Source organism: Streptomyces sp. NPDC030165 (assembly GCF_055573595.1).
Genome location: NZ_JBVIBD010000022.1, coordinates 1 through 55709, shown reverse-complemented (window position 1 = coordinate 55709; position 55709 = coordinate 1). Strand labels below are relative to the sequence as shown.

The 55709-nt window shown below is 71.9% G+C and carries 52 protein-coding genes, 1 rRNA gene, 1 pseudogene and 2 riboswitches (1 of these 56 running past the window's edge); of the genes and pseudogenes, 25 read left to right on the top strand and 29 right to left on the bottom strand.

Features of this window, described 5'->3' with window-relative positions; all coding sequences use genetic code 11:
• From ACZ4Z1_RS32875 to ACZ4Z1_RS32835, 9 genes are all read left to right on the top strand, one after another.
• Positions 1 to 346, top strand: the end of a protein-coding gene (locus tag ACZ4Z1_RS32875) for a GHMP family kinase ATP-binding protein (RefSeq protein ID WP_468490315.1). Its footprint begins 539 nt before the window's first position; only the last 346 of its 885 coding nucleotides appear in the window; its start codon lies beyond the left edge, outside the window; it ends in the stop codon at positions 344 to 346.
• Positions 343 to 1365 carry a cysteine synthase family protein gene (locus ACZ4Z1_RS32870; protein WP_468490314.1) on the top strand — a complete coding sequence of 341 codons (1023 nt, stop codon included), beginning with the start codon at positions 343 to 345 and terminating at the stop codon, positions 1363 to 1365. The genes ACZ4Z1_RS32875 and ACZ4Z1_RS32870 overlap by 4 nt, the downstream gene beginning before the upstream one ends.
• A complete protein-coding gene (locus ACZ4Z1_RS32865) occupies positions 1362 to 2630 on the top strand; it encodes an ATP-grasp domain-containing protein (RefSeq protein WP_468490313.1) in 1269 nt (422 codons plus the stop codon). Before ACZ4Z1_RS32870 ends, ACZ4Z1_RS32865 begins: the two co-directional genes overlap by 4 nt.
• Entirely contained in the window at positions 2623 to 3969 is a 1347-nt protein-coding gene (locus ACZ4Z1_RS32860; protein ID WP_468490312.1) for an MFS transporter, read from the top strand. Before ACZ4Z1_RS32865 ends, ACZ4Z1_RS32860 begins: the two co-directional genes overlap by 8 nt.
• Positions 3938 to 4693 carry an SAM-dependent methyltransferase gene (locus ACZ4Z1_RS32855; RefSeq protein ID WP_468490311.1) on the top strand — a complete coding sequence of 252 codons (756 nt, stop codon included), beginning with the start codon at positions 3938 to 3940 and terminating at the stop codon, positions 4691 to 4693. The genes ACZ4Z1_RS32860 and ACZ4Z1_RS32855 overlap by 32 nt, the downstream gene beginning before the upstream one ends.
• A gap of 129 nt (positions 4694 to 4822) precedes the next feature.
• On the top strand, positions 4823 to 5110 hold the full coding sequence (locus tag ACZ4Z1_RS32850; protein WP_468490310.1) for a putative quinol monooxygenase: 288 nt from the start codon (positions 4823 to 4825) through the stop codon (positions 5108 to 5110).
• Between the two features lie 71 nt (positions 5111 to 5181).
• A riboswitch (cobalamin riboswitch) is annotated at positions 5182 to 5358 on the top strand.
• Positions 5359 to 5388: 30 nt separating this feature from the next.
• Complete coding sequence (locus ACZ4Z1_RS32845; RefSeq protein WP_468490309.1) at positions 5389 to 6441, top strand: ABC transporter substrate-binding protein; 1053 nt, start codon at positions 5389 to 5391, stop codon at positions 6439 to 6441.
• A gap of 23 nt (positions 6442 to 6464) precedes the next feature.
• Complete coding sequence (locus ACZ4Z1_RS32840) at positions 6465 to 7538, top strand: FecCD family ABC transporter permease (RefSeq protein WP_468490387.1); 1074 nt, start codon at positions 6465 to 6467, stop codon at positions 7536 to 7538.
• Complete coding sequence (locus ACZ4Z1_RS32835) at positions 7535 to 8353, top strand: ABC transporter ATP-binding protein (protein ID WP_468490308.1); 819 nt, start codon at positions 7535 to 7537, stop codon at positions 8351 to 8353. The genes ACZ4Z1_RS32840 and ACZ4Z1_RS32835 overlap by 4 nt, the downstream gene beginning before the upstream one ends.
• Here the strand turns inward: ACZ4Z1_RS32835 and ACZ4Z1_RS32830 are convergent.
• From ACZ4Z1_RS32830 to ACZ4Z1_RS32820, 3 genes are all read right to left on the bottom strand, one after another.
• Positions 8338 to 9375, bottom strand: a complete 1038-nt coding sequence (locus ACZ4Z1_RS32830; RefSeq protein ID WP_468490307.1) for a ferric reductase-like transmembrane domain-containing protein — start codon at positions 9373 to 9375, stop codon at positions 8338 to 8340. The genes ACZ4Z1_RS32835 and ACZ4Z1_RS32830 overlap by 16 nt on opposite strands.
• A 184-nt stretch (positions 9376 to 9559) precedes the next feature.
• Entirely contained in the window at positions 9560 to 9976 is a 417-nt protein-coding gene (locus tag ACZ4Z1_RS32825) for a VOC family protein (protein WP_468490306.1), read from the bottom strand.
• Between the two features lie 10 nt (positions 9977 to 9986).
• Complete coding sequence (locus ACZ4Z1_RS32820) at positions 9987 to 10406, bottom strand: helix-turn-helix transcriptional regulator (RefSeq protein ID WP_468490305.1); 420 nt, start codon at positions 10404 to 10406, stop codon at positions 9987 to 9989.
• Positions 10407 to 10606: 200 nt separating this feature from the next.
• On the opposite strand from ACZ4Z1_RS32820, the gene ACZ4Z1_RS32815 reads away from it, so the two are divergent.
• Both ACZ4Z1_RS32815 and ACZ4Z1_RS32810 read left to right on the top strand, forming a co-directional pair.
• Positions 10607 to 12829: a S9 family peptidase gene (locus tag ACZ4Z1_RS32815; RefSeq protein ID WP_468490304.1), complete on the top strand. Its 2223-nt coding sequence runs from the start codon at positions 10607 to 10609 to the stop codon at positions 12827 to 12829.
• Positions 12830 to 12961: 132 nt separating this feature from the next.
• On the top strand, positions 12962 to 13492 hold the full coding sequence (locus ACZ4Z1_RS32810) for a Rieske (2Fe-2S) protein (protein WP_468490303.1): 531 nt from the start codon (positions 12962 to 12964) through the stop codon (positions 13490 to 13492).
• Positions 13493 to 13568: 76 nt separating this feature from the next.
• On the opposite strand, the gene ACZ4Z1_RS32805 is transcribed toward ACZ4Z1_RS32810, so the two are convergent.
• Complete coding sequence (locus ACZ4Z1_RS32805) at positions 13569 to 14225, bottom strand: cysteine hydrolase family protein (RefSeq protein WP_468490302.1); 657 nt, start codon at positions 14223 to 14225, stop codon at positions 13569 to 13571.
• Positions 14226 to 14406: 181 nt separating this feature from the next.
• On the opposite strand from ACZ4Z1_RS32805, the gene ACZ4Z1_RS32800 reads away from it, so the two are divergent.
• From ACZ4Z1_RS32800 to ACZ4Z1_RS32785, 4 genes are all read left to right on the top strand, one after another.
• Positions 14407 to 14871 carry a pyridoxamine 5'-phosphate oxidase family protein gene (locus ACZ4Z1_RS32800; RefSeq protein WP_468490301.1) on the top strand — a complete coding sequence of 155 codons (465 nt, stop codon included), beginning with the start codon at positions 14407 to 14409 and terminating at the stop codon, positions 14869 to 14871.
• A gap of 216 nt (positions 14872 to 15087) precedes the next feature.
• Positions 15088 to 16542: an acyl-CoA synthetase gene (locus tag ACZ4Z1_RS32795; protein WP_468490386.1), complete on the top strand. Its 1455-nt coding sequence runs from the start codon at positions 15088 to 15090 to the stop codon at positions 16540 to 16542.
• Positions 16543 to 16783: 241 nt separating this feature from the next.
• Positions 16784 to 18181, top strand: coding sequence for a carboxyl transferase domain-containing protein (locus ACZ4Z1_RS32790; RefSeq protein WP_468490385.1), 1398 nt, complete (start codon positions 16784 to 16786; stop codon positions 18179 to 18181).
• A 38-nt stretch (positions 18182 to 18219) separates the two neighbouring features.
• Positions 18220 to 18741, top strand: a complete 522-nt coding sequence (locus ACZ4Z1_RS32785; RefSeq protein ID WP_468490300.1) for a GNAT family N-acetyltransferase — start codon at positions 18220 to 18222, stop codon at positions 18739 to 18741.
• Here the strand turns inward: ACZ4Z1_RS32785 and ACZ4Z1_RS32780 are convergent.
• Together ACZ4Z1_RS32780 and ACZ4Z1_RS32775 are read right to left on the bottom strand one after the other, a co-directional pair.
• The gene (locus ACZ4Z1_RS32780) at positions 18715 to 19251 is read right to left on the bottom strand and encodes a GrpB family protein (RefSeq protein WP_468490299.1); all 537 of its coding nucleotides are present in this window, start codon (positions 19249 to 19251) and stop codon (positions 18715 to 18717) included. The genes ACZ4Z1_RS32785 and ACZ4Z1_RS32780 overlap by 27 nt on opposite strands.
• Before the next feature lie 43 nt (positions 19252 to 19294).
• A complete protein-coding gene (locus ACZ4Z1_RS32775; protein ID WP_468490298.1) occupies positions 19295 to 20203 on the bottom strand; it encodes a LysR family transcriptional regulator in 909 nt (302 codons plus the stop codon).
• A 74-nt stretch (positions 20204 to 20277) separates the two neighbouring features.
• On the opposite strand from ACZ4Z1_RS32775, the gene ACZ4Z1_RS32770 reads away from it, so the two are divergent.
• A complete protein-coding gene (locus ACZ4Z1_RS32770) occupies positions 20278 to 21345 on the top strand; it encodes a DMT family transporter (RefSeq protein ID WP_468490297.1) in 1068 nt (355 codons plus the stop codon).
• Positions 21346 to 21396: 51 nt separating this feature from the next.
• On the opposite strand, the gene ACZ4Z1_RS32765 is transcribed toward ACZ4Z1_RS32770, so the two are convergent.
• The 4 genes from ACZ4Z1_RS32765 to ACZ4Z1_RS32750 form a co-directional block, all read right to left on the bottom strand.
• Positions 21397 to 21972 carry a GNAT family N-acetyltransferase gene (locus tag ACZ4Z1_RS32765; RefSeq protein WP_468490296.1) on the bottom strand — a complete coding sequence of 192 codons (576 nt, stop codon included), beginning with the start codon at positions 21970 to 21972 and terminating at the stop codon, positions 21397 to 21399.
• 303 nt (positions 21973 to 22275) lie between these two features.
• On the bottom strand, positions 22276 to 22458 hold the full coding sequence (locus ACZ4Z1_RS32760; RefSeq protein ID WP_468490389.1) for a hypothetical protein: 183 nt from the start codon (positions 22456 to 22458) through the stop codon (positions 22276 to 22278).
• 90 nt (positions 22459 to 22548) lie between these two features.
• A complete protein-coding gene (gene gyrB, locus ACZ4Z1_RS32755) occupies positions 22549 to 24621 on the bottom strand; it encodes a DNA topoisomerase (ATP-hydrolyzing) subunit B (protein ID WP_468490295.1) in 2073 nt (690 codons plus the stop codon).
• Positions 24622 to 25291: 670 nt separating this feature from the next.
• Positions 25292 to 26623, bottom strand: a complete 1332-nt coding sequence (locus ACZ4Z1_RS32750) for an aminotransferase class I/II-fold pyridoxal phosphate-dependent enzyme (RefSeq protein WP_468490294.1) — start codon at positions 26621 to 26623, stop codon at positions 25292 to 25294.
• 35 nt (positions 26624 to 26658) lie between these two features.
• On the opposite strand from ACZ4Z1_RS32750, the gene ACZ4Z1_RS32745 reads away from it, so the two are divergent.
• Together ACZ4Z1_RS32745 and ACZ4Z1_RS32740 are read left to right on the top strand one after the other, a co-directional pair.
• On the top strand, positions 26659 to 27333 hold the full coding sequence (locus tag ACZ4Z1_RS32745) for a pyridoxamine 5'-phosphate oxidase family protein (protein ID WP_468490293.1): 675 nt from the start codon (positions 26659 to 26661) through the stop codon (positions 27331 to 27333).
• Between the two features lie 11 nt (positions 27334 to 27344).
• Positions 27345 to 27986, top strand: coding sequence for an FMN-binding negative transcriptional regulator (locus ACZ4Z1_RS32740; RefSeq protein ID WP_468490292.1), 642 nt, complete (start codon positions 27345 to 27347; stop codon positions 27984 to 27986).
• Positions 27987 to 28166: 180 nt separating this feature from the next.
• Here ACZ4Z1_RS32740 and ACZ4Z1_RS32735 read toward each other — a convergent pair whose 3' ends face one another.
• From ACZ4Z1_RS32735 to ACZ4Z1_RS32720, 4 genes are all read right to left on the bottom strand, one after another.
• A complete protein-coding gene (locus ACZ4Z1_RS32735) occupies positions 28167 to 29141 on the bottom strand; it encodes a DMT family transporter (RefSeq protein ID WP_468490291.1) in 975 nt (324 codons plus the stop codon).
• Between the two features lie 202 nt (positions 29142 to 29343).
• Positions 29344 to 30477, bottom strand: a complete 1134-nt coding sequence (locus ACZ4Z1_RS32730) for an EamA family transporter (protein WP_468490384.1) — start codon at positions 30475 to 30477, stop codon at positions 29344 to 29346.
• A gap of 292 nt (positions 30478 to 30769) precedes the next feature.
• A complete protein-coding gene (locus ACZ4Z1_RS32725) occupies positions 30770 to 31300 on the bottom strand; it encodes a peptidase (protein ID WP_468490290.1) in 531 nt (176 codons plus the stop codon).
• A gap of 396 nt (positions 31301 to 31696) precedes the next feature.
• Positions 31697 to 32302 carry a PadR family transcriptional regulator gene (locus tag ACZ4Z1_RS32720; protein ID WP_468490289.1) on the bottom strand — a complete coding sequence of 202 codons (606 nt, stop codon included), beginning with the start codon at positions 32300 to 32302 and terminating at the stop codon, positions 31697 to 31699.
• 259 nt (positions 32303 to 32561) lie between these two features.
• Between ACZ4Z1_RS32720 and ACZ4Z1_RS32715 the strand changes: the two genes are divergently transcribed.
• The gene (locus ACZ4Z1_RS32715) at positions 32562 to 33911 is read left to right on the top strand and encodes an MFS transporter (RefSeq protein WP_468490383.1); all 1350 of its coding nucleotides are present in this window, start codon (positions 32562 to 32564) and stop codon (positions 33909 to 33911) included.
• Here the strand turns inward: ACZ4Z1_RS32715 and ACZ4Z1_RS32710 are convergent.
• Complete coding sequence (locus tag ACZ4Z1_RS32710) at positions 33896 to 34237, bottom strand: MerR family transcriptional regulator (protein ID WP_468490288.1); 342 nt, start codon at positions 34235 to 34237, stop codon at positions 33896 to 33898. The genes ACZ4Z1_RS32715 and ACZ4Z1_RS32710 overlap by 16 nt on opposite strands.
• 195 nt (positions 34238 to 34432) lie before the next feature.
• Here ACZ4Z1_RS32710 and ACZ4Z1_RS32705 point away from each other — a divergent pair, with 195 nt between their 5' ends.
• Both ACZ4Z1_RS32705 and ACZ4Z1_RS32700 read left to right on the top strand, forming a co-directional pair.
• Entirely contained in the window at positions 34433 to 35236 is an 804-nt protein-coding gene (locus ACZ4Z1_RS32705) for an aminotransferase class IV family protein (RefSeq protein ID WP_468490287.1), read from the top strand.
• Positions 35237 to 35400: 164 nt separating this feature from the next.
• Positions 35401 to 36225, top strand: a complete 825-nt coding sequence (locus tag ACZ4Z1_RS32700) for a PhzF family phenazine biosynthesis protein (RefSeq protein WP_468490286.1) — start codon at positions 35401 to 35403, stop codon at positions 36223 to 36225.
• Positions 36226 to 36380: 155 nt separating this feature from the next.
• On the opposite strand, the gene ACZ4Z1_RS32695 is transcribed toward ACZ4Z1_RS32700, so the two are convergent.
• Complete coding sequence (locus ACZ4Z1_RS32695; RefSeq protein WP_468490285.1) at positions 36381 to 37271, bottom strand: CPBP family intramembrane glutamic endopeptidase; 891 nt, start codon at positions 37269 to 37271, stop codon at positions 36381 to 36383.
• A gap of 112 nt (positions 37272 to 37383) precedes the next feature.
• On the opposite strand from ACZ4Z1_RS32695, the pseudogene ACZ4Z1_RS32690 reads away from it, so the two are divergent.
• Positions 37384 to 37716: pseudogene (locus tag ACZ4Z1_RS32690) on the top strand (hypothetical protein); the annotation flags it as partial.
• Positions 37717 to 37900: 184 nt separating this feature from the next.
• On the opposite strand, the gene ACZ4Z1_RS32685 reads toward ACZ4Z1_RS32690, so the two are convergent.
• Complete coding sequence (locus tag ACZ4Z1_RS32685; protein ID WP_468490284.1) at positions 37901 to 39427, bottom strand: glutamate-cysteine ligase family protein; 1527 nt, start codon at positions 39425 to 39427, stop codon at positions 37901 to 37903.
• 626 nt (positions 39428 to 40053) lie between these two features.
• On the opposite strand from ACZ4Z1_RS32685, the gene ACZ4Z1_RS32680 reads away from it, so the two are divergent.
• Positions 40054 to 40641, top strand: a complete 588-nt coding sequence (locus ACZ4Z1_RS32680; protein WP_468490283.1) for a hypothetical protein — start codon at positions 40054 to 40056, stop codon at positions 40639 to 40641.
• Between the two features lie 364 nt (positions 40642 to 41005).
• Positions 41006 to 41212, top strand: a complete 207-nt coding sequence (locus ACZ4Z1_RS32675) for a DUF5999 family protein (protein WP_030019934.1) — start codon at positions 41006 to 41008, stop codon at positions 41210 to 41212.
• Between the two features lie 170 nt (positions 41213 to 41382).
• On the opposite strand, the gene gcvP is transcribed toward ACZ4Z1_RS32675, so the two are convergent.
• Positions 41383 to 44268: an aminomethyl-transferring glycine dehydrogenase gene (gene gcvP, locus ACZ4Z1_RS32670; RefSeq protein WP_468490282.1), complete on the bottom strand. Its 2886-nt coding sequence runs from the start codon at positions 44266 to 44268 to the stop codon at positions 41383 to 41385.
• 189 nt (positions 44269 to 44457) lie between these two features.
• Positions 44458 to 44555, bottom strand: a riboswitch (glycine riboswitch).
• A gap of 114 nt (positions 44556 to 44669) precedes the next feature.
• Between gcvP and ACZ4Z1_RS32665 the strand changes: the two genes are divergently transcribed.
• Positions 44670 to 45059 (top strand): PRC-barrel domain-containing protein, encoded by a 390-nt coding sequence (locus tag ACZ4Z1_RS32665; RefSeq protein WP_030019932.1) that lies wholly within the window; start codon positions 44670 to 44672, stop codon positions 45057 to 45059.
• On the opposite strand, the gene ACZ4Z1_RS32660 is transcribed toward ACZ4Z1_RS32665, so the two are convergent.
• The 11 genes from ACZ4Z1_RS32660 to rrf all read right to left on the bottom strand — a co-directional run.
• Complete coding sequence (locus ACZ4Z1_RS32660; protein WP_468490281.1) at positions 44963 to 46471, bottom strand: DNA polymerase IV; 1509 nt, start codon at positions 46469 to 46471, stop codon at positions 44963 to 44965. The two genes, ACZ4Z1_RS32665 and ACZ4Z1_RS32660, sit on opposite strands and share 97 nt — an antisense overlap.
• 334 nt (positions 46472 to 46805) lie before the next feature.
• Positions 46806 to 47408: a MerR family transcriptional regulator gene (locus tag ACZ4Z1_RS32655; protein WP_468490280.1), complete on the bottom strand. Its 603-nt coding sequence runs from the start codon at positions 47406 to 47408 to the stop codon at positions 46806 to 46808.
• A 186-nt stretch (positions 47409 to 47594) separates the two neighbouring features.
• Complete coding sequence (locus ACZ4Z1_RS32650; RefSeq protein ID WP_003984965.1) at positions 47595 to 48068, bottom strand: bifunctional nuclease family protein; 474 nt, start codon at positions 48066 to 48068, stop codon at positions 47595 to 47597.
• A 53-nt stretch (positions 48069 to 48121) separates the two neighbouring features.
• Positions 48122 to 48868, bottom strand: coding sequence for a transcriptional regulator FtsR (ftsR, locus tag ACZ4Z1_RS32645; protein WP_468490279.1), 747 nt, complete (start codon positions 48866 to 48868; stop codon positions 48122 to 48124).
• 17 nt (positions 48869 to 48885) lie between these two features.
• Positions 48886 to 49659 carry an FHA domain-containing protein gene (locus tag ACZ4Z1_RS32640; RefSeq protein WP_468490278.1) on the bottom strand — a complete coding sequence of 258 codons (774 nt, stop codon included), beginning with the start codon at positions 49657 to 49659 and terminating at the stop codon, positions 48886 to 48888.
• 190 nt (positions 49660 to 49849) lie between these two features.
• Positions 49850 to 50809 carry a DUF881 domain-containing protein gene (locus ACZ4Z1_RS32635; protein ID WP_468490277.1) on the bottom strand — a complete coding sequence of 320 codons (960 nt, stop codon included), beginning with the start codon at positions 50807 to 50809 and terminating at the stop codon, positions 49850 to 49852.
• A gap of 5 nt (positions 50810 to 50814) precedes the next feature.
• Positions 50815 to 51147 (bottom strand): small basic family protein, encoded by a 333-nt coding sequence (locus tag ACZ4Z1_RS32630; protein WP_003984969.1) that lies wholly within the window; start codon positions 51145 to 51147, stop codon positions 50815 to 50817.
• Entirely contained in the window at positions 51144 to 52058 is a 915-nt protein-coding gene (locus tag ACZ4Z1_RS32625) for a DUF881 domain-containing protein (protein WP_468490276.1), read from the bottom strand. Before ACZ4Z1_RS32625 ends, ACZ4Z1_RS32630 begins: the two co-directional genes overlap by 4 nt.
• Positions 52059 to 52173: 115 nt before the next feature.
• On the bottom strand, positions 52174 to 54669 hold the full coding sequence (locus ACZ4Z1_RS32620; protein ID WP_468490275.1) for a sugar phosphate nucleotidyltransferase: 2496 nt from the start codon (positions 54667 to 54669) through the stop codon (positions 52174 to 52176).
• A gap of 117 nt (positions 54670 to 54786) precedes the next feature.
• Positions 54787 to 55395, bottom strand: a complete 609-nt coding sequence (locus ACZ4Z1_RS32615; RefSeq protein WP_468490274.1) for a CDP-alcohol phosphatidyltransferase family protein — start codon at positions 55393 to 55395, stop codon at positions 54787 to 54789.
• Between the two features lie 219 nt (positions 55396 to 55614).
• Positions 55615 to 55709, bottom strand: a 5S ribosomal RNA gene (gene rrf / locus ACZ4Z1_RS32610); the annotation flags it as partial.

Sequence of the window (55709 nt, the reverse complement as noted above, 5' to 3'; positions counted from 1 at the left end):
CGTCACCCCCCTGCTGCAACGGCACTACCGGCGCAACGCTGCCGAGTACGAGAAGTGCCTGACCGACCTCCTCAAGGGCTTCGCCTCGGGTGACCCGGCGGCCGTGGCCCGGGCCGCGACCTTCAGCGGCGCGCTGTCCCAGGAGGTACTGCCCAAGCACACCTTCGACGCCGTACTGGCCCACCGTGCGGAGTTCGGGGCGGACGGCCTCTTCGTCGCCCACACCGGCTCCCTCATCGGCTACCTCTTCAGCAGCCGTCCGGCGCCGGCTCTGAAGGGTGAGCTGTCCGCCTTCTTCCGGTCGCTCGGCCACCAGTGCTCATTCGCCCAAGGAGGCTACGCGTGACGCACCCCCACATAGCCGACGCCCTCAAAGTCCCCGACCTCGTCCGGCTGTCGGACGGCATGGTGCTGCTGCGGTTCGAGTCGATGAAGATCTACTCGGCGCTGGCGGCCGTCCGGCACCTGCTCGACCGGGGCACCGTCCGCCCCGGACAGACCCTGATCGACAGTTCCAGCGGCATCTACGCCCACGCGCTGGCGCTGGCCTGCCACCGCTACGGCCTGCGCTGCCACATCGTCGCCTCGACCACCGTCGACGCCACGACCCTCGCCCAGCTGGAGATACTCGGCGCGACGGTCGAGCAGGTCAGACCGTCGCGCGACCTCAAGCTCGACCAGGAGCTGCGGGTACGGCGGGTGCGGGAGATCCTCGCCGAACGGCCCGGCGTCCACTGGATGCGCCAGTACCACGACGCCATCCATTACCTGGGTTACCAGGAGGTCGCGGACCTGGTGGCCACGGCCCTGCCGGGCCGCCCGCTGTCCGTCGTCGGCGGGGTCGGCTCGGGGGCCTCGACCGGCGGCCTCGTGGCGCACCTGCGCCGCCGCGATCCCGGCGTCCGGCTGGTCGGGGTGCAGCCGTTCGGCAGCGTCACCTTCGGCAGCCAGGACCATCACGACCCGGAGGCGATCATCGCCGGTATCGGTTCCTCGATCGCCTTCGACAACGTCCGCCACCACCTGTACGACGCCGTCCACTGGATGGACTTCACCCACGCCATGTCCGGCGCCGTCGCCCTGCTGCGCGAGCACGCCGTCTTCGCCGGGCTGTCCACCGGCGCCGCATACCTGACCGCCACGTACGAGACCCGCCGCCACCCCGACCGGCTCCACCTGGTGATCGGGGCCGACACCGGCCACCGCTACGTTGAGCGGGTGTACGCCCGCCACCGGGAGGCCGCGGACCTGGCCGCCCTGAAGCCGGCGGAGGTCGGCAGTCCCGAGGAGATGACCATGCCCTGGTCGACGATGGCGTGGCACCGCGCCCCCTGGCCGTCACCCCGGAAGGAGACCCGCGCATGACCGTGGTCTGCCTAGAATCGCTCACCTTCGGGCTGGGACACCTGACGCGCGCCGCCGCCCGGCTGGGCGAGCCGCTGCGGCTGCTGACCCGCGACCCCTCGTACTACGCGTACGAGTTGGACCGGCTCCCCGCGGGCGCGGTCGATGTGGTGGAGACCGACACCTTCGACACGGAGCTGGTGGCGGAACAGCTCGGCCGGACCCCGGGCCTGCGGGGGCTGATCAGCTCCACCGACACCTGGATGCTGGTCGGCGCCGACCTCACCGCCCGCTTCGGGCTGCCCGGCCCCGACCCGGCCGTACTGCGGCTGGCCAGGGACAAGGTCGCCGTACGGAACCGGCTGTTCGAAGCCGGGCTGACCCGCGCCCGCGCGGCCGAGGCGGACAGCGGCGATACGGAGACGGCCGCGTTGCTGGTGAAGGCCGTGGGCCTGCCGGCGATCCTCAAGGACAGCGCGGGCACCGGCAGTCAGAACGTCTGGCTGCTACGGGACGAGCGCGAGCTGGACGCGGCGCTGGCCGAGGCGGCCGGGCGGCGGTTGAAGGGCCGTCTGTTCGCCGAACCGTACTTCTCCGGGCCCGTGTACAGCGCGGAAACGCTCACCTGGGCGGGCCGGACACGCCTGCTGGGCGTCTCCAGCCGGCTGATGTCGCCCGAACCGCACTTCCGGGAGGAGATCACCGCGTTCCCCGTCGCCTTGCCGGAGCCGCGCCGGGCCGCTCTGGAGCAGTGGCTCGGCCGTGTGCTGGCCGCCATCGACTACACCGACCGGTTCGCCCACGTGGAGTTCGCCCTGACCACCGCGGGCCCGGAGGTCGTGGAGATCAATCCGCGGATCGGGGGCGCACTCGTCGGTGAGGGCCTGTGCCGGGCCCTCGGCGTCAACGTGTACGAGGCGATGGTCGAGGCGGCGCTCGGGGTCCGCCCCAAGCTCATGGACGCGGCGCCGCCCGGCGGCCCTGCCTCGGCCTTCGTCCTCGGATACCCCTCGCAACCAGGGGTGTTCACCGGGGTCGACGGTCTCGACCGGCTGCCGCACATGCCGGGCTCACCCGCCTGGTATCCGGTCAAGCGGATCGGCGACCGCGTCGAGCACCTGGGCGACAGCCGCGGTTACGCGGGGATCGTCTACGCGGAGGCCGAGACGGCCGAACTGGCCACGCACTGCGCGGTGGCGGCGGCCAATGCCGTACGGGTGCTGACGGAGCCGGTTCCCTCGGCGGCAGCGGCGGATGCGGCGGTGCGCCGGGCTTCCGGTGGCTGAACGCACCGGCGGCGCCCGGGGCTCGCGTGCCACGCTGTCCACCCTCACCGGGCCACTCCGCTTCCTGCTGCTCAGCTCCTTCCTCATCCCGCTCGGCAGCTTCATGGTCCTGCCGTTCATGTCCGTCTTCCTGCACGAGCGGCTGGGCATGGGGCTCGGGGCGGTCGGTGTGGTGCTGGCCGCAGCGTCCCTGGTGCAGTTCTCGGGTGGTGTCCTCGGCGGGGCGCTCGCCGACCGGGTGGGGCTGCGGCGCACGATGGTCTGGGCGCTGGTGGTACGCACGGCGGGCTTCGCGGCGTTCCTGGCGGCGCTGCGGTGGCCTGCGCTAGCGGTGGGGGCGCTGGTCCTCACCTGCTGCGGCGCCGCGCTGTACCTGCCGGCCAACAAGGCGTACCTGGTGCACGGCGTGGCCGAGGAGCGCCGGCCGGCGTTCCTGTCCGCGGGCAACGCGGCGCTCAACGCGGGGATGGCGGTGGGGCCGCTGGTCGCGGGACCGTTCGTGCTGTCGTCCCCCGGCCCGCTGTTCCTCGTCGTGACGGCGCTGTTCGCGGTGGTCGCCGTGGGACATGCGAGGCTGCCTGCGGTGGGTCCGGAAGGGAAACGGTTCGGTACCGGGCGGGCCGACGCGGCGCGTCCCCACGACGCGCCGGTGTCCGGCCACGGCCTGCTCACCGGAATCGCCGTCCTCCCCTTCGCCGCCAACGGTCTGGCGTTCTACCTCTACTTCCACTTCCAGCACTACCTCGCCGTGTACGCCGTGGAGCGGGCGTCCAGCGAGTTCTACAGCCTCGTGCTCCTGACCTGCTTCGTGCTGGTCATCGTCGTCCAGCCGCTCGCGTCGGACGCCATCCGGCGGATGAGCTACCCGGTCGCGCTGGCGGCCGGTTTCGCGGGGCTGGCCGCCGGGCTGGCGGTCCTGGCGGCTGGTACGCGGACCGCCCTGCTGGCGGGCGGTGTCCTCCTCACGCTCGGCGACATCGTGCTCTTCCTCAAGAACGATCTGGAGGCGCTGCGCCGCAGTCCGCGCTCGGATGCGGTGGTCTTCGGGCAGCAGCGGCTCGCCGCGGGGCTGGGTGCCTGTGCCAGCGGTGTTCTGGGCGGGCAGCTGTACGGCTTCGGCGAACGCGCCGGGCACGCGGGCTGGTTCTGGCTCCTCGCCGCGGCCCAGTGCGTCCTGCTGCCCCCGCTGCTGCTCACTCTGCGGCGCGGACAGCGCACCGCTCCCCCGGCCCCCGACGACCTCACCGACGAACGGAGCCCCGCTCCCCCGCCCCCCGACGGCCACACGGAAGGAACACCGGTACCCGATGACGCACACGAGCGGATTCCAGGACGATGACTTCTGGACCGAGTTCTACGACTTCCTCTTCTCCGACCAGCGCCACTCCCAGGCCGAGGACCTGCTCGACACCTCTGCCCTGCTGTCCTTCCCGTCCGGGGCCCGGGTGCTGGACCTGTGCTGCGGTCCGGGGGTGTTCACCGTTCCGCTCGCCCGCCGGGGTTTCGCCGTGACGGGCGTCGACCGCAGCCCGGCCATGCTGGACCGCGCCCGGAAGCGGTCCGCCGACGCCGGCGTCACGGCCCGGGCCCGGTACGTGCAGGCCGACATGCGGGAGTTCACCGAACCCGGAGCGTTCGACGCCGTCCTCAACATGTTCACGTCCTTCGGCTACTTCGAGGACCCGGCCGACAACGCCCGTGTGCTGCGCACCATGCGCACCTGCCTGGCACCCGGCGGCACGCTGCTCCTGGACATGGCCGGCAAGGAACTGCTGGCCCGCAAGGTCACCCCGCCCAAGGTCGTCCAGCGCGGCGACGACCTGCTGGTGCAGACCGACACGGTGCTGGACGACTGGGCGCGGCTGCGCAGCGACTGGGTGCTCGTGCGGGGCGACCGGGTGACGCGTACGAGCCTGGTCTGGTTCGTCTACAGCGCCGTTGAATTGCGGCGGATGGCCGAGGAGGCCGGCTTCGAGGAGATCGAGCTCTTCGGCGGCTTCGACGGCCGCCCGTACGACCAGGACGCCGAACGGCTGGTGCTCCGGGCGGTGCGGGGGACGTGACCGGCCCGTCGGTGGTCGCGGCGCGGCCACCGTGTGGCCCACCTCACCCTCGCGGCCGACTGCCCGGAGCCGTACGGCAGGCCTAGCCTCAGCCGATACGGCATCTGGCAAGCCGAGAGGGGACACATCATGTCGTTCGGTTTCGTCGCCTTCCACTACCCGGCCCCCGAGCACGTCGAGGAGTTCGTCGGCCAGTGCCGCCAAGTCGCCGAGGCGGCGCGGCAGCAGCCGGGCTTCGAGTCCGTCGGGGTCTGGGTCACCCCGGACGGCGAGGCCGTCGTCACCACCGGCGCGTTCGAGTCCGAGGAGGCCTTCCGGGCGGCATCCGAGGTCGCCCGCGAGATGGGTGCGACACCTGACGGCCTGAGCGACCTGGAGGTCAGGCCCCGCCAGGTGCACTTCCTGCTGTCGCGGTAGAAGGGGCGCGACTTCCGCACGAGACGGCGCGCGGACGCGTCCGCGCGCCCTTTGCCCCCGGCTCGGCCGACCGTAATATCACCTGGTCATCACCGCGACGGGAAACAGGAAGCCGGTGCGATTCCGGCACGGTCCCGCCACTGTGACCGGGGAGTGCACCCCTTCGTCAGGCCACTGCGCGCGGCGCGGGAAGGCCGGGGGAACGTCGATCCGGGAGTCAGGACACTGGCCTGTCGCGGGCCCGTTCCGAGGAGCGCGGACTCCGCAGGAGGCTCTACGTGTACGACGGTACGCCCCGTCCCCTTCTTCCTCCCTCTCACGCCCGGCGGCGCCGGTTCCTGCGCGCCGCGGCACCGCCCGTGGCCCTGGCCCTGTCCGCCGTGCTGCTCACCGGCTGCGGCGGTACGGCGCGGGACACCGCGGACGGCGCGAAGCCCGCGGCCTCCGCGGCGAAAGGTTTCCCGGTCACCATCGACAACTGCGGCATCCGCACCACTTACCGGAAGCCGCCCTCCCGTGTGGTCACCATCCACCAGCACCCCGCCGAGCTGATGCTGGCGCTGGGGCTCAAGGACCGCATGATCGGCACCGCGTTCCCCGACTCGGCCGTCCTGCCGGAACTGCGCAAGGACTATGCCGCCCTGCCGCAACTGGCGAAGAAGGAACCGTCCTTCGAGACCGTCCTGGAAGCCGGTCCGGACCTGGTCTACGGCGGTTACGCCAGCGCGTTCGCCGAGAACGAGGGCCGCTCGCGCAAGGCTTTCGCCGACGCCGGCATCGACACCTATCTCAACCGCGAGTACTGCGGGAAGAAGCAGGTGTCCATGCAGGACACCTACGACGAGGTGCGCACCATCGGTTCCCTCTTCGGCGTGCGGGAACGGGCCGACCGGCTGGCCGCCGGCCTCAAGGCACGGGTCGACCGGACCACCAAGGCGGTCAAGGGCGCCCGGGCCGTACCGGTCTTCGTCTACGACAGCGGCGACAAGGCGGCGTTCACCGCCGGCGGCAAGAGCCTCGGCACCGAGATCATCCAGCTGGCGGGCGGCCGGAACGTGTTCGCCGACCTGGACAAGGTCTTCGGTGACGCCTCCTGGGAGCAGGTCGTCGACCGGAAGCCCGAGGTCATCGCGATCTACGACTACGCGGGGGCCGGCAGCGTCGAGCAGAAGAAGAAGTTCCTGCTGTCGCAGCCCGCACTCGCCGACGTGCCCGCGGTGCGGAACAAGCGGTTCGTCGTCCTGCCGCTGACCGCGACCCTCGTCGGAGTACGGCCTCCGTACGCGGTCCAGGAGCTGGCCCGCGCGCTGCACCCCGAGCGGTTCCGGTGACGGCCTCCATCGAAGCGGCGGCTGTGCGTGATCACCGGCAGCAGGCGAAGCCGCGCCACCGGTCCTTCGCCGTCATCCTCCTCGTCCTCGCCGTGCTGCTGCTGGTCTCCGCCACGGCGGGCATGGCGATCGGGTCGGTGCACGTGCCGCCCGGCGAGGTGTGGGGGATCGTGACGCACGCGCTCGGCGCGGACCACCCGGAGCCGGGGTGGTCCCGGGCGCGCGAGACCATCGTGCTGGACGTACGGGCGCCCCGGGTGGTCCTCGGCGCGGTGACGGGCGCGGGGCTCGCGGTGATCGGTACGGCCATGCAGGCCCTGGTCCGCAATCCGCTGGCGGAACCGTATCTGCTGGGGGTCTCCTCGGGCGCGTCCCTGGGCGCCGTCATGGTGATCGTCTTCGGGGTGAGCGTGTTCGGTCCGGTGTCGCTGCCGGCCGCCGCGTTCGCCGGCGCGCTGCTGACCCTGCTGCTCGTCTACACGACGGCCCGCACCGGCGGACGCATCACCTCGGTACGGCTGGTGCTGTCGGGCGTGGCGATGGCGGCGGTACTGACGGCGGTCATGGATGTCCTGCTGCTGACCTCCGACCGGGGCAACGAGGCCCGGGCGGTGCTGGCGTGGACGCTCGGGGGCCTCGGCGGCGTGCAGTGGGGCACGCTCTGGCTGCCGGGAGCGGCGCTGCTGCTGGGCATCGCCGTACTCCTGGTCCAGGCCCGGTTGCTGAATCTGCTGCTGGCGGGCGAGGAGTCCGCCACGACGATGGGGCTGGACGTGGCCCGGTTCCGGGCCCGGATGTTCGTCCTGCTCTCCCTCGTGACCGGCGTCCTGGTGGCCGCGGCCGGGCCGATCGGCTTCGTCGGCCTGATGCTGCCACACGTCGTGCGCCTGTTCGTGGGCGGTGACCACCGCCGGGTGCTGCCCGCGGCCGCGCTGGCCGGCGCGGTGTTCCTGATCTGGGCCGACGTCGCGGCGCGTACGGTCGCGGCGCCCATGGAGATTCCCGTGGGCGTGCTGACGGCGCTGTGCGGCGGGCCGTTCTTCCTGTGGCTGATGCGCCGGGACGCGCGCCGCACCACGCACCGAGGAGTGGCATGAGCGCGACCGAACTGACCGTCGACGGCGTCACGCTCACCGCCGGAGCGCACCGTCTGGTGCGCGACGTCTCCCTGACCGCCCGGCCCGGTGAGGTGGTCGGCCTGGTCGGGCCCAACGGCAGCGGCAAGTCCAGCCTGCTGCGCGCCGTCTACCGTGTGCTGCGTCCCGGCGCGGGACACGTCCGCGTGGACGGTACGGACGCCTGGTCGCTGCCGGTGCGGCGGCTGGCCCGTACGGTGGCGGCCGTGGTGCAGGAGACGGCCGCCGACTTCGACCTGACCGTACGCGAGGTCGTCGCGATGGGCCGCACACCGCACAAGCGGCTGCTCGACGGCGACAGCGCCGAGGATGCCGCGCTGGTGACGTGGGCCCTGGAGGCGGTGGACGCCGCCGCACTGGCGGAACGGTCCTTCGACCGCCTCTCCGGCGGCGAGCGCCAGCGGGTGCTGATCGCCCGCGCCCTGGCGCAGCGGCCTTCCCTGCTGGTCCTCGACGAGCCGACCAACCACCTGGACGTACGGCACCAGTTGACGGTGCTCGGGATCCTGCGCCGGCTGCCCGCCACGGCCCTGGTGGCCCTGCACGACCTGAACCTCGCCGCGTACTACTGCGACCGCCTGTACGTCCTGTGCGAGGGCGAGGTGACGGCGTCGGGTGCGCCCGCCGAGGTGCTGACCGAGGAACTGCTGGCCGAGGTGTACGGCGTGGCGGCCGAGGTCGCCGTCAACCCGCGTACGGGTGCGCCGCAGGTGTCGTTCCTACCAGGGGAACGCGACCGGCCGGGCGTCGCGGTACCGGATCACTCCGGTACCTGACTGGCCGGGGGTACTTGAGTGGCTGGGGGTCTCTGAGTGGCCGGGGATTCCTGAGTGGCCGGGGCGGTCACGGGCGGCTGGTCCGGCCGGGGCCGGCCGCCGTCGTGACCGGAGAAGACCACGGCCAGCAGCCCGACGATCACGGCGGCGGCAGCGGCGCGGCCCGCTGCCCGGGCCGTCCAGCGCAGCGGCGAGACCTGCGCCTGCCGTCCGGGCGCCCCCAGGCGCTCGGCCCGCCGTGCGGGACGCAGCAGCCGGAGCAGGAGCAGCACGGCGATGGGCAGTTGCAGCAGCCACAGGACGGTACGCGGCCACTCGTCGTACCAGACGTTGGTGCCGTACAGCAGTGTGTGCCAGACGCTCAGCACGTACACGACGATCACGAAGCGGTGCAGGCGGCGCCAGGCTGACGCGCCGATGCGGTGTCGCACGTAGAAGAGCAGACCCAGCGGGACGGCAAGGTACAGGGCACCCTGGCCGATGGGGATGGCCAGCTTGCCGGTCCCGGAGTCGTACCAGCCCGGTACGAACGTGTCGGCGAACGCCGACCACAGGCGCGTCGCCCACGCCGGCCCGCCCGCGTCCCGCACCAGTTCGGCCGCGAACATCAGCGCGTGCGCGAACATCAGCGCCATCGTCGTCAGGCTCGTCGTGCGGTGCCAGCGCTCCAGCACGGACCGGGCGACCGGCAGCCGGCCGGGCCGGGGCCCGGACAGCAGCAGCCCGATCATGACCGTTCCCCACGACCACAGCAGCCCGGACCAGCCGAACGCCTGGCTGAGCAGGTACATCCAGTAGGTGCTGGGATCGTCCATGAAGGGCATGACCGCGACCGTCGCGGACGCGCCGGACCGCATCCGCAGGTACAGGAAGACGAACACGGCGACGGTGACCACCACCGCCGCGCCGGCGTCGGGCAGGGCCGCTTTGAGGTCGGCACGCAGCGGAACACGGCCGACGGTACGCCTTTCCCGCACCGGCGCCGGCGGCGTACTGCCGCGGCCTGTGGTTTCCGGGTGCATTCGTGGCCCTTCGGACAGGTGTCGCCGACGCGTCGTGCGTGCCGTACAAGTGTGGCTGGTGAGGCGGGCGTTGCCGAGAAGCTATCCGGCCACAGGAACCGTCCCGCACGCACGCGCCGTCCGCTTCCCCCGTGTGCGTACGGGGGAAGCGGACCGGTCTGTCCTCACGCGCAAGGCGCCGCGCTCACTGCCCGCGGGCCTGGGTGAAGCGCAGCATGTTGCCCGACGGGTCGCGGAAGGCGCAGTCGCGGACGCCGTACGGCTGGTCGACCGGCTCCTGCAGCACCTCGCCGCCCGCGGCGCGGATGCGCTCGAAGGTCCCGTCGCAGTCGTCGGTCGAGAAGATCACCGCCCGCAGCAGGCCCTTGGCCAGCAGTTCCGCCATGGCCTCGCGGTCGGCGGGCGAGGCGTTGGGGTCCGCGAGGGGCGGTTCGAGGACGATGTTCACGTCGGGCTGCGACGGCGCGCCGACGGTCACCCAGCGCATCCCCTCGAACCCGACGTCGTTGCGCACCTCCAGGCCGAGCACGTCCCGGTAGAAGGCGAGCGCCTTGTCGTGGTCGTCCACGGCGATGAAACATGTCGAAAGGTTGATGTTCATACGGACAACGCTACGGGCGGGAAGCCGGCCTGGCTTCTCCGTTCCTGACCGGTCGCGTATAGATCTTGGCGTAGCACGCCGGGATGGCGGCGCCGTCGTCGTGCCGGCGGGCCCGGTACGCGCTCGGGCTCTCGCCCACCAGCTCGGTGAACCGCGAGCTGAACGACCCCAGCGAGGTACAGCCGACCTCGAAGCAGACCTCCGTCACCGACAGGTCACCCCGCCGCAGCAGCGCCTTGGCCCGCTCGATGCGGCGCGTCATGAGGTAGCCGTACGGCGTCTCCCCGAAGGCGGCACGGAAGCTGCGGGAGAAATGGCCCGCCGACATGAGCGCGACCCGTGCCAGCGCCGGAACGTCGAGCGGCTTGGCGTACTCGCGGTCCATCAGGTCACGGGCCCGGCGGAGCCGGACGAGGTCTTCCAGCGTCACATGGTGATTATTCCATGGGGGCGGGGGGCGGTCCGGAGGACGGCGGCGGGGACGGGCCGGCGGCGCCTGGCCCCAGTAGGACATAACACCTGAACACATGTACACTTGTCGAACGAAGCCCCGCGGTTCCCCCGTCCGCGGGGCTTCGTCATTTCGTCATTTCGGCGATATGTCGGCCGGGCGGGTGCCAGAGTCCCGTCATGACTGTCGCTGATGATTCCTCCCGCTCGTCCGGCGCCGCCCCTGGGGCGCCCGCCGCTCGCGACTCCTCCGGGCGTGACGGCACTCCCGCCGCCTTCCCCCGGCAGTTCGCGCGGACGCGGCGGTTCTCCCTCGGTGCGCCGCGGCAGTTCGGCGTCTCCCCGGACGGCCACCGGGTGCTGTTCGTCCGTACGGGCGGGGGCAGCGACCCCGTAGGCCGGTTGTGGCTGTACGAGGGTGGCGCGGAGCGGGTGTTGGTCGACCCGGTGCTGCTGGGAGCGGCCGCGGCCGCGGAGGGGCAGTTGCCCGAGGCGGAGCGGGTACGCCGGGAGCGGGCGCGCGAGCATTCCACGGGAGTGGTGGCATATGCGACCGACGCGGCGGCGCACGTGGTGGCCTGTGCGCTCTCCGGCGCGCTGTGGGTGGTGCGTACGGACGAGGGCGCCCCCTGCCACGTGCCGACAGCTGGGCCTGCCGTCGATCCCCGCCCCTCTCCGGACGGACGGTTCGTCGCATACGTGACCGACGGATCGCTGCACGTCGTCACCCTGGAGGACGGGACGGACCGGCAACTGGCGGCTGCCGAAGGCCCGGACGTCACCTACGGGCTGCCCGAATACGTGGCGGCCGAGTCGATGAGCCGCGCGCGCGGCTACTGGTGGGCCCCGGACAGCCGCCACCTCCTGATCGCCAGGGTGGACACGTCCGGTGTGGAACGGCGCCACATCAGCGACCCGGCGCACCCCGAACAGCCGCCGCGCGCGGTGGCGTACCCCTCGGCGGGGACGTCCAATGCGGAGGTGTCGCTCCGCATCGTGCCGGTGGCCGCCTCCGGAGGGCGGCACGTCGAGGTGGTGTGGGACCGGGCCGCATACGAATACCTCGTCAGCGCCGGCTGGGACGGGCACGGGCCGCTCATCGGCGTACAGAGCCGCGACCAGCGGACACTGCGCACCTTGGCGGTCGACGCGGGCACCGGCACGACCGAGGTGCTGCACGAGCGCACCGACACCGCCTGGACGGAGATCGTGCGCGGCACCCCGGCCCGTACGGCCTCGGGTGCCCTGGTCCTGCCCGAGGACACGCCCGGCACCCGCCACCTGAGCGTGGGCGGCACCACCGTGACGCCGCCCGGACTACAGGTGCGCGAAGTCGTCGCCGTGGAGGGCGAGCAGGTGTGGTTCACCGCCAACGAGGAGCCGACGGCGGTGCATGTACGGCGGTGGGACCCGGAGGGCGGCCTGACCCGGCTGAGCGCGGGACCGGGACTTTTCACAGCCGCCGTCGGGGGCGGCACGGTGGTCCTCAGCGGAGTCACGCCGCAGGGGACGGTGGCCGAGGTGCGCGGCTCCGGAGCGGAGGGGCCGCTCACCGACATGCACGGTTCCGGGCCGGGCGCGGCCTGCGGGTCCGGCGGCATCATCGCCTCGCTTGGTGAGGAGCCGGTCGTCACTCCGCGCCCGCACCACCTCGTTCTGGGGCCACGGGAGGTACACAGTGCGCTGTACCTGCCCTCCTGGCACGAGCCCGGTACGGGCAGCCTGCCGGTGCTGCTCTCCCCGTACGGTGGCCCGGGCATCCAGCTCGCGGTACGGGCGCGCACCTGGTTCGCCTGTGTGGCGCAGTGGTTCGCCGAGGAGGGCTTCGCCGTACTGGTCACGGACGGCCGCGGCACCCCCGGCCGGAGCCCTGCCTGGGAGAAGGCCGTCCACGGCGACCAGCTCACCCCCGTACTGGAGGACCAGACCGACGCGCTGCACGCGGCCGCCGCGCGCTTCACGGACCTGGACCTGTCACGGGTGGCGATCCGCGGCTGGTCGTTCGGCGGGTTCCTGGCCGCCGCGGCCGTCCTGCACCGTCCCGACGTCTTCCACGCGGCGGTCGCCGGTGCCGCGCCCACGGACCAGCGGCTGTACGACACACACTGGAAGGAGCGTTTCCTCGGGCACCCCGCCGAGACGCCGGACCACTACGCGCGCTCCTCCCTGGTGGGCCACGGCCACCTGCTGCGCCGTCCGCTGCTGCTCGTCCAGGGGCTGTCGGACGACAACGTGGCCCCCGCCCACACCCTGCGCTTCTCCGCCGAACTGCTGGCCGCCGGCAGACAGCACAGCGTGCTGCCGCTGCCCGGGGCGGGCCACGCGCCCGCTGACACCACGGTCACCGAGAACCTGCTCCGCTTCGAACGTGATTTCCTGCGCTCAGCACTCGACAAGAGCTGAACGCCCGCGCCGGCCCGCCCGTATGGAACTTCCACAACGCCCAGGGGACGCACGCGCCGCACGGCGCACCCTGGGGGCACCGACAGTTGGAGGCACGCCATGACCCGGCAGGCATCGACCCAGCAGGCACCCATGCGACAGACACCGGCCCAGCAGGCATCGACAGGGCGGACAGGCGCGGCGACGGCGCGCCGTACGGTCGTCGCGGCGGCCGGCGCGGCGGGACTGGCCGCGGCGCTCGCGGCATGCGGGAGCGGCTCGGACGGGTACGGCGACAGCGCGTCGTCCGCGCCGCCCGACGCGTCGGGGGCGTCCGGTGACGACGGGTCGAAGAACGGCGACACGGACCCCGGGAGCGCGGGTACCGGTGCGGCCGGGGGCGTGCTGGCGAGGACCGCGGACATCCCCGAGGGCGGCGGCAAGGTCTTCAAGGACCGCAAGCTCGTGGTGACGCAGCCCGCCAAGGGCGAGTTCAAGGCGTTCTCGGCGGTCTGCCGGCACCAGGGCTGCCTCGTGAACGAGGTGGCGGGCGGCACCATCAACTGCCCCTGCCACGGCAGCACCTACGCCATCGACGACGGCAGCGTCCGCAAGGGCCCTGCCACTCAGGGGCTCGTCGCGGCCGAGGTGAGCGTGGAGGGCGACTCGATCAAGCTGGACTGATCGGCCGGGTTGCGCTGGTCAGCCAGGCTGGGCAGACCGGCCGGGCCGGGTGGACCGGTCGGGCCGCGCTGATCGGTCAAGCTGGGCCGCCGAGCGGGCCGGGCCGCCCTCTCCAGCAGGAGAGCAGGTCGTCGGTGGTCGTGACGGTGGCGACGAGGGCCAGAGTGTGCCGGACCATCGCCGCGGTGTAGTCGGCAGGCACGCCGGCGATGGCGTCGGCGGGCACCACCGCCGTGTAACCGAGGTTGACCGCGTCGAAAACGGCGTTCGGGATCGCCACGTTCGCCGACACCCCGGCGATGACGAGGGTGCGGCAGCCGAGGTTGCGGAGCAGCGGGTCCACGTCCGTGCCGGCGAGCGGCGACAGGCCGTGCAGCCTGCGCACGATCAGGTCGTCCTCGGTGACGGGCACCGGGTCGGCGATCCGTACCGCGGTCGTACCCACGAGCTGCTGTACGGGCAGGCGCTCGGCGGCGGCGAACAGGCGCGCGTTGCGGTTGGCGCCGCGGCCGTCCGGGCGGCGCTCGGCGACGGCGTGCAGGACCTGTACGCCCGCGTCGTGCGCGGCCCCGGCCAGCCGGGCCACCCGGTCGAGCGCACCGGACGCGCGGGCCGCGTCGGCCAGTTCCGGCAGCGCGCCGTCCGGCCCGACGACACCGCGCTGGCACTCGACGGTGAGCAGTGCCGTCGTCGCGGGATCGGTCTGTTCCAAGAGGCGCGCGCCCGATGCCATCGTCTCGTCCCTTCCCGGGGCCGTCGTCGCGGGGCCGTACCGAGTGCGCCCGCCCGCCGTGGCGCCGCGGGCATCGGCCGCGCGAGCGTAGCCGCCATTGCGCCGGCGCGGAAGAGACCGGATGATTCCTGTCACCGGTTCCTGACGAACCGTCAGGTCGTACGGCGGAGGTGGAGGACGGATGACCGGCACACAGCGGCGCGGGCGCCGCATCATGATGACGCCGCACGAACGGGACGCCTTCCTGGCGGAACAGCGCACGTGCCGGGTGGCCACCGTGGCCGCGGACGGTACGCCGCACGTCGGCGCCCTGTGGTTCGTCTGGGACGGCACGGCCCTCTGGCTGTACTCGATCACCCGCAGCAAGCGGTGGACCCAGCTGCGCGGAAACCCGCGGATCGCGGTGGTCGTCGACGACGGGCAGGACTACGGAGAGCTGCGCGGAGTGGAGCTGACCGGCAGCGCGGCCGTTGTCGGCGAGGTACCGCGAACGGGTGACACCTGCGTGGAACTGGACGCTCCGGAACGCTTGTTCGCCACCAAGTACTTCGGCCTGGACCGGATGCCGCACGACGGCCGGCACGCCTGGCTGCGCCTGGTACCGGACTCCGTCGTGTCCTGGGACTTCCGCAAGATGACGGGCTGAGCGCGGCCGCGCCGGGCGCCGCCGCACCCCGGTCCGGCAGCCCGGCCGCACTCCCACACGGCGCCGCGTGGTCGTGTCGTCCGCGGTCCGTGATCATGTTGTCCGCGGTCCGTGATCGCGTTGTCGGTGGTCTCTGCCACAGTGGTGGGGTCGGCCCGTTCCGGCAGGTCCGGGGCGGCGGCACCGACGTGGGACGACGAGGACGAGGGAGACCTGGTGAACGTGCTCTTTCCGGCGTTGAGCGACGCGTCGCCGCAGCCCGCGCTGCGCTTCGGTGAGCGTGCGCTCAGCTACCGCCAACTGGCCGCGGCCGCGTGCCGGGTCGCCGACCGCCTCGACGGCCAGACCCGGGTGGCCGTCTGGGCCACGCCCACCCTGGAAACCGCGGTCGCCGTGGTGGGCGCGCTGCTCGCCGGGGTGGCCGCCGTACCCGTCAACCCGAAGATCGGTGAGAGCGAGCTGGCGCACATCGTGTCGGACAGCGGGCCGACGCTCGTGCTGGCCGAGCCGGGCGCCGAGCTGCCCGGCGCGCTGGCCGCCCTCCCCCGCGTCGACGTCGAGCCCGCCACCGACAGCGAGGAGATGCCGCCGCTGCCGTACGAGCCGGGCGCCGAGTCCGCCGCCCTCGTCGTCTACACCTCCGGCACGACCGGCCCGCCCAAGGGTGTCGTCATCCCCCGCCGGGCGATCGCGCACACCCTGGACGCGCTGGCGGAGGCCTGGCAGTGGACCGCCGACGACGTCCTCGTGCACGGCCTGCCGCTGTTCCACGTGCACGGCCTCGTGCTCGGCATCCTCGGGCCGCTGCGGCGCGGCGGCAGCGTGCACCACCTGGGCCGTTTCAGCACCGAGGGCGTCGTACGAGGGCTCACCGCGGACGGCACGATGCTGTTCGGCGTACCGACGATGTACCACCGCCTCGCCGTCGAGGCCGGCGAGAACCCGGCGCTGGCCGAGGCTTTGGGCCGGGCCCGCCTCCTGGTGTCCGGCTCGGCGGCCCTGCCGCGCACCGACCACGAGCGGCTCGCCGCGGCCGCCGGGTGCCGCGTCGTCGAGCGGTACGGCATGACCGAGACGCTGATGAACACGAGCGTACGGGCCGACGGTGAGCCCGCGCCCGGCACCGTCGGCGTACCGCTGCCCGGTGTGTACGTCCGGCTCGTCGACGAGTCCGGCCAGGCCGTCGAGGTGAGCGACGGTGAGACGGTCGGCGAGATCCAGGTCCGCGGCCCCAACCTGTTCGTCGAGTACCTCAACCGCCCGGACGCCACCGCGGCGGCCTTCGACGGCGGCTGGTTCCGTACGGGCGACATGGCGACCCGCGACGCGGCGGGCAACTACCGCATCGTGGGGCGCAAGGCCACCGACCTCATCAAGAGCGGCGGCTACAAGATCGGCGCGGGTGAGATCGAGAACGCGCTGCTGGAGCACCCGGGCGTCAGCGAGGCCGCCGTGACGGGCGAACCGGACGAGGACCTGGGCGAGCGGATCGTCGCCTGGGTCGTCCCGGCTCAGGCGGCCGAGGGCGCCGCCACACCGACCGATGCCGAACTCGCCGACCACGTGGCCCGCCGGCTCGCACCGCACAAGCGCCCCCGCGTGGTCCGCTTCCTCGACGCCCTGCCCCGCAACGACATGGGCAAGATCCTGAAACGGGACCTCCGTGCATAGCGGGGCGCCGGGGGGCGGTTCGGGTGCGGGTGATTCGGGTGCGGGTGGTGCCGGGGCGCGTGGCGCCGACGCCTGTGGCGGGAGTGCCGGTGGCGGGGATGTGGGCGGGCGGTCCGTACCGGCCGGGCCGTCACCGCGCTGGTCCGCGCGCGAGGCGGTCGCCGTGGTCACGGACGACTTCGCGGAGTTCCCCGCACCGGGGGCGGAGACGAACACATCAGGGGCCACGGCGGGTCGGCCGATGGCAGCGGGGCCGACCTCGGCAGCCGGGCCCACGGCAGGTGGACCCACCGCAGCCGCTCCGTACGACGACGGGCCGCTCCGCTGGGACGGATACGGCTTCGCGCGGCAGCGGGCGCGGGAGCGGACCGGCGAGGACGAGTCCGTGGTCAGCGGGACCGCCCGGGTCGCGGGCGTGCCGGTCGTCCTGGTCTCCTTCGAGTTCGCTTTTCTCGGCGGTTCCCTCGGAGAGCGCACGGGCGACCGGCTGGTGGCCGCCTGGACCCACGCCCGGGAACTGCGCCTACCGGTCGTGACCCTGATCGCCACGGGCGGCAGCCGGATGCAGGAAGGCATGCGGGCCCTGACCCAGCTCCAGCGAGTGGCCGCCCAGTCCGCGCTGAACCGGGCCGCGGGGCTGCCGCAGATCGCCGTCGTGCGCGATCCGACGACCGGCGGCGGCTGGGCGACACTCGGCGCGGGCGCCGATGTCGTGCTCGCGCTGCCGGGCGCGCAGGTCGGCTTCGCGGGCTCGCGCGTACGGCCGGTGGACGCCGACCCGTACGCGTACAGCGCCGAAGGCCAGCTGGCGGCCGGACAGGTCGACGCCGTCGTCCCGCCGGGCGACGTGCGCGCGGCCCTCGGCCGCTGGCTGCGGCTGTTGTCTCCCGTGGGGGCAGTGGGAGGGGAGGTGGGGGCGGAGGCCGGTGCTGCGTCATCCCGCCCCGATCAGAGCGGCGGGGCGGGCCCTGCCGTGGAAGCCGCACCGCCCCCGCCCGCGCTAGGTGCGGCCGAGCTCCCGACGTCCGGCTGGGAAGCGGTGTGCTCGGCCCGTGCCGCGCGGCGCCCACGCGCTGCCGCGTACCTGGACGCGTACTTCGACTGGCGGGAGGAGATCAGCGGCGACCGCTGCGGCGGCACGGACCCGGGTACACGCTGCGGGTTCGGCCGGCGCGACGGGCGCACGATCGCGTTCGCCGCCCAGTGCGGCACGGCCGTACGCCCCGCGGGTTTCCGTACGGCCGCCCGGCTGATCCGGCTGGCGGACCGCCTCGGCATACCGGTGCTCACCCTCATCGACACCCCGGGCGCGGCCAACGACCCGGCAGCGGAACGGGCCGGTGCCGGCGCCGCCATCGCGGACGTCTTCGCCGCGCTGGCCTCGGTCCGTACGCCCGTCACCTCGCTGCTGATCGGGGAGGGCGGTTCCGGTGGGGCGCTGGCCCTGGCCGCGCCGGGCCGGCTGTGGGCGACACCGGACAGCTACTTCTCCGTCATCGCCCCGGAAGCGGCCGCCGCCATCCTGAAACGCGACGCGGACGCGGCACGCGGCACGGCCGACCAACTCCGCCTCCGGCCGCAGGACTTGCTGGACCTCGGGCTGATCCGGGGTGTCGTCCCACCGCTCGCCACCGGGTGACCTGTGCGCGCCCCCGGAGCCGGCGCCACCATGGCCCGATGGACACCATCCTCATCCGCCCCGTCCGTCCGGACGAACTCGACGCGGTCGCCGGGCTCCGGTGGCAATGGATGCAGGAGCTCGGAGGCGCGCCCGTCACCACGCGCGAAACGTTCGTGCGCCGTTTCCTGGCGTGGGCGCGGGAGAACGCGTCCTCACACCACTGCCTGGTCATGGTGCGCGGCGACACGGTCATCGGCATGGCGTGGCTGGCGGTCACCCGGCGCGTACCGACCCCGCGCGCGCTGGACCGGGCGTCGGGTGATGTGCAGTGTGTGTACGTGACTCCGCACGAAAGGGACGGCGGGCTGGGCGGACAGTTGATCGACGCGGTACTGGAACTGGCCCGCGAGCAGGGACTCGAACGCGTGACGGTGCACTCCAGCGTCCGCGCGGTCGGTGCCTACTCGCGGCACGGCTTCGGTACGTCCCCCTGCCTGTTGCAAGCCGATGTGCCGCCGCCGGGCGGCCGGGCGACGGCCGCTCTCCCGCCCCTACTCCCAGACGGAGACCGCCGGTAGTCCCCGGTCGGCGCGGGCGCGGTCGATCAGCTCCTGGATCAGCTCGGTCTTGGCCTCCGTGTAGGCCTCGGCGGAGGCCCCGGTTGCGGCGAGCGACTGCTTGAGCTGCGCGTAGCGCGCGGCGTCCCGCGGGTGCGCGCGCAGGTGGTCGCGCAGGATCCGCTGGTTGCGGGTGGGCCAGCTCTCCAGGCTGACCACGTGCAGGTGGTGGGTCCGGTGACTGTCGTCGCCGCGGATGTACAGGAGGCGGCTGGTCATTCCGTTGGCGTTCCGCCGGAAACCGATGCGGGCGAGCGCTTCCTCGCGGGTTTCGACGGCACCGAAGTCCTCCGCCGCGGCCATCAGGTCGATGATCGGCTTGGCGGCCAGCCCCGGCACGGAGGTCGAGCCGATGTGCTCGATGTCCGTGATCGCTCCGGACAGCGCCTCGCGGACGTCCGCGATCGCGTCGGTGGCTGCGGCCGGCCAGGCGGGGTCGTACGCGACTACCTCGATGATCCGTTCACCCATGCGCGTCATTGTGCCAGCCGAGCGCGCCCGGTTCCCGCTGTTTTCAGCGGCCTTCGATCTTCTTGCCCGCGGCCCGCAGCGCGGCGACCGCCGCGCGGATGGACGGCCGCCGGTCGGCGTCGGCGCGCCAGATCGCGTAGACGTGCCGCCGCATCGTGTGCCGTACGGGCACCACGCTCACCCCCGCCGGCACCGGACCGCGCCCCAGCCGAGGCGCCACCGCTACGCCCAACCCGGCTGCGATCAGGGCCAGTTGCGTGTGATGCTCCTCCACCATGTGCGAGATGCGCGGCTCGATGCCCTGGCCGCGCAGGGTGAACATCAGCCAGTCGTGACAGAACTCGCCCTGCGGCCAGGAGATCCACTCATCGTCGGCCAGCTCCGCCAGTTCGACCGAGTCGCGGCCCGCCAAGGGGTGGCCGGCAGGCACGACCACGTCGGCGGGGTCGTTCAGTATCGGCGCCTTCGCGAGCCCCTCGGGCAGCGAGAGCGGCCGGTTGTGCCAGTCCAGGACCACCCCCAGGTCGATGTCACCGCGCACCACGCACCGTACCGAAGCGTCCGGCTCCATCTCCCGCAGTATTGGACGGAGTTGGGGGTGCTCGGCACGGAGCCCGGCCAGCGCGTCGGGGAACAGGCCGCGCGCCGCGGTGGGGAAGGCGCCGAGCCGCAGCTCGCCGACGGCCTGGCCACGATGAGCCTCCAGCTCGGCCTGGGCCAGCTCGACCTGCGAGAGGATTCGTACGGCATGATCGGCCAGCAGCCGGCCGGCGTCGGTCAGCCGCACGCCGCGGCCGTTCTTGGCCAGCAGTTGCTGGCCGGTCTCCCGCTCCAGCTTGGCGAGCTGCTGCGAGACGGCGGAGGTGGTCACATGCAGGCCGTCCGCCGCCGCGCTCACCGAGCCGTGGCGGGCCACCGCGCTCAGCGTCCGCAAGCGATCAAGGTTCAACATGTAAGCAATGCTAAGCGATACCCCCCATGAAATCTCGCTTGTGCTACGAAATGGCGGGCCGCATCGTAGTCCCCATGAGCACCACCGCCCCTTCCGAAGCCGACGCGACCGACACCACCGACCCCAACTCCGCCCCTCCCGGAGTCACTACGCCCCCTTCGCCACCGCCAACCCCCTCCGACTCCGGCTCCGCGCCAGCCCGTCCCGCCGCGCGGCGAGTCGTGGTACGCCGCGCGCTCGACTGGCGCCTGCGGTTCGGGATCCTGTGCCTGGTCTGGGGTTTCAGCTTTCTCTTCATCAAGGTCGGCACACAGGGGTACGCGCCCCTGCACGTCACCTTCGGCCGGGTGGCGTTCGGTTCGGTGGTGCTCGTCGCCGTACTGGTCGCCAAACGTGAGCGGCTGCCTCGCTCCGCGCGGACCTGGGGTCACCTGGCGGTGGCCGCGTTCTTCCTCAACGCCGTTCCCTTCTCCCTCTTCGCCTACGCCGAGCTGACCATCCCCTCCACCCTGGCCGGCATCTGCAACGCCAGCTCCCCGCTGTGGGGCATGGCCCTGTCCCTGGTCGCCCTCTCCGAGGACCGGCCCACCCGCCGCCGCGTCGCGGGCCTCGGGCTCGGCTTCCTGGGCGTACTGACCGTGCTCGGCGCCTGGCAGGGCTTCTCCGGTACGGACCCGACGGGCACGGCGATGGCTCTGGGCGCGTCGCTGAGCTACCCCATCGGCTGGATCTACGTCCGGCGCACCCTCGCCGGCGTCAAGGACTCCAACGTCGCCCTCTCCAGCTCCCAGATGCTTCTCGCCACCGCCCAGGTCGGCGTCGTGGCCGCGCTCTTGACTCCCGCTCCGGTGTCCTACCCCGTCGTCCCCCTCCTCGCCGTCCTCGCGCTCGGCGCCCTGGGCACCGGCTTCGCCTTCCTGCTGCAGTACGGACTGGTGGCGGAGGTGGGCCCGACCACCGCCCAGATGGTCACCTACTTCGTCCCCGTCATCGCCACCACGGCCGGTGTCGCACTGCTCGGCGAACAGCTCAGCTGGAACACGCCCGTCGGCGCGTTGATCGTCCTGGCAGGCGCCGCCCTGACCCAGAGCCGCCCCCGCCGTACCACTCAACGAGGCGACGGAGACCCATCAGCCGCGTGAACGACGCTACGGGGCAATACGCCTGGCGGGGTTCCCGGCCCGGCCGGCCGGTCAGGTCGCGCGGTCCGGAGTGGCCGCCCCGGCGGCGTACTCGGTCATATCGGCCGTCACCGCCCACCGCTCGTGGTCGCGCCACGCGCCGTCCACGTACTGGAAGCACGGGGAGTAACCCTCCAGCCGGAACCCCAGACGCTCGACGAGCCGGACCGAGGAGACGTTGCCGGGCTGGATGTTGGCTTCCAGCCGGTGCAGCCCCAGCTCCGTGAAGGCGTACTCGACGACGAGGCGCACTCCCTCGGTCATGTAGCCGTGCCCGGTGGTGGACGCGTAGGCGGCGTAACCGAGGGCTCCGCTCTGGATGCCTCCCCGCACGATGTTGTTGATGTTGACGCCGCCGACGATCGCGCCGGTGTCCCGGAGGCAGACCACGAAGCCCTCGTGGGCGGGCCGGTCGAACTTGGCGACGTACGCGCGAAAGGCTTCCTCCGTGGTCTCCCGTGCCGGGACCCACGGGTGGTGCAGTGCGGCGCTTTCCCGCTCCAGGGCCGCGATCTCCTCCCGGTCCTGGAAGGAGATCCGCCGGACGGCCACCCGGGGACCACGGACAAGGAAGCTCTGATCAGGCATCGTGCGATGGTAACCAGCGTCGTTCCCCTCTCACAGCCGGTCGGCCTGCCAGTCCTGTTGTCCTGTTGTCCTGTGACTACGGAGACTGTGGCGAATTGAAGCTTCACTTCGCGGGGGAACTTGCGGGATGAAGAGTTGCCTTGCGGCGAGGGGTGGGGCAGGCGGACGCGGTCCATGCGTGAGAGGTCCTGCCAGGCGGTTCTGCCGAGCCGCCGACGACCGGGGTCGAGGTCGCGTACGTAGCCTCGGACGGGACTCGGTGCTGCGGTCGGGCGACTGGCCGACCTTCGTCGGCGATGGGCATCAGGTGGCGGTGCCGGCCGGGACAGCGGTGCGACTGCGGTCGCCCGACGGAGCCGAGTCGGTGGCGTCGGCCTCGTACTTACGCTTGGATTCGAGCCCTTCGAGGACCGTCAGGTGCCGCGCGGTGAAGTCGGAGCCGTCCTGGACGCGGCTGCCGAGCGACGGAACCGCGAACGCGCTCACGCAGTTCCCTCTTCAGCTGCGGACCGGCAGGCGCGGGTCGCCCAGGCCACGGCACGGCCTGGGCGAGTGGGCGACCAGGAACCGGCGCGATCAGATGTCGAGGAAGCGCACGTCCTTGGCGTTGCGCTGGATGAAGGAGCGCCGGGCCTCGACGTCCTCACCCATCAGGACGGAGAAGAGAGCGTCGGCGACAGCCGCGTCGTCGAGGGTGACCTGGCCCAGGACACGGTGCTCCTGGTCCATGGTCGTGATGCGCAGCTCCTCGGCGTTCATCTCGCCCAGACCCTTGAACCGCTGGATGGAGTCGTCCCTGACCCGGCGGCCGTCCTGCCGGCCCCGTTCCAGCAGGACGTCGCGTTCGCGGTCGGAGTAGGCGTACTCCACGTGGTCCCGGCCCCACTTGATCTTGTAGAGCGGCGGGCGGGAGAGGTAGACGTGGCCGTGCTCGATCAGGGGCCGCATGAAGCGGAACAGGAAGGTGAGCAGCAGGGTGTTGATGTGCTGGCCGTCGACGTCGGCGTCCGCCATCAGGATGATCTTGTGGTAGCGGAGCTTCTCGATGTCGAAGTCCTCGTGCACGCCCGTGCCGAACGCGGAGATCATCGACTGGACCTCCTGATTGTGCAGGATCTTGTCGATACGGGCCTTCTCGACATTGAGGATCTTGCCGCGGATGGGCAGGATCGCCTGATACTGCGGGTTGCGGCCGGACTTGGCCGAGCCGCCGGCGGAGTCGCCCTCGACGATGAAGATCTCACTCTTCGCCGGATCGCTGGACTGGCAGTCGGACAGCTTGCCCGGCAGGGCCGCTGACTCCAGCAAGCCCTTGCGGCGGGTCAGGTCCCGGGCCTTGCGGGCCGCCAGCCGGGCGGTGGCCGCCTGCGTCGCCTTGCGGACGATGTCGGCCGCCTCGTTGGGATTGCTGTCGAACCAGTCCGTCAGGTGCTCGTGCACGGCCTTCTGCACGAACGTCCTGGCCTCGCTGTTGCCCAGCTTGGTCTTGGTCTGGCCCTCGAACTGCGGCTCACCGAGCTTGACCGAGATGATCGCCGTCAGGCCCTCGCGGATGTCCTCGCCGGTGAGGTTGCCGTCCTTCTCCCGCAGCAGCTTCTTCTCACGCGCGTACCGGTTGACGACCGTGGTCAGCGCCGCGCGGAAGCCCTCCTCGTGGGTGCCGCCCTCGTGGGTGTGGATGGTGTTGGCGTAGGAGTAGACACTGTCGGCGAACTGGCTGTTCCACTGCAGCGCGACCTCCACCGACAGCAGCCGCTCGGCGTCCTCGGCGGCGACGGAGAGGACGGAGGGGTGGACCGGCTCCCCTTTGCGGGTATTGAGGTAGGCGACGAAGTCGGTGATGCCGCCGTCGTAGCGGTAGGAGACCGTCTTCGCAGTCTGCTCCCCGGCGGTGTCCGGACCCGCCTGGTCGGCCGCGGCCGTCGCGCGGGCCGACGCACGCTCATCGGTGAGGGTCAGGGTCAGCCCCCGGTTGAGGAAGGCCATCTCCTGGAACCGCCTGGCCAGCGTCTCGAAGGAGTACTCGGTGGTCTCGAAGATGCCGCCGTCCGCCCAGAACGTCAGGGACGTGCCCGTCTGCGGGGTGGCCTCGTGGCGGGCCAGCGGCGCTGTCGGTGCTCCGCCCTTGTACTCCTGGGTCCACCGGTAGCCGTCGGTCCAGATCTCCGCCGACAGCCTGGTCGAGAGCGCGTTGACCACCGACAGGCCCACACCGTGCAGGCCGCCGGAGACCGCGTACCCGCCGCCCCCGAACTTGCCGCCCGCGTGCAGCACCGTCAGCACGACTTCCACGGCCGGCTTCTTCTCCACCGGGTGCATGCCGACGGGGATGCCGCGCCCGTTGTCGATCACCCGCACGCCGCCGTCGGCCAGGATCGTCACGTCGATCCGGTCGGCCATCCCGGCCAGCGCCTCGTCGACGGAGTTGTCCACGATCTCCTGCACCAGATGGTGCAGACCCCGCTCGCCCGTGGAGCCGATGTACATGCCGGGCCGCTTGCGTACGGCGTGGAGCCCGTCCAGGACGGTGATCGCGGTGGCGTCGTACGCGGCAGCCCCGGCATGGCCGTTCTGCTCGGCAGGCCCGGCATCGCTGTTCTGATCGGCGCCGGAGATGTCGGAGGCGGCGTGAGGGCCGGAAGTAGTCACAATGCTCTCTTTTCGGGCACAGCAAACCACACCCCCGCGCACCGCGGCACGAGAGCGGTCGGATCGCTGGACGGAAAACGGTCGCGGGCAGACCGAAGAAGCCCCTCAGGGCCCGCGGATCCCGGCACCGGAAGGGCGACGAGACGCTTTTCAGAATACCGAAGGCCTAACGCGAACCCAGGGCGAGAAGCCGCCTAGGCGCCCGCCTCGCCGCCGCTGATCCCATCAGGCAATCCCCCCTTCCCATCCGGCAGGAAAACCCTGGAGAGCAGCACACAGGGGCCTTCCGGGTGCTTTGACTTGCCTGGCTACCGGGGCTTTTTCGAGCGTGATGTTCCGCGGTCGGAAACCGGCCTCCCGAGGCACGCGACGGCCCGTCGCCCGCGGTGGTCAACGATGACCGGCTCGACCAGCCAGCCGCACGCCTGACAGCGAGAAAGGCAGTCCGACTGCCGACGGACGCAGGCTCGACGTGCCCGCCCAGTGACAGGGCACGCCCCCCGACATGGGAGCGAGCCCGACTGCGGCAGCCCCCGCCGGTGCACCCACACCGCAAGATCGAAATTCACACCCCGCCCCGACTGCCCACCCCGCGATCGTGCGTCGTCCAGGTAGTCGCCGAGCTCATCCGCACAGGGGAAGTGCGACGGACGCCTGCCCTGCGTCCACTTCAGTCGTACCGGCGCGCCTCCCTCGGCTCGACGGCGGAAGCGATGGCGTCCGCCAGCGTCGGCAGTTCGTCCTCCGCGAGGCCCGCGATGGTGACCCGTATGCCGGGCGGTGAGTGCATACGGAAGCGCGCTCCCGGTGCGACGGCCCAGCCGGCGTGCAGCAGCCGGGCGACCGCGCCGGTCTCGTCGGGCACCGGGATCCACACATTCATTCCGCTGCGGCCCCGTGCCCGGACACCACGGGCCGCCAGGGCGTCGATCAGCGCGTCCCGGCGCCTGCCGTACGCGTCCGCGACGGCCTTCGGGTCGACCGCTCCCGTACGCCACAGGTGCACCACCGCGTCCTGCAGGAGGTGGCTCACCCAGCCGGGCCCGAGCCGCTGACGCCCGCGCACCCGGTCCACGGTCACGGCGTCGCCGGTCAGCACGGCGAGCCGCAGGTCGGGGCCGTACGCCTTGGCCGTGGAGCGGACGAGTGCCCAGTGGTCCGTGGCCCCCGCGAGCGGGTGCAGCGGGAGGTCGACGATGTCGTGGCCGTGGTCGTCCTCTATCAGCAGCACGTCCTGATGGCCCGCCAGCACCTCGCGCAGCTCCCGGGACCGCCCGGGGCTGAGCACCGCGCCCGTCGGATTCTGCGCCCGGTCCGTGACGACCAGGGCCCGGGCGCCGTCCCGCACCGCCCGGCCGACCTGCTCGGGCAGCGGCCCTTCGTCGTCCACCGCGACCGGCACGGCCCGCAGCCCGAGCCCCGGGATGAGATCCAGCAGGCTCCCCCAGCCCGGGTCCTCGACCGCGACCACGTCACCGGGACGCAGATGCGCGCCCAGCACCCGCTCTATCGCGTCCAGCGCGCCGGAGGTGACGGCGATGGCGCCGCTCGGCACTCCGTCCGCCTCGAAGGCGGCGCGGGCCATCCGTTCGAGCTCCGTACCGACAGCGGGGGCTCCGTACAGAGTCGGCTGCTTCGCGCTGCGGGCGGCGGCCGCGGCCAGCGCCTGCCCGAGGGCGGGCAGCAGCGCGGGGTCGGGATTCCCGGCCGCCGCGTCGCGCACGCCGGGCGGCACGGGGCCCTGCGCCGCCTCGCGAGCCGTACTGGCCGGCCGCGGGCGCACCCGGCTGCCGCGGCGGCCCGCCGTCTCGATCACCCCCCGGTCCCGCAGCGTCCGGTACGCGGACGCCACCGTATTGGGATTGACCTCCAGATAGACGGCCAACTCCCGCAGCGGGGGCAGGATTTCGCCTGGCTGGAGCTCGCCCGCACCGACGGCCCGCTCGACGCTGGCGGCAATCTCCGATGCGCGCCGCCCTTCGATCCGATAATCTTCTAGCACAAAACCAAGTATGCACTAGTGCAATGGAGTCCGCAATGCCCCAGGCGCCCCAGGACCAGTCCTTCGCCCGGACGGAGCGCACCGTACCGACCCGCGCCCGCGAGCGCGCCGCTTACGACCACGAGACCGTGCACGCCATCCTCGACGCCGGCTACCTGTGCCACCTCGGCTTCGTCCGCGACGGCGCCCCCATCGTCCTGCCCACGCTCTACGGCCGGGTCGGCAACCGCCTGTACCTCCACGGCTCGACCGGTTCGCGCCCGCTGCGCATGGCCGGCGAGACGGCCGGCCCCGGCCTGCCCGTGTGCGTCACGGTCACCCACGTCGACGGACTGGTCCTGGCCAAGTCCGCCTTCCACCACTCGATCAACTACCGCAGCGTCGTCGTCCACGGCACCGCCCACCAGGTCCTCGACCACGACGAGAAGACGGCCGCCCTCGACGCCCTGGTCGACCACGTCCTGCCGGGCCGCGCCGCCGACTCCCGGCCGGCGAACGCCAAGGAACTGGCCGCCACCGCCGTCATCCGTCTCGACCTGGACGAGGTCTCCGCCAAGGTCCGCGCCGGCGGCCCGAACGACGAGCCCGAAGACCTCCCGCTCCCCCACTGGAGCGGCGTCCTGCCGGTCTCCCCCGCGTACGGGACGCCCGTCCCGGCCGACGACCTCGCCCCGGACATCGCCGAGCCCGCCTACCTCTCCGCGCGCTGAAGGAGGAGCGAATGCTGATCCACCCGTGGGACGCGCCCACCGACGACGCCGAATGGCAGGACTGGCTGGCCGGCCACGACTTCGGCCAGCTCGCCGTCAACGGCCCGCCCGGCACCCCGCCCCTCGTCCAGCCCCTGCACTTCGCCTACGACCCGGCCCGCCGCGAGGCCGTCACCCACCTCGCCCGACCCAACCCGATATGGCGGGCACTGGAGGCCGCCCCGGCCGTCCTGCTCAGCGTCGTGGACGACTACGTGTTCATACCCGGGCCGTGGCAGGCCGCCGAGGAGGACCCACCCGAACACGGCGTCCCCACCAGCTTCTACGCCGCCGTACAGCTCACGTGCACGGCCCACATCGTGGACGATCCGCAGGAGAAGGCCGCGCTCCTGGAACGCCAGATGGGGCACTTCCAGCCCGAGGGCGGATCGGCGCCGGTCACCGCGGACGGCCCGCCGTACGGACGCCAACTGCCCGGCATCCGGGGGCTGCGACTGGAAGTGACGGACGTACGGGCGAAGTTCAAGTACGCGGGCAAGCGGAGCGAGACCGTCCAGCAGCGGATCTCGGAGCGCCTGGCCGAGCGGGCCGCGCCCCGTGACGCCCAGGCCCGCGCCCACCAGCTACGGCGGTCGGCGGCCGGCCTCAGCTGACAGCGGACGGGAGCCGCAGCGCAGGATCGGCGTCGCGGGAGCAAGCGCGGGCACGCAGGGCAGGCGCGGGCGCGGGACACGTCGAACTGGCAGGGACGATGGCGCGGGCGGGATATGGGAGCGGTGGCGGGTCGGCAGGCGGGACCCGCCCCGGAAGGCCCCGCCCTGGCCCGGGACCGGTCAGCGCACCGTAGTCGCCCGCGCTTTGTCCGTACACGCCCTGTCCGTACACGCCCTGTCCGTACGAGCCGCCACCGCTGCCCGCGCCTCGGCCACGGCCAGCCCCGCGACGGCCGCGAGCAGCACGCACGTACCGACAGCCGTGCCCGCCGCCAGCTCCTCCCCCAGGAACAGCACCGCGATCACCGTCGCGGACACCGGCTCGACCAGTGAGATCACCGACGCCGTGGCCGCACGCACGGCCGCCAGGCCCGCGAAGTACAGGCCATAGCCCAGGGCCGTCGGTACGGCCGCGATGTAACCCATCAGCCAGAGACTGCGGCCCAGTTCGTGCGCCTGCGGCCACAGTCCTTCGGCCGCGGCGAACGGCAGCAGGCACCCGGCCCCGACGGTGAAGGCGCTGAACGTGGAACCGTACGGATCGGAGGCGTCACCGACCCGTCCCGAACAGCGGGTCGTCAGCGTCATCACGGCGCAGCCCGCGGCGGACAGCAGCGCCATCGCGACCCCGGCGGGCCGCACCGTACCGGAATCACCACCGCCGAGGATCAGTACGGCCAGCCCCGACAGCGCGCCCACGACCGCCAGGACTCCTCCGGCCCCGAGCCGTTCGCCCATGATCAGCCGCGCGCCGAGCGCGATGAGGACGGGCCCGGCCCCCATGGTCACGACCGTGCCCACGGCCAGCGCGATCCCGGTGGCGGCGATCCGCGCGACGCGGCGCCGCAGCGGCTCCTTCGGGCGTACGACGGAATCCGGCACGCATACGGTACGGCGGCGCAGCACCGCCCGTGCGGCCGACAACAGCAGGAGGCCGCCGGCGGTCCGCCAGAAGGTGAGGGCGAGAGGCCCCAGGCCGCTGCTGCGGTAGAGGAGGGAAGCGGCCGCGCCCGCTGTGCCCCAGGCGGTCGCGGCGACGGTCACGTACAACAGGCCCCGGCCCACGGGCAGGGCAGGGGAAGAGACACCATGCATGGCTGTGCTTCTCCGGGAGATCCGGGACGGCGCCGGGCGCCGTGGAATGGTCGCGTGGTCCCGTGTGCGGACAGCAGCGACCGGCCCGGGGCGGGGCGTGTCCTTCGGATCACACCGGGCCCGGGGCTGGTTCTCTCTCGGAGACCGCCGCCCGCGCTACGCGGCGGGAGGGGGCAGCACAGTCAATCGCATGATCAGCACCCTAGGAGGCGCGCCGGCCGGCCGACAAGCCCGAATCGTCGTCGAGGCGCGCCGCGTTGCCTTCGACGGCCTTGACCGTGGCAGACCTCGTCCCGCCTGTGGCAGACCCGACCTCGGCCGTGGCAGACCCGCCCGTCCGTACGGGCGCCATGCTTCCCTCCGGTCCATCGCCTCGCTCCGCCCCCTCGTCTCCCCCGTCCTCCCGGCCCGCTTCCGGGAGCACCTTCGGAGCCTCCTCCGCAGCCGCTTTCGCAGCCGCCTTCGGAGCCGCCGACTGCGCGATGAACGCACCGGCCAGGACGACCACCCCGCCCACGGTCTGCGGCGCGGTGAGGTGCTCGCCGAGCAGCACCCACGCCAGGACCGTCGCGATCACCGCCTCCAGACACGCCACCACCCCCGCCACCTGCGGGGACAGCCGGCGCACCGAGAGGACGCCGGTGAGGTACGCCAGCACGGTGGCGATCAGCACGAGCCACCCGAGCAGCAGTGCGGCGGGCACCCGGGTTCCGTCCAGGTAGGCGCTGCCACCGAGCACCGGCCAGGCCATCTCCCAGGGCCGGGCGACGACGGTCAGCACGGCCGCGCCGACCAGCAGCCCGTACGCGATCACGCCCAGCGGGTCCGCGGCGTCCTCGCCGTCACCGCCGTGGTCGGAGAGCACGAAGTACCCGACCTGGCAGCAGGCCGCGCCGAGGGCCAGGGCGATGCCGACCGGGTCGAAATCCAGGCCGGACCACACCTCCACCACACAGGCCAGCCCGCCGACCGCCAGGACGACGCCGACCGCGGCGGCCCGCGTGACCGGCTTCCGCTGCACGAACCGGACCCAGCCGAGCACCAGCGCGGGCGCGAGGTATTCGATGAGCAGCGCGACCCCCACGGGAATGCGGGAGAGCGCCGCGAAGTAGCACGCCTGGACGCCGGTTACGGCGAGCAGACCGAAGCCCGCCAGGAGGGCGGGGCGGCGCAGCGGAAGCCGACGGTGGCGCCAGGCGACCGGCAGCATGACGAGGGCGGCGCCCGCGGCCCGCAACCAGGTGACGTGCAGGGGTTCGAGGCCGGCCGTGATCAGGGGTTTGGCGGCGACGCCCGAGCAGCCGAAGGCGACGGCGGAGATCAGCGCCAGGGCGATTCCGACCTTCCGGGCCCGGCCGGCCGCGTCGCCGCTCGCCGGACGTTGCGCACCCCCGGTACCACCTGGAGCCTCCAGACCCCCCAGAATCCCAGGTTTCCCTGAAACCCCAGGTTTCGCCGGAGCCTCGGGACCTCCTGAAGCCCCAGGACTTCCCGGAATCTCGGGACACCCCAAAGTCCCGGATTGCCCCCGATCCCCGTCAGCCCCGCGGGCCGCCTGCCTCCCCGTAGACGCGCGCATCGGCACATCATGGCAGGAGCCGTCAGCAGCGTCACCCCTCTTACGCCTGTCATTCCTGGCCGGCGCGGTCCCCGTCCAGCTGGGCCGCCAGCCGTTCCGTGTCGACCGAAGCCCGGCGCAGCACCTCGACCGCGCGCGACTCGGGGTCGGCCACGAGGGCCGCGAGCAGATCCAGGCAGGCTGCATGGGTCGCGTACCGGGCGTGCGCGCGGTCGAGTGCGCCGTCCAGGGCGGCGGCCGCGGCGGGAGACCAGCCCGGCGCCACGCCCTCGGTCACCATCGGCACCGCACCGGAGTCCTCGACGGTGCCGTGCCACTGAAGGCCGTAGCCGATGCTGCGCTGGACGAGATAGCCGAGCAGCCGGGCGACCTGCGCCCCACCGTCGAACGCGGCCCGCACCGACGGGTCCGACTCCAGAAGTCCGTGCAGCAGGTGGGCCGTGTCGACCTGGCGGTCACCGTCCCGCGTGGCTCGCCTGCGGGCAGCGGAGACCACCGACGCGAGCTCCACGGTGAGCCGCGTTTCGAGGTCCTCGCAAGGCGGGCCTCCTCCGCTGTTGTACGCAGTACGGTTTTGCACAGTCCCCACCCCACCAGCAGCTGACGCCCGGAACATCCCCGGCGGGAAGCATTTGCGCATCCGCCCAGGGTTGGGCACGCCTTTCCGGGATCTCATCCTTACGGAGGAGGGACGCCGCGCCGCCCCTGAGGCCGAGTAGGACGTACGCCGCCGTAAACCTTCCGGCAGGACCACCGGAACACCGCCTCACCGAGCCGCCGCGGAGCACACCCTTCCGCTCCGGCCCCTACAAGTCACACACCCCCGGCGTTCCGGCCCTCACACCCACACACGAGTTCGCCCGCACTCTCACATCCACGCACGCAAAGAGGCCGTGACCCGTTCCCCGGTCACGGCCCCTGCCGAACTCACCCGCCATCGCCGCGCCTCAACTCTCCGCGGGCGACAGCGAGCTGATCACTCATCCTCGGCGAGGATCAGGTACAGCTCCTTGCGGGCCTTGTTGACCACCGAGATGGCCTTCTCCCGCTGCTCGGGCGTACCGGTGGCCCACACCTGCCGGAACGCCTCGACCAGGCCGCCGCCCGCCTTGCGGATCTCGTTCATGGCCTCCCAGTCGACACCTCGGCCGGCCTCCTCCCAGGGGGCGTCGGCGACGTTCTCCGTCTCCGTACGGCCGGCCTCGGTCAGCGAGAAGAGCTTCTTGCCGCCCTCGCTCGCGCTGCTGATCAGCCCCTCGTCCTCCAGGAGCTGGAGGGTGGGGTACACCGAGCCGGGGCTCGGCTTCCAGGCGCCGCCACTGCGCTCGGCGATCTCCTGGATCATCTCGTAGCCGTGCATCGGCCGGTCCTTGAGCAGGGCCAGGATCGAGGCGCGTACGTCGCCGCGCCGCGCCCGGCCGCGCGGCCCGCCACCGCGGCCCCGGCCACCGCCGAACGGCGGCCCTCCGAACGGCGGCCCGAACGGCCCGAACGCGGCACGCCGCCCCTCGAACCGTCCTTCGTGGTCTCCTCGGCCTCCGTGTCGGCCGTGCCCGTGGTGTTCGTGTCCATGGGAACGCATGAGGCGCTCCTTTCTTCTCGAAACTGCTTCATTGATCACTCGCGACATCACTTTGAGCGTTCGCGATGCTTCAACGATATATCGGAACTGTTCGGCTGGCAACACCCGAGGTCACCGCGGCCCGGCCATCGAGAAATTCCCTGACGCGGCCGGTGCTCCACGGCTAGCCTCGCGACCTGTGGTCCACGGCCGGCCTCCGCGCCGACGCAGCGAGCGCCTGAGAGCCCGACGAGCTGCCCCTGCGCCCGGCGCGCGGGGCCTGTGGCTCGACGCCGACTTCCGCCGGCTCTGGGCAGGCCAGACCGCCTCCCAGTTCGGAGAACGCACCGGTCAGGTCGTGCTGCCGCTCATCGCCGTGCTGGCGCTCGACGCCGACGCGACCGAACTCGGCGCCCTGCGCGCCGTCGAGCAGGCGCCCGTCCTGCTGCTCTCGCTCTTCGCCGGCGCGTGGGTGGACCGCCGACGGGCCCGCGACGTGATGATGACGGCGGACCTCGGAAGGGCTCTCGCACTGGCGGCGCTCCCCTGCGCGTACCTGCTCGGCGTCCTCGGAATTCCGGCGCTGGTCGCTGTCGCGCTCGCCGTCGGCGTGCTCAGCGTGTTCTTCGACGTGGCGTACCAGGCTTCGCTCGTACGGCTGGTACGGCGCGATCAGTTGACGCAGGGCAACAGCGCACTCGAAGGCAGCAGATCCGCGGCGCAGATCGGCGGCCCCGCACTCGGCGGCGCGCTGGCGTCACTGGTGTCGGCGCCCGTCGCCGCCGCGGCCGGTGCGTTCTGCTTCGCGCTGTCCTACCTGTCGGTCCGTCGGATCCGGCGGCGCGAGTCGGTTCCCGGAGGCGCCGACGGCGGTGCCACAGACACCGACGATCGCGCTACCGGCATCGCCGGCGCCGCTCGGCCCACCCGAACACAGCAGGTACGGCAGGTACAGCAGGCACTGCAACAGATCGGCCAAGGGCTGCGCTTCGTCCTCGGCGACCCCATGTTGCGTGCCGTGGCCCTGGCCTCGGCCGCCTTCCAGTTCTCCTTCGCCGCCCTGATGACCGTCTATCTGCTCTTCCTGCCCCGGGAACTGCACCTCTCAGGCACCGCCGTCGGCCTGGCGCTCGCGGCGATGGGCCCGGGAGCGGTCCTGGGCTCACTGCTGGCGGCCTGGCTGCCACGCACGTGCGGCTACGGCGTGGTGCTGGTGTCGGCGGCGGCCCTCGCGGACGGTGTGCTGCTCTGCGTTCCCGCGCTGCACGGCTCCACCGTCGTCACGGTCGCCCTGCTCGCGGGCATCAACGTCCTCTTCGGCACCTTCAGCCAGTTGGTCAACGTCACCGTCATGGCCGTACGGCAGGCCGTCACCCCTTTACCCCTCCAGGCCCGGGTCGTAGCGACGGTCAACTGCGCGGGCCTGGGACTGGCCCCGCTCGGTTCGCTGCTCGGCGGCCGGCTGGCCGACCAGTGCGGACTGCGCGCCGCTCTGCTGGTGACCGCCGCCGGCCTGTCGCTCTCCCCGTTGCTCATGTGTCTCTCCCCGCTGGCGCGCCTGGGGAAAAACCTTCCGGAAGCGCACTCGCGCACACCACCGCCGGACGGTCAGGGCTACTGCCCCAAGTAGCCCGCGAGGACGCTGCGGCTGCGCTGGAGGTCGTCGATGCGTTCGTCGGTGTCCGCCAGCACCCGGTTCAGGATGGCGCGCACGTCCACGCACATCTCGATCTCCGGCTGCTCACCCCGGGCGCACGGCAGCACCGCGCGAATCACCTCGGTGGTCAGCCCCGCGTCCAGCAGGGCGCGGACCTGCCGCACGGTGACCACCGTGCTGTCGTCGTAGCAGCGATAGCCGTTCGAGCCGCGCTCGGCGGACAGCAGGCCCTGCTCCTCGTAGTACCGCAGCAGCCGCGCGCTGACCCCGGTACGCCGCGACAACTCCCCGATCAGCATGTGCCCGCCCCCACTGTCCCGCCCATCCGAGATTGACCTTCCCATTGATGTGAAGTCTTAACGTCGCCCACAGAGCGAACATTCCGCGCCCTACCGCCCGCGGGCGGGGCGATGGACGCCGCCGGCCCTCGTGCCCGTACAGCCGGTCCCGTACAGCTCGCCCTCGTAACTGGCCCCTATGACCGGAGTGACATCATGACCTCTTTCGTCGTGCAACGTAACGGCCGGACGGCGACGGCCGGTGACCTGGCGCCGCTCGCTTTCGCGGGCTACGCCCACTTCACCGCCATGCAGGTACGCGGTGGCCGGGTCCGGGGTCTCGACCTCCACCTGGAGCGGCTGCGGACCGCGTCGAAGGAGATGTTCGGCCGGGCGGTGGGCGACGACCGAGTACGCGCCCATCTGAGGACGGCCCTGGAGGCAGGCCCGGCCGACCTCTCGCTGACGGCCACCGTGTACTCGCCCGCCGGCGAATTCACCGTGGCCGGTCCCGATGCGGAACCCGAGGTGCTGGTCCGTACGGACCCGGCCGCGTCCGGGCCGCGGGGACCGCTGAAGCTGGCGACGTTCGCGTACGAGAGGCCTCTCCCGGCCGTGAAACACGTGGGCGAGGTGGGTAAGACGTACTTCCTCCGGGAGGCCGCGGGCCGGGGCTTCGACGACGCCGCCTTCGTCGACCGCCGAGGCCGGCTCAGCGAGGGCTCCATCTGGAATCTGGCCTTCTGGGACGGTTCCACGGCGGTGTGGCCGGCGGCCGAGATGCTGGGCGGCACCACGATGGGCATCGTCCGCCGGCAGCTGGACGGCCTCGGCGTTCCCCAACGCGTCCAGGAGGTGACGCTGGACGACCTGCCGTCGCTGGCCGGCGGCGTGGTCATGAACTCGTGGACACCGGGCGTGGCCGTACGCCGGATCGACACAACGCCCTTGCCGGACGCACCGGACTTCCTGGACTTGCTGCACCGTGCGTACGAGGCCGAGCCGCTCGTCGCGCCCTGAACGAGAGAGCCGGCAGTCCGCCAGGGCGCTACGACATCCCCCCGACTGGCCCCCCTCATCCCCAGTCGAGAGCCCGCCACTTCTACCATCCGAAAGCCAGAACCAGTCCACCTACTCGCGATTGGCCTTGGGCACGGAAGGTGTGGCCTCCTAAGCTCCAGGCCATGAGGATTCGTATCGTTGACGCCTTCACCGACCGCCCCTTCGGCGGCAACCCCGCCGGAGTCGTCCTGTTCGACGCCGGCGGCTTCCCCGACGACGCCTGGCTCCAGCGGGTCGCCGCCGAGGTCAACCTCTCCGAAACCGCCTTCGCCCACCCGCTGCCCGCGGGCGGGGACGCCGACTGGGCGCTGCGCTGGCTCACCCCGGCCGCCGAGGTGAACCTGTGCGGTCACGCCACACTGGCCACCGCGCACGTCCTGCACACCACCGGGACCGCCACCGGCACGGTCCGCTTCACGACCCGCAGCGGCGTGCTGACCACGACGGCCGACGACAGCGGCGCCGTCACCATGGACTTCCCGACCGCACCGCTGACACCGGTCGAGGTGCCGCCGGCCGTCGCCGCGGCGCTGGGCACGGAGGTACGCGGCGCGTACGACACCGGCGAGAACCTGGGTGACCTCCTCGTCGAACTGGCCGACGAGAAGGCGGTACGGGCGCTGGAGCCGGACCTGAAGACCCTCGCCTCGCCCGGCGGCCGCGGGGTGATCGCCACCGCGGCGGCCGCAGACCCCGACGGGGGCTACGACTTCGTCAGCCGCTGCTTCTTCCCGGCCGTGGGCATCGACGAGGACCCGGTGACGGGCAGCGCGCACACCGCGCTCGCGCCGTTCTGGTCGGCCCGGCTGGGCCGTGACGAACTCACCGGCCTCCAGGGCCCCGCCCGCCGCACCGGCCTCGTACGCACCGCGCTGCGCGGCGACCGTACGCTGCTCACCGGATCGGCCGTCACCGTCATCGACGGCGACCTGCTGACCACCCCCTGAGCGCCGCTGATCCGCTGCCCGGGCCGCACCCGCGCCCCGGGGCGCGCCACGGGGCCGGGCCCGGTACCGGCCGGGCCGGCCCCGATTCCGTTTACGACACGGCGGCATCCCTCACACGACGGCACTCCTCACACCGTAGGCAGCCACGCCATCTTTCACCCCGTAGGCAGCCACCCCACCTTGCCCGCCAGTAGCGCGTATCCGAGGAACGCCACGATGTCGATCAGTGCGTGCGCGGCGATCAGCGGGCCGACGCGCCCCCAGCGCCGGTACAGCAGGACGAAGATCACGCCCATCACCATGTTCCCGACGAACCCGCCGATGCCCTGGTACAGATGGTACGAACCGCGCAGCACCGCGCTCGCGGCCAGCGCGGCCACCGGGGTCCACTCCAGCTGCCCCAGCCGCCGCAGCAGGTAGCCGAGGACGATGACCTCCTCGACGACGGCGTTCTGCACCGCCGAGGCGATCAGTACCGGGAACTTCCACCACACGTCGGGCAGCGCCTCCGGCACCACCGTCAGGTTGAAGCCGGCCGCCCGCGCGCCGAGGTACAGCAGCAGTCCGCTGCCGCCGATGACCGCCGCGACGCCGACGCCGCGCCCCAGGTCGGACCCGGGCCTGCGCCCGTCGAAACCGACCGCCCGGAGGCCGCCGGCCCGCTCCCTGATCAGCAGATGCGCCACCAGTGCCACGGGGACGAGGGCGGTGGCGATGCCGAACACCTGCCAGGCCAGGTCGAGCCAAGGGCGTCCCGGCGCGTGCGAGGAGTTCAGCATCGCGGCCTGGTCCTTGAGGCCGCCGGGCTTGGTCAGCGACCCGATGAAGCTGATGAGCGCGGACACGCCGCTCGCGCCGAGCGAGAGCGCCAGGACCAGCACCGTCTCGCCGCGCAGGATCCGTCGCGGCAGCCCGCCGTCCACGCCCGCGTCCCGCCCTTCGTCCGGGCCCTGCCGCTTCCGGCCCGGGGATTCCGCACCGGTCACGGGGCTCGCGTCCGACTGCACAGCTGCCTCCAGTTCCGCACTATCGCCATGGAACGTCATAGCTTGCCCGAGAAGGGGACCGGCGAGCCGCACGGGGCGTCGCACGGCCCTCGAATGCCGCGCCTCCGAAGGCCTCGCCCCCGGACGCCACACTCCCCGTCCCTCCGCCGGCATGTGGTCCGGGCCGTGCACGGCGCTTGGCCGGAGTACCACCGGGGAGCGGCCCGGCAGTCGTTGCCGGTGCCGTGCGTCTGGGCGATTTTCCCTTCCGCTCAGGGCCCATGACGCAGACGCAGCCGGCCCGCCTGAGGGGGGCACCGGTCTCTCCGGCCTCGTACGGGGAGGCCGACGTGCTGATCGCAGCGGCCGTCCGCGCTTCATCAAGGGGAGGGCATCAAGCCCGGTGCCATGTGTTCGACGCGGGGCACGACTCGGCCCCGTCGGCGACGTGGGCTTCGAAAGCGCCCGGGAACGAGCGGGCCTGATCACTCCGGGGCCGGATGGTGTCGGTCCGATGACCATCGCCGCTCTTCTGGCGCAGACGGCCGAGACGGCGGAACGTCAGGCCGCGGTCACCACCGGCCGGCGCCCCGCACGAACACCCCGGAGCCCGGCACGCCTCGAATCCCGCGCACCCGGCCCGAAGCCCGCACATCCGGCCCGAAGCCCGCATGTACGCCCCGGATCCCTCATCCCCGCCCCGCCGCCACCGGCGCGGCGGCCCACTCGACGGGCCAGGCGTGCACCGGCTCCCCCGAATGCATCAGTTCGCTGTAACGCTGGGTCATCGCCGCCAGCGCGCCGCCCCGGTCCAGGCCGCGGCCGAGCGCGTGGTGATACGCGGCGGCCTGCCAGGACGCCCCGTTGACCCGGCGTCGGCAGCGTGCCTCGATCACGCCGAGGTAATGGTCCCGGTCGACCGGCTCGACGCCCCAGGCGTCCAGGCCGGCCGCGGCCATCGGCAGCAGTTCCTGGCGTACCAGGCGTACGGCGGAGATCTCGCCGAGGCCGCCCGAGCGGCCGGGGCGGGGCCACTTCAGTACGGCGTCGATGCCGCGGCGGCACGCGGTGTCGAAGTTCTCGGCCGCCGCGGCGAACGGCATCCGGGTCCACACCGGGCGCGGCTCCTCGGCCAGCGTCCGCACCAGCCCGTAGTAGAACGCCGTGTTGGCAATGACGTCGGTGACGGTGGGCCCCGCGGGCAGGACCCGGTTCTCGACCCTGAGGTGCGGGACGCCGTCGGCGACGCCGTACACCGGGCGGTTCCAGCGGTAGACGGTGCCGTTGTGCAGCACCAGCTCGGACAGGCTCGGGATGCCGCCCTCGTCCAGGACGGCCAGGGGGTCCTCGTCCGAGTGGATGGGCAGCAGCGGCGGGAAGAAGCGCAGGTTCTCCTCGAACAGGTCGTACGGGGTGTCGACCCAGCGCTCCCCGAACCAGGTGCGCGGACGCACCCCCTGGGCCCGCAGCTCCGGCGGCCGGACATCGGTGGCCTGCTGGAACACCGGCGGGCGCGACTCGCGCCACAGTTCGCGGCCGAAGACGAACGGTGAGTTGGCGCCGACCGCGATCTGGACGGCGGCGACGGCCTGGGCCGCGTTCCACACGGCGGGGAAGCGGTTCGGGGTGACCTGGAGGTGCAGTTGCACCGAGGTGCAGGCGGCCTCGGGCGCGATGGAGGCGGAGGAGGAGACCAGCCGCTCGACGCCCTCCAGGTCGATCTGGAAGTCCTCGCCGCGCGCGGCCCGCATCTGGTCGTTGAGCAGGACGTAACGGTCGATCTCCGAGAGGTTGGAGGCGACCAGGTCCTCGGCGGCCAGCGTCGGCAGAATACCGATCATCACGATACGGGCGGCCACTTCGGCGGCCTTGCGGTCGGCGTAGGCCAGGCCCGTGCGCAGTTCCTCGGCGAGCTGGTCGAGGACGCGCCCGGACAACCGGTGCGGAAGAATATTGACTTCCAGGTTGCACTGGGCCAGTTCGGTCTGGAAATCACGGCTCGCGATGCGCTCCAGGACCTGCGAGTTCATCATGCGCGGCATACCGTCCGGCCCGGCGAGATTCAATTCGATCTCCAGCCCCATCAGATTCTTGGGGCGGTCGAACCGCTTGTCTTCCAGGAGCCTCTGCAATCCCGTCAGACACTCGTGCAGCTTTCTTCGGTAGTGTTGCCGGTCGGTGAGACCGATACCGCCCGCCGCAACCTTCTCCCCCATCGAAGCGTCCCTCCTCATGACGACGGGCCCCGGCCCGACGGGCCGTCCGGTGCCTTTCCGGCAGCAGCGCCCGGTCCACGGGGCTCCCCGGTGGCGCCCGGCGGTCGCGCTACGGTCGATGATGCCCGCCAATCCGATCGATAACGCCTCGGACGTGCGCCGGAACCGGTAGGCTGCGGGAGACGTGCGGGCTGGCACATTCCGAGGGCATACCGTCGGGTCCGGAGGCCGGATCATAATGCGGCGGTAAACGTCGTCGGGCTCGGCGAAATGACCGTCCGGATCCGGCCTACCGTGTCCGCGGAGAAATACCAGGCCGTCGCGGTGCGCACCACGCAAAGGCACCGAAAACACCGCTCGGGCGGGTCCGGATTACGACTTGCCGGCAATCCGCGGAACGGCTAGCCGTAACACTTGGTGAACACACGTCGTATAAACTTCGCTGACGAGGCAGAGAGTTGGCGCCCAGCGTTGCGGTGTTCCACCGGGGCTGTGGCACAGCGGCTGACCCCGCCGGGCCGACATCCCCGGTCGGCCAAGTACTGGCGCTCTGACCCCGCACGCTGACGACGCCGTCCGCACCATGCCCAGCACCACCGTGTCTCCCAAGTGAGAGGCGACCCACCATGCCGCTGCATGTTCCCCCTGCCCCCGCGCCTGCCCTCCGCAGCGTCCTCGCCGCCCTCGGTTCCCCCACCGCCGTGCGCGAGGCCCGCACCCCCGCCCTCCGTGCCCACCAGGGCCCGCTGAGCCCCGAACTCCCCCTTCCCGTACATGTGCTGGACGATGTCAGCCACCCCGCCGGGCCGCCCCGTACCCGGCTGTCCGGCTGGCGCTTCCTGATCCGCAGCGGTGAACGGGCGGTGGCGACCGCGGAAGCCATGCTCACGGCCGACGGCTGGACCTTCTCGCATTTCTGCGAGGGCCCCTACGTCACGTCGACCGAACGGGCACTGCGTCAGGCGGAGTCCGTACAGACCCCGTACCAGCCACGACTGCTGTCCGTGCCGGAGCTGTACATGCTCACCCTGTGGCTGCACCACGACATCGCCGCCGACGGCGCCGAGGGGATGCCCGCCCCGGGTGATGTCCTCGTCCCCTTGGCGCCGGCCCCGCCGGGCATCGCCGCCCACCGGCCACACCGGGTGGCGGACCTGCTGCCCCGGCTGTCCCTGCGCCTCGCGCCGGTGCCCCTGCTGGGGTCGCCGGCCTGAGACCCGGCAGGGGGTTCTCCACGGCGACCGGCCGAGGTCGTACGACGCAACCGCGCACAGGAGCACACCGCCCCACAGGAACGCGCCCCGCGCCCTCCACGGCCGCGGGGCGCTCCGCTGTGCTCACCCGCGCGGAGTACGCGTCTGCACAGCTCCCAACGCCCCGTGAGGGGGACGCACTTGAAATGAACCGACCGCACGGGTGATGCGTCATTATCTAGTGAGTGCCGCTGCAGCCAAATCCCTGCGGAATCCGGCCCGTGGGGCAACACTGGTATCGACCTACTGAAACGGGGGAGCGGCCATGAGCATCTCGTCGAGCCGCAGGACGAATCAGACCACATCGCAGCGAAAGACATCATCCATGTGCCAGCATCAACCGCCGTGCCCGACCGCAGACTCTGCCGACCGGGAGGCCGCCCATCTGGTGGCGCACCACCCGGAACAGGGCTGGAGCCTGCTGTGCAACGGTGTCCTCCTGTTCGAGGACACCGGTGAACTGCTGCCGGACGGCCAGGTCATCGCGCCGCACCGGGTTCTGGGCACGCCGCACGTGGCCACCGCTGCCTGACCGCATCGGCGCACGGCACCACGCGGAACCGCACAGCACGGCACAGACGGCACCGCACAGACCGACTGCCGGCTGACAACACAGCACAAGGGACAACAGGGCCCCCGGCGTCCACGCCGAGGGCCCTTCGCATGCGCGCGCGGCCGCGAGCGGTGCGCGCGGACGGCGGATCAGCCGTCGTACTCCTCCAGCGGCGGGCAGGAGCACACAAGGTTGCGGTCGCCGAACGCACCGTCGATACGGCGCACCGGCGGCCAGTACTTCTCCGCCGCCTCGGCGCCGGCCGGGAAGACCGCCTCCTCACGGGTGTACGGGTGCGCCCACTCGCCGCTGAGCGCCGCCGCGGTGTGCGGGGCGTTGCGCAGCGGGTTGTCGTCCTTGTCCCACTCCCCCGAGCCGACCTTCTCGATCTCCGCGCGGATCGCGATCATCGCGTCGCAGAAGCGGTCCAGCTCGTGCAGGTCCTCGCTCTCGGTCGGCTCGATCATCAGCGTGCCGGCCACCGGGAAGGACATCGTCGGCGCGTGGAAGCCGTAGTCGATCAGCCGCTTGGCGACATCGTCGATGCTCACACCGGTCGCCTTGGTCAGCGGCCGTACGTCGATGATGCACTCGTGCGCGACCAGGCCGCCGGGTCCGGTGTAGAGCACCGGGTAGTGCGGCTCCAGGCGCTTGGCGATGTAGTTGGCGCCGAGCACCGCGACCTGGGTGGCGCGCTTGAGGCCCGCGCCGCCCATCAGCCGGACGTACGCCCAGGAGATGGGCAGGATGCCCGCGGAGCCCCACGGCGCCGCGGAGATGGGGCCCACACCCGTCTCCGGGCCCGCGGTGGGCTGCAGCGGGTGGTTGGGCAGGTACGGTGCCAGATGGGCGCGGACACCGACCGGGCCGACGCCGGGACCGCCGCCGCCGTGCGGGATGCAGAAGGTCTTGTGCAGGTTCAGGTGCGAGACGTCGCCGCCGAACGTGCCGGGCTCGGCGAGGCCGACCAGCGCGTTGAGGTTGGCGCCGTCCACGTACACCTGGCCGCCCGCGTCGTGCACCGCCGCGCAGATCTGCGTGATGTGCTCCTCGAACACGCCGTGCGTGGACGGGTAGGTCACCATCAGCACCGCGAGCTGGTCCCGGTACTGCTCGATCTTGGCGCGCAGGTCGTCGGCGTCCACCTCGCCGTCCTCGCCGGTCTTGACGACGACGACCTTCATGCCGGCCATCACGGCGCTGGCGGCGTTGGTGCCGTGCGCGGAGGACGGGATCAGGCAGACGGTGCGCTGCTCGTCGCCGTTGGCGCGGTGGTACGCCCGTACGGCCAGCAGACCGGCCAGTTCGCCCTGCGAGCCGGCGTTCGGCTGGATGGAGACCTTGTCGTAGCCGGTGACGGTGGCGAGACGTTCCTCCAGTTCCGCGATGAGCGTGAGGTAGCCCTGCGCCTGCTCGACCGGCGCGAACGGGTGCAGCTGCCCGAACTCGGGCCAGGTGACCGGCTCCATCTCGGTCGTCGCGTTCAGCTTCATGGTGCACGAGCCGAGCGGGATCATGCCGCGGTCCAGCGCGTAGTCCTTGTCCGACAGCCGGCGCAGGTAGCGCAGCATGGCGGTCTCGGAACGGTGCTGGTGGAAGACTGGGTGGGTCAGGTACGCGTCGCCGCGCAGCAGTTCCGACGGCAGCGCGTCGGCCACGGCAGCGTCGAGCCGCTCGATGTCGGCCTGCACGCCGAAGGCGCTCCACACCGCGTGCACCTGCGCGCGCCCGGTGGTCTCGTCGCAGGCGACGCCCACCAGGTCGGCGTCGACCAGCCGCAGGTTGACCCCGGCCTCGCGGGCCGCGGCGACGGCCTCGGCGGCCCGCCCCGGCACCCGTACGGTCAGCGTGTCGAAGTACGCGCCGTGCACGACCTCGACGCCGCCGGCGCGCAGGCCCTCCGCCAGTATGGAGGCGTAGCGGTGGGTACGGCGCGCGATCGCCGCGAGGCCGTCCGGGCCGTGGTAGACCGCGTACATGCCGGCCATCACGGCGAGCAGTACCTGCGCGGTGCAGATGTTGCTGGTGGCCTTCTCCCGGCGGATGTGCTGCTCACGCGTCTGGAGGGCGAGTCGGTACGCCTTGTTGCCGTCGGCGTCCACCGAGACGCCCACCAGGCGGCCCGGCAGGCTGCGCGCGAACTTCTCCCGTACGGCCATGAATCCGGCGTGCGGGCCGCCGAAGCCCATCGGGACGCCGAACCGCTGCGTGGTGCCGACGGCGATGTCGGCGCCCAGCTCGCCCGGCGAGGTCAGCAGCGTCAGCGCCAGCAGGTCGGCGGCGACGGTGACGATCGCGCCCAGTTCGTGCGCCTGCTCGATGACGGCACGCGGGTCCCGTACGGCGCCGGAGGCACCGGGGTACTGGAGCAGCACACCGAAGACACCGCGCTCGGCCACCTCGGCCGGGATGCCCTCGGACAGGTCGGCGACCACGACCTCGACGCCGGTCGGCTCGGCGCGGGTCTCGATCACGGCGATGGTCTGCGGCAGGCAGTCGGCGTCGACCAGGAAGACGCCCTGTTTGACCTTGCCCACCCGCCGCGCGAGGGCCATCGCCTCGGCGGCGGCCGTGCCCTCGTCCAGCAGCGAGGCGCCGGAGGTCGGCAGTCCGGTCAGGTCGGCGACCATGGTCTGGAAATTGAGCAGCGCTTCGAGGCGGCCCTGGGAGATCTCGGGCTGGTACGGGGTGTAGGCCGTGTACCAGGCGGGGTTCTCCATCACGTTGCGCAGGATCACCGGCGGGGTGAACGTGCCGTGGTAACCGAGACCGATCATCGGAGCGAGCACCTGGTTGCGGTCCGCGAGCGCCCGCAGCTCGGCCAGGACCTCGGCCTCGGTACGGCCCTGGGGCAGGCCCAGCGCCTCCGCGCTCTTGATCACGTCCGGTACGGCGGCCGCGGTCAGTTCGTCCAGCGATCCGAACCCGACCTGCGCGAGCATCTTGGCCTGGGCCTCCGGGCCGGGGCCGATGTGCCGCTGCTCGAACGGGGTGCCTCGTTCCAGCTCGGTCAGGGAGCTGCGGTTGGTGGTCATCTGCGGGGGCCTCCTGGTCGTTTCGACCTACGCGGGGCACCACGGCGCTGGTGCCCGGACGGCCTCCCCCTCTGTCATCTCAACCTGAGAGCTTCACCGGCCCCGCGAGCGGCACCGGCTTTCACCGTCGGTGAGGAGGGGCTTCCGGCGCTGTGCCCGTCCGTGGCCCGCCCTGCTTTCCAGAGTGACCTCGTCCATGCGGTACGTGAGCCTGAGAGATTCCGGGGAGGAGTTGCTCCTTCGGCGCCTCCGCCATGATCGACGAAGGACTCTCCCGCATGGGGTCTGCAGCCGTTCGCCAGCCTACCAGCGCGTCGAACGGGCCTTCCTTCGAGTGGCCGGGGCATGAATTGTGCCGTTTGGTAGTTGTCACAAGGCAGTTGCGACCACTTGGAGGGACCGTGCAGACCGATATCGATCCCCGCAGCTTGATCGGCCGCAAGGCGTTCGACAAGAACGGAACCAAGATCGGCACCGTCGACGAGGTGTACCTGGACGACGCGACCGGTGAACCGGAATGGGCGGCCGTACGCACCGGGATCTTCAGCCGGGACGCCTTCGTGCCCCTGGAGCCCAGCGATCTGGTCGACGAGGCGCTGCACGTCCCCTACGACCGCAAGCTGATCCGGGATGCGCCGGACTTCGGGGTGGGCCGCCACCTCTCGCCGGAGCAGGAACTACAGCTCTACCACCACTACCGTCTGGACATCCCGGCCCCCGATCCCGTGCCCGGCTCGGACGCCGCACCGGCCGACACGGAGTTCGGGCGGGTGGCCGGCGCGGAGGACTGAGGGACGGTGTCCGGGGCGCCCGGACCGGGAAGGCTCCCGGGCTCGTCCCTTCCCCCGTCCGGCGGACCGCCCACCAGCGGCAGCGGCTCGCCGGGCCGCAGCGCGGGATCGTCGACCGGAAATGTGCGCACCCGCCCGGGCCCGGTCCACGGCTGCTCGAACCGTACGGTCACCCGGCCCACACCGCTGCCCTGCACCCACCCGGCGCCGTGTTCGTCATGGATCACGTCGAGCCCCGGGAGCCACCGCCGGGGCCGCTCGGGCTCGTCGGCGGCCATCCGCGCGGCCTCGTCGGCCGCCCGGCGCTCCCGCTCGGCCTCCTCCTCGGCGGCCTTCTCCGTCGCCATCTGGGCGAACAGGTCCTCCTGCGTGAAGTCCGCGAGGCCGGTCACGCCCACGCCCAGCAGCCGTACGCCGCCCGTGGTGTCCACCAGGTCCAGCAGCCGGGCCGCGGCCTCCCGCACCACCCCCGGGTCGTCCGTGGGCCCGCGCAGCGTCTCCGACCTGGTCAGCGTCGAGAAGTCGTAGTTCCGCACCTTGATCACGACGGTCCGCCCCGACCGCCCGGCCGCCCGCAGCCGCTGCACGCACCGGTCCGCCAGCCGCGTCACCTCAGCCCGCACCCGCGTCCGGTCCGTCAGGTCCACCTCGAAGGTGTCCTCGACCGATATGGACTTCGCGTCCCGCTCGGCCACCACGGGCCGCTCGTCGCGCCCCAGCGCCATCGCGTACAGCCCGGCGCCGTGCGCCCTGCCCAGCAGCCGTACGAGCTCCGCCTCACCCGCCTCCGCCGTCTCGGCGACCGTGTGGATGCCCGCCCGGCGCAGCGTCTCCGCCGTGGCCGGACCGACGCCGGGCAGCGTGCGCACCGTCATCGGGCCGAGCAGCTCCCGCTCCGTGCCCGGCTCGATCACCACGAGGCCGTCCGGCTTGGCCTGCTCTGAGGCGATCTTGGCCAGCATCTTGGCCCCGGCCAGCCCCACCGACCCGGTCAGGCCCGTCCGGCGCCGGATGTCGCGCCGCAGCCGCTCCCCCACCGCCCGCACCACCGCGGTGTCCGCCTCGACGCCGCCCGCCTCCAGGTCCACGAACGCCTCGTCCAGGCTGAGCGGCTCCACCAGCGGCGACAGCTCGTGGAGCAGTTCCATCACCACGTCGCTCACCTGGCGGTACAGGGTGAAGCGCGGCGTCAGATACGCCGCGTTCGGGCAGAGGCGCCGGGCCTGGGCGGTGGGCATGGCGGAGCGCACCCCGAAGACCCGGGCCTCGTACGACGCCGTGGAGACCACACCGCGCGGGCCGATGCCGCCGACCACCACGGGCCTTCCGCGCAGGCTCGGCTTGGCCGCCTGCTCGGCGGCCGCGAAGAACGCATCCATGTCCAGATGCAGGATCGTCGGCGCACGTCTCACATGACTGATGCTCCCCCACACCACTGACAATCGCGCCGACCGGCCCCGCCGGGCCGTGCCGCGAAAGGGGCCTGGGGCGCCCTGAGAGGCGCCGTGCGCGGCTTCTGGGGCTGGTTGAGCGTTGTGGGGCGCGTGGGGCGCTGCTGATGCGGCAGAGGCGCGGGAGGGCGCCGTACCGGGCGTACGGCGGCGGCCGGCGCCCGGTCTCGACACGTCAGGCAGCGCGCCGAACGGCACCGACCCGACACCTCAGCCACCACGCCGGGCGGCCAGGACCCGGACCTCAGCCGCCGCCCTCACAGCCCGGCCGAGGCCGCCCGCTCCGTACGGCCGCTCAGCCCGCCCGGTTGCGCCGCCGCGCCAGTTCGTCGTGCGGGTTGTGCCGGACCAGCGTCTCGCCGGTGTCCACACGCTCCCCGTGGAGCTGCGACAAGGCGCCCTCGACGTCGCGCCACACCACGCCCACGGCGATCCCGAAGACGCCCTGCCCGCCCTGGAGCAGATCGACCACCTCATCGGGCGAGGTGCATTCGTAGACCGTCGCGCCGTCGCTCATCAGGGTCATCCTCGCCAGGTCGGACAGCCCGCGGGAACGCAGGTGCCGGACGGCGGTGCGGATGTTCTGCAGGGACACCCCGGTGTCCAGCAGCCGCTTGACGATCTTCAGGACGACGACGTCCCGGAAGTTGTAGAGCCGCTGGGTGCCCGACCCGTAGGCGGGCCGTACGCTCGGCTCGACGAGCCCCGTACGGGCCCAGTAGTCGAGCTGGCGGTAGGTGATCCCCGCGGCCGCGCACGCCGTCGGGCCGCGGTAGCCGATGGACTCCGCCCCGCGGTCCCCCGGCACCTCGGCAGTCTGTGCCGGGGTGCGGTCAACAGCCCCGGGGTGGAGCGGCAACGCCCCTTCCGCCGCCGTACCGTCGCCGGTGATTGCCACGCCGACCTCCGTCCTCCACGTCCCGGACGGGACCTGCCTTATCGACGGTATGCAGTCACTCGGGGTGCGTCAACGATCGCCGCGCTCGCCACGCCGAGTGATAATCACCCTGCGAGTGGTTTCTCGTGCCCCCGGCCGGGGAAAGGCTACTCGAATGCGCGGAAGACAGCCCTCCGCGCACCCGGCTCACTGACTGTTGGTGCCGAAGTCCTCGGGCGAGATCTGGTCGAGGAACTCGCGGAACTTCTCCACCTCGTCCTCCTGCTCGTCCGGGATGGCGATGCCCGCGTCGTCGAGGACCCCGTCGGTCCCGTAGATCGGCGTACCGGTGCGCAGCGCCAGCGCTATGGCGTCGGACGGACGGGCGCTGACCTCGACACCGCTGGCGAAGACCAGCTCGGCATAGAAGACCCCCTCGCGCAGGTCCGTGATGCGGACCTGGGTCAGTTCCTGGCCCACCGCTTCCAGCACGTCCTTGAAGAGGTCGTGCGTCAGCGGCCTGGCAGGGGCCATCCCCTGCTGGGCGAAGGCGATGGCGGTGGCCTCCCCCGGCCCGATCCAAATGGGCAGGTAACGGTCGCCTCCTACCTCCCGTAGGAGCACGATCGGTTGGTTGGAAGGCATTTCCACCCGGACACCCACGACATCGAGCTCGTTCACACAGCAACCCTAGGACGTGCCCGACCGGTTTGGGTAGTCGGGCCACCCATTGCTCACGTCAGCCGGACGCGCAGGGCGGACTGGACCAGTGCCGCGTGCAGCCGCACGGACAGTGTGGCCAGCTCTCTGGCCGTGGCCTCGGCATGCTGCCTGGTCTGCGGGTTGCGGTGCCGGCGCAGCGGCGCCACGACCTGCTCGACGAGGTTGGCCTCCCGCTCGGCGGCCGCCTTGACCGCCCTCAGATGGCGGGGTTCCAGACCGAATCGCCCCAGTTCGGCGACGAGCTTGGCGACCGTGACGGCCTCGATGTCGTACCCGCCGTCGGCGTCCGGAACGATGAGCCCGTACGCCTCCCAGTCGGCGAGCTCCGCCTCCTCGACCTCCGCGGCGGCCAGCAGCTCCGCCCGGCCGACACGGGCGGCCGTGGGCCGGTCCTCGGCCGGCTCGCCCAGTCCCGCGAACAGCTCCCCCGCGGGCGCGGCGGGGGCCGGCAGCTGGACCTGTTCGCCCCGCGCGACGGCGTCCAGGTGCTCGCGGATCACTTTCAGTGGAAGATAGTGGTCGCGCTGCATCCGCAGGACGGCCGCCAGCCGGGCGACGTCGTCCACGGTGAACTTGCGGTATCCGGAGGGGGTGCGCCGCGGCTCGACGAGCCCCTCGGCCTCCAAGAAACGGATCTTGGAGATAGTCACCTCGGGAAACTCGTCGCGCAGCGCGTTGAGCACCGTACCGATGCTCATCAGCTTGCCGTCCGAGGTGGTGCCGGCGGACCCGGCACCACCCGGCGCAGTGCGGTGCATATGCCTTCCTTGGCCGGTCAGAAGCCGACGCCCCGCTGGCTCGCGTAGAAGACCAGCCGGAACTTGCCGATCTGGACCTCGTCGCCGTTGGCGAGCGGCACCGAGTCGATGCGCTCGCGGTTGACGTACGTGCCGTTCAGGCTGCCGACGTCGGCGACGGTGAAGCCGCCGTCCTGACCGCGGCGGAACTCCACGTGGCGGCGCGAGACCGTCACGTCGTCCAGGAAGATGTCGCTCTGCGGGTGACGCCCGGCCGTCGTCAGGTCGCCGTCCAGCAGGAAGCGGCTGCCCGAGTTCGGCCCCCGGCGCACGACCAGCAGGGCCGAGCCCATGGGCAGTGCCTCGACGGCCGCCTGGGCTTCGGGGGACAGCGACGGGACGGGCGTCTGGCCCGTCGTCTCCGCGTCGTACGCCTCGAGACCCGAGATGGAGATGGTCGAGGTCGTCTCGGAGGCACGCTCGGCCTGCGCTCCGGGGCGCAGCGGCGCTCCGCAGTTGGAGCAGAACCGGCTCGCCTCGGCGTTGCGGTGACCGCACCTCGTACAGACCGGCAAGGCAACCCCTCCACCCGTGTTCGCGGCCGACGGTCCCTGGGAACCTATGCGGCCGGGCACGGAGGGGTCAACAGAATGGGCGCCCGGCGCCCCGGGGCCACCCACCTGGTCGCGGAAGAGCGGACGCTCCCCGCCGGCACCGCTCTCCTCGGGACGGCCCTGGGCACGGTGCTTCGCCGAGCCGCTGCCGCCCTCCTGGCGTGCGCTCTTGCCGAACAGCTTTGCAAACAACTTCACGGGCGATTCCCCTTGAACGAAACAGACCCGCCCGTGGGGCAGGACGAACCCTCGATGCACACACCGGCCGATCCGGACATCCTGTTAACGTCCGTGGCCTTCACACAGTTTCCACCACGCACCACCCGTACGGTGCGCCGACCCCCCGCTACTTCTTGCCCGCCCCGGGACGTGCCCCTACGTCGCCGGCTCACCGCGATGACGACCGAGCGTAGTCAGGCCGCTTCGCCTCCCGCAAGGCGTCCACGATGATCTTCTCGTCACGGCTCACAGACACAGTGGCCTGCTCCTTTTCCAAAGTCTGCACCACACCGCCAGGGATGTTCAGCGCCGGTTCCAGGTCCTCGGGCTTGCCGATCACCTTGAAACGGTACGGCTGGGTGACGCGTTTGCCGTCCACCTCCACGCCGCCACGGACGTCCGACAGGTACGAATCGGCCACGACCCGTACGTCGTTGATCTGAATAGCCTCGGCACCGGCCGCCCGCAACTCCTGGACGGTGTCCAGGAGTTTGTCCGCCTCGACGGAGTGCGTCGGGTCGTTGATGGTGAGGTTGATGCCCGGCCCCTGGGCAGCCGCCGTCCCCGCCAGCACGCCGAGCTGCTGCTCCTTCTCCACGGTCTGCTTACGGGCCTCCTCCGCCTGGTCCGAGCTGTTCTCCAGCTCGGTCTTCTGGCCCTCCAGCCTGCGCTGTTCATCCGTCAGGCGTTGCGAACGGTTGTCCAATTCATCCAGGATGCGCACCAGGTCCTCCTGCCGCGCACCCCGTAGTGCACTGTTGTCACTCGTGGAACGTACCTGAATTGCCAGGCCGAGTCCGAGAATGAACAGCAGCAGGGCGACGATCAGTTGAGCCCGGGTCAGCCGCGGCGGCCACAGACCGGCCATCAGACGCTGCCGCCCGGTCACCTCCGGCTCCCCCGCGGCGGGCTTCGCCGCCCGGTCCGCACCCGCCTCCGGCGCCTCGTCCGCGGCGTGTCCCTCACCGTCCTGCGGGGGCCGCGACCGGCTCTCCGGGGGCATCGGCCGCCGGTCGGCCGGCCGGTCCGCTCCCCCGGGCCCCTCGGACCGCTCCTTGCGCGGCTGCTCCGGGGCCCGGCCCGGTTCCGGCGCCGTCCCGTCCCGCTCGGGGTTCTCCTCCGTAGCCATCGGCATCAGGCCCTGAAGACGTGCCGGCGGATGGCCGCGGCGTTGGAGAAGATGCGGATGCCCAGTACGACGACCACACCGGTGGACAGTTGGGCGCCGACGCCGAGCTTGTCGCCGAGGAAGACGATGAGCGCGGCGACCACCACGTTGGACAGGAACGAGACGACGAAGACCTTGTCGTCGAAGATGCCGTCCAGCATCGCGCGCAGACCGCCGAAGACGGCGTCCAGCGCCGCGACGACAGCGATCGGCAGGTAGGGCTCGACCACCGTCGGCACCACCGGCCGGACCACCAGCCCGACCACGACTCCCACGATGAGGCCCAGTACGGCGATCACGATGTGCCCTTCCCTGTGTCGGCGCCACCCGCGGCGCCGCCCTTCGGCTGTGCTGTACGTACGATCAAACTGGGCGCGGGCGGCAGCGTGACCTCGTTCTCGGCGGAAATCTTGGTACGGATCCCGTAGTTCTTGCGCAGGACGTCCAAGTACTGACCGTCCGCACTGTCCTGGAACGCGGTCGCGAGCCTCTGCCCGTCCCCCACCGCCAGCACCGTGTACGGCGGCACCAGCGGTTTGTTGTCGACCAGTATGGCGTCTCCCGCGGCTCTGATCGCCGAGAGGGAGGTGAGCCGCTGCCCGTTGACGGAGACCGCCTCGGCGCCGGACGCCCAGAGGCCGTTGACGACCCGCTGCAAATCACGGTCGCGCAGCCGCCCGGTGTCCGAGAACCCACTGCTCTCGCGGGGGCCGCCGCCACCCGACTGCGCCGACTTGGCGTCATCGACGACAAGCTTCACCCCGGGCCCGGTCACCTGCGTCGAACCGGCCAGCAGCGCCAGCAGCTCGGCCCGGTCGCCGCCGTGCTTCTTCAGCGCCTCCCGCTGCATGGCGCCCACGTCGTCGCGGAGCGCGTCGACCCGCTTCTGCACCGCGTCGGCGTCGGCCGTGCCGTGCTCGATGCGGTTGATCAGCTCTTCGCGTTCCTTCGCCAGGGTGGGCGCCGATATCCGCGCCTGGGCGGCGCCGACCGTCACCACCACCGCGGCCAGCACCAGGCCCGCCGCCAGCCCCAACTTCGCCCGCAAGGTACGGGGCAGGCCCCGCACCCCCGCCTCCGCCTTGCGCGCCGCCGCTTCCGCGTACCCGTCGTCCAGGGCGTGGTCCATGACGTTGGTCAGCAGCGACATCGAGGCGTCGGGGCGCGAGGCCTGGTGGGGGGTGCTCCGATCGGGGCGCTGCTGCGACATGCCGCACATCGTCGCACGTCGGCGCCGCAGTCTCCCAATGGCCCCACCGGCGTGCCGAATCGCGGACGCCGGTGGGGTCACGGGGCGGTGCGCAGGCGGTGACGCCCGCCGGGCATCAGCGGCCCGCGCTGTCCACCACCGCCGACCACTCGTCCAGCAGCTGCTGGGCCGAGGCGTCGTCCGGGCCCTCCGCCCACAGATGGGTGACGGCCTCCGCCGGGTCCGGCAGCACCAGCACCCAGCGCCCGTCGGCCTCCACCACCCGCACGCCGTCGGTCGTGTCCACCGACCGGTCGCCGGCGGCCTCCACCACATGGCGCATCACCAGGCCCTTGACCGCCCACGGCGTCGCCAGGTCCCGCCTGAGCACATGCGCCCGCGGAATCCGCGCGTCGATCTGACTGAGCGTGAGCTGGGTACGCGCCACCAGCCCGATCAGCCGTACGAACGCCGCCGCGCCGTCGAAGACGCTGCTGAACTCCGGGACGATGAATCCGCCGCGGCCGTCGCCGCCGAAGATGGTGTCGTCCGCGCGGCCCACCCGGGTCAGGTCGTCGGGCGAGGTGGTCGTCCACTCGACCTGCGTACCGTGGTACGCGGCCACCTGCTCGGCGATACGGGTCGTGGTCACCGGCAACGCCACCCGGCCGCTGCGCCGCTCGGCGGCCACCAGGTCGAGCATGACCAGCAGCGCCCGGTCGTCCTCGATGATCCGGCCCCGCTCATCCACCAGCGACAGCCGCTCACCGACGGGGTCGAACCGCACGCCGAAGGCCGCCCGCGCGGAGGCCACGATCTCCCCGAGCCGCACCAGCCCGGCGCGCCGGGCGTCGGCGGTCTCCGTCGGCCGGGACTCGTCCAGGCCGGGGTTGATGGTCAGCGAGTCGACGCCGAGCCGTCCCAGGAGGCTGGGCAGCACCAGGCCGGCGCTGCCGTTGGAGGCGTCGACGACCACCTTCAGGCCTGCCTCGCCGATGCCCTCGGTGTCCAGCGACCTGAGCAGCGACCCGGTGTACGAGTCGTAGACACTGGAGGGGAAGTGCAGGTCGCCTATCTCGCCGGGGAAGGCCCGGCGGTACTCCTGGCGCGCGTAGACCCGGTCCAGCTTGCGCTGGCCCGCCAGGGAGAGGTCGGCGCCGCGCTCGTCGAGGAACATGATGTCGACGGAGTCCGGTACGCCCGGTGTCGTACGGACCACGATGCCGCCGGCGCTGCCCCGGGCCGTCTGCTGCCGGGCGACGGGCAGCGGCACGTTCTCCACGTCCCGTACGTCGATGGCGCTGGCCTGCAGCGCGGAGATCATCGCGCGCTTGAGCGCCCGCGCGCCCCGGGAGTGGTCACGGGCGATGGTGACCGTGGAGCCCTTCTTCAGGGTCGTGGCGTACGCGCCGGCGAGCCGTACCGCGACCTCGGGAGTGATCTCGACGTTCAGGATGCCGGAGACGCCCCGCGCGCCGAACAGGTGCGCCTGGCCGCGGGACTCCCAGATCACCGAGGTGTTGACGAAGGCACCGGCCTCGATGGTCTTGAACGGGTAGACCCGGACGTTGCCCTGAACAATCGATTCCTCACCGACGAGGCACTCGTCGCCGATAACGGCTCCGTCCTCGATCCGCGCCGCCCGCATGATGTCGGTGTTCTTGCCGATCACACAGCCGCGCAGGTTGCACTGCTGGCCGATGTACACGTTGTCGTGCACCACGGCCTTGTGCAGGAAGGCGCCGCTCTTGACGACGACGTTCGACCCGACGATGGTGTGCTCGCGCAGCTCCGCGCCGGCTTCCACCTTGGCGTAGTCACCGATGTACAGCGGACCGCGCAGTACCGCGTCCGGATGCACCTCGGCGCCCTCGGCCACCCAGACGCCCGGCGAGATCTCGAAGCCGTCGATGTCCACATCGACCTTGCCCTCAAGCACGTCGGCCTGGGCCTTCACATAGCTCTCGTGGGTGCCGACGTCCTCCCAGTAGCCCTCGGCGACATAGCCGTAGACCGGCTTGCCCTCCTTCATCAGCTGCGGGAAGACGTCACCCGACCAGTCCACCGGGACGTCGGGCTCCACATAGTCGAAGACTTCGGGCTCCATGACGTAGATGCCCGTGTTCACCGTGTCGGAGAAGACCTGGCCCCAGGTCGGCTTCTCCAGGAAACGTTCGACCTTGCCTTCCTCGTCGACGATCGTGATGCCGAATTCCAGAGGATTGGGGACCCTCGTGAGGCAGACGGTGACGAGCGCGCCCTTCTCCTTGTGGAAACGGATCAGGTCGGTGAGATCGAAGTCGGTGAGCGCATCTCCGGAGATCACGAGGAAAGCGTCGTCGCGGAGCGCCTCCTCGGCGTTCTTCACGCTGCCGGCGGTCCCCAGCGGCTTTTCCTCGTTGGCGTAGGTGAGCTCCATACCGAGCTCTTCGCCGTCACCGAAGTAGTTCCGGACGAGCGACGCCAGGAATTGCACGGTCACTACGGTCTCGCTGAGCCCATGCCGCTTCAACAGCCGCAGCACATGCTCCATGATCGGCCTGTTGGCCACGGGCAGCAGCGGCTTGGGCATACTCGACGTCATGGGGCGAAGGCGAGTGCCTTCACCACCGGCCATCACAACGGCCTTCATGTCGGAAGCGTCCTCCTCGAAACAGACGACGGCCCTGCCGACTTCGCCCGTCCGGGAGAGTTACCGTTCTCCGTCTTCGGCACCCGGTCGGGCCGGGTGCGAAAACTTACGGCGAGTTCAGTCGGCCTTGGTGTCCACCTTGATGAGCCGGCGGACCTGGACCACATAGAGGATCCCTGCCCACCAATACAGTGCTGTACCCCATCCGGCGAACGCCCATCCGAAAATCTCAGCGAGCGTGTGGAGCCAGCCTTCTCCGTCGCTGAGCAGCAGCAACGGGAACGCGTACATCAAGTTGAATGTAGCCGCCTTCCCCAAGAAGTTCACCTGGGGAGGGCCGTACTTGTGGCGGGCGAGAGCCGCGACGGCGATCAGCAGCATCAGTTCGCGCGCCAGCAGGGCCGCGGTGACCCACAGCGGAAGGATTCCGCGCCAGGTCAGGCCGACGAGGGTGGAGAGGATGTACAGCCGGTCGGCGGCCGGGTCGAGGATCCGGCCGAGGCTGCTGATCTGGTTCCAGCGGCGGGCCAGCTTGCCGTCGAGGTAGTCGCTGACGCCGCTCAGCGCCAGGACGAGCAGTGCCCAGTACTTGGTGTCCGGGCCGCCGAACTCCTTCCACAGGATCAACCACAGGAACACCGGCACGCCGACGAGGCGAGCCATGCTCAGAATGTTCGGGATGGTGAGGACACGATCCGTCTGGACGCGCGTCTCCTGGACCTCCACCCGGGGGCCTCCTGTGGGGAACGTACCGACGATGCCCCCTGACCTTACCTGGCCGCTCCCGCACGGCACACCGCGGGTCCCCTGTCCGGATACCGCCGGACAACGACCCAAATAACCGGTGGGCGGCCCGCCGGCGTCATCGGAATACTCCCCCCGTCCCGGCATACAACGCAGAAAGCCCCGCACCATACGGTGCGGGGCTTCCCACTTTCACGAAAAGTTCGGCGGCGTCCTACTCTCCCACAGGGTCCCCCCTGCAGTACCATCGGCGCTGAAAGGCTTAGCTTCCGGGTTCGAAATGTAACCGGGCGTTT

What these genes read in the sequence shown, in the direction of transcription:
- ACZ4Z1_RS32700 (WP_468490286.1), top strand. Translation starts at nt 35,401, where the DNA reads ATGAGGATTCGTATCGTTGACGCCTTCACCGACCGCCCCTTCGGCGGC.
- ACZ4Z1_RS32835 (WP_468490308.1), top strand. Translation starts at nt 7,535, where the DNA reads ATGAGCGCGACCGAACTGACCGTCGACGGCGTCACGCTCACCGCCGGA.
- ACZ4Z1_RS32685 (WP_468490284.1), bottom strand. Translation starts at nt 39,427, where the DNA reads ATGGGGGAGAAGGTTGCGGCGGGCGGTATCGGTCTCACCGACCGGCAA.
- ACZ4Z1_RS32740 (WP_468490292.1), top strand. Translation starts at nt 27,345, where the DNA reads ATGCTGATCCACCCGTGGGACGCGCCCACCGACGACGCCGAATGGCAG.
- ACZ4Z1_RS32780 (WP_468490299.1), bottom strand. Translation starts at nt 19,251, where the DNA reads ATGGGTGAACGGATCATCGAGGTAGTCGCGTACGACCCCGCCTGGCCG.
- ACZ4Z1_RS32745 (WP_468490293.1), top strand. Translation starts at nt 26,659, where the DNA reads ATGCCCCAGGCGCCCCAGGACCAGTCCTTCGCCCGGACGGAGCGCACC.
- ACZ4Z1_RS32830 (WP_468490307.1), bottom strand. Translation starts at nt 9,375, where the DNA reads ATGCACCCGGAAACCACAGGCCGCGGCAGTACGCCGCCGGCGCCGGTG.
- ACZ4Z1_RS32635 (WP_468490277.1), bottom strand. Translation starts at nt 50,809, where the DNA reads ATGGCTACGGAGGAGAACCCCGAGCGGGACGGGACGGCGCCGGAACCG.
- ACZ4Z1_RS32620 (WP_468490275.1), bottom strand. Translation starts at nt 54,669, where the DNA reads ATGAAGGCCGTTGTGATGGCCGGTGGTGAAGGCACTCGCCTTCGCCCC.
- ACZ4Z1_RS32705 (WP_468490287.1), top strand. Translation starts at nt 34,433, where the DNA reads ATGACCTCTTTCGTCGTGCAACGTAACGGCCGGACGGCGACGGCCGGT.
- ACZ4Z1_RS32825 (WP_468490306.1), bottom strand. Translation starts at nt 9,976, where the DNA reads ATGAACATCAACCTTTCGACATGTTTCATCGCCGTGGACGACCACGAC.
- ACZ4Z1_RS32865 (WP_468490313.1), top strand. Translation starts at nt 1,362, where the DNA reads ATGACCGTGGTCTGCCTAGAATCGCTCACCTTCGGGCTGGGACACCTG.
- ACZ4Z1_RS32805 (WP_468490302.1), bottom strand. Translation starts at nt 14,225, where the DNA reads ATGGCATCGGGCGCGCGCCTCTTGGAACAGACCGATCCCGCGACGACG.
- ACZ4Z1_RS32720 (WP_468490289.1), bottom strand. Translation starts at nt 32,302, where the DNA reads ATGCGTTCCCATGGACACGAACACCACGGGCACGGCCGACACGGAGGC.
- ACZ4Z1_RS32790 (WP_468490385.1), top strand. Translation starts at nt 16,784, where the DNA reads ATGGCAGCGGGGCCGACCTCGGCAGCCGGGCCCACGGCAGGTGGACCC.
- ACZ4Z1_RS32695 (WP_468490285.1), bottom strand. Translation starts at nt 37,271, where the DNA reads ATGACGTTCCATGGCGATAGTGCGGAACTGGAGGCAGCTGTGCAGTCG.
- ACZ4Z1_RS32775 (WP_468490298.1), bottom strand. Translation starts at nt 20,203, where the DNA reads ATGTTGAACCTTGATCGCTTGCGGACGCTGAGCGCGGTGGCCCGCCAC.
- ACZ4Z1_RS32680 (WP_468490283.1), top strand. Translation starts at nt 40,054, where the DNA reads ATGCCGCTGCATGTTCCCCCTGCCCCCGCGCCTGCCCTCCGCAGCGTC.
- ACZ4Z1_RS32800 (WP_468490301.1), top strand. Translation starts at nt 14,407, where the DNA reads ATGACCGGCACACAGCGGCGCGGGCGCCGCATCATGATGACGCCGCAC.
- ACZ4Z1_RS32675 (WP_030019934.1), top strand. Translation starts at nt 41,006, where the DNA reads ATGTGCCAGCATCAACCGCCGTGCCCGACCGCAGACTCTGCCGACCGG.
- gcvP (WP_468490282.1), bottom strand. Translation starts at nt 44,268, where the DNA reads ATGACCACCAACCGCAGCTCCCTGACCGAGCTGGAACGAGGCACCCCG.
- ACZ4Z1_RS32735 (WP_468490291.1), bottom strand. Translation starts at nt 29,141, where the DNA reads ATGCATGGTGTCTCTTCCCCTGCCCTGCCCGTGGGCCGGGGCCTGTTG.
- ACZ4Z1_RS32850 (WP_468490310.1), top strand. Translation starts at nt 4,823, where the DNA reads ATGTCGTTCGGTTTCGTCGCCTTCCACTACCCGGCCCCCGAGCACGTC.
- ACZ4Z1_RS32770 (WP_468490297.1), top strand. Translation starts at nt 20,278, where the DNA reads ATGAGCACCACCGCCCCTTCCGAAGCCGACGCGACCGACACCACCGAC.
- ACZ4Z1_RS32855 (WP_468490311.1), top strand. Translation starts at nt 3,938, where the DNA reads ATGACGCACACGAGCGGATTCCAGGACGATGACTTCTGGACCGAGTTC.
- ftsR (WP_468490279.1), bottom strand. Translation starts at nt 48,868, where the DNA reads ATGCACCGCACTGCGCCGGGTGGTGCCGGGTCCGCCGGCACCACCTCG.
- ACZ4Z1_RS32625 (WP_468490276.1), bottom strand. Translation starts at nt 52,058, where the DNA reads ATGTCGCAGCAGCGCCCCGATCGGAGCACCCCCCACCAGGCCTCGCGC.
- ACZ4Z1_RS32765 (WP_468490296.1), bottom strand. Translation starts at nt 21,972, where the DNA reads ATGCCTGATCAGAGCTTCCTTGTCCGTGGTCCCCGGGTGGCCGTCCGG.
- ACZ4Z1_RS32810 (WP_468490303.1), top strand. Translation starts at nt 12,962, where the DNA reads ATGCGACAGACACCGGCCCAGCAGGCATCGACAGGGCGGACAGGCGCG.
- ACZ4Z1_RS32785 (WP_468490300.1), top strand. Translation starts at nt 18,220, where the DNA reads ATGGACACCATCCTCATCCGCCCCGTCCGTCCGGACGAACTCGACGCG.
- ACZ4Z1_RS32710 (WP_468490288.1), bottom strand. Translation starts at nt 34,237, where the DNA reads ATGCTGATCGGGGAGTTGTCGCGGCGTACCGGGGTCAGCGCGCGGCTG.
- ACZ4Z1_RS32815 (WP_468490304.1), top strand. Translation starts at nt 10,607, where the DNA reads ATGACTGTCGCTGATGATTCCTCCCGCTCGTCCGGCGCCGCCCCTGGG.